Source organism: Limibacter armeniacum, from assembly GCF_036880985.1.
Lineage (GTDB): Bacteria > Bacteroidota > Bacteroidia > Cytophagales > Flammeovirgaceae > Limibacter > Limibacter armeniacum.
Map to the genome: position 1 here is coordinate 2,248,279 of NZ_JBAJNO010000008.1, position 57,671 is coordinate 2,305,949.

Genomic DNA, 57,671 nt, shown 5'->3' on the forward strand with positions numbered 1-57,671 from the left:
GGTATGCAGAAGCACCTTCGTGCACTGAAGCCCGATAAGTTTGGTGACCTTATTGCGATGAACGCCTTGTACCGTCCGGGTCCATTGGAATATATTCCAAACTTTATTGCCCGTAAGCACGGAGATGAGGAAATCCAGTATGACCTTCCGGAAATGGAAGAGTACCTAGCGGAAACCTACGGTATTACAGTCTACCAAGAGCAGGTAATGCTCCTGTCCCAAAGCTTGGCTGGTTTTACCAAGGGTGAAGCCGATATGCTGCGTAAGGCAATGGGTAAGAAGATCTTCGCCTTGCTGGAGCAATTGAAGCCGAAATTTATTGATCAGGCTCACGAGCGCAATGGTTTTCCAAAGGACAAGCTGGAGAAAATTTGGAAAGACTGGGAAGCATTTGCAGCCTATGCCTTTAACAAGTCCCACTCAACGTGTTATTCAGTAGTAGCCTTCCATACTGGTTACTTAAAAGCCAACTATCCGGCTGAATATATGGCATCCGTGTTGACCAACAACATGAATGACATCAAGAAGGTGACATTCTTTATGGAAGAGTGTTCTCGTCTTGGTGTGCCTGTATTGGGACCTGATGTCAACGAATCAGAGTATAAGTTTACTGTAAATGAAGAAGGTGCGATTCGTTTTGGTATGGGTGCCATCAAGGGTGTAGGGGAAGGGCCCATCAATGCCATTATAAAAGAGCGAGAAGAAAACGGTTTATATAAAGATATCTATGACTTTGTAGAGCGTGTCAACCTGAAATCGGTTAACAAGAAGGCGATGGAAGGATTGGCTTATGGTGGAGGATTTGACTGCTTTAATGAAATACACCGTGCACAGTTTTTCTTTAAGCCAGATGGAGAAGCCACTAACGGTATTGAGAAGTTACTTCGATATGGTAACGCCCATCAGGCAGAGAAGCTTTCAGCACAAACCAGTCTGTTTGGAGCAGGAAGTGGTATGGAAATGCCAAAACCTAGGATTCCTGACTGTGAGAAGTGGAGTAAACTGGTCGAACTTCGCCATGAGAAAGACGTGGTTGGTTTCTTTATTTCCGGTCACCCACTCGATATGTATCGTATGGAATTGGAGAACTTCTGTATTCCATTGAAGGATATCGAACAACACAAAAATCAGGAAATAAAGGTTGGTGGTATGATTTCTTCTGTTCGAATCTTGGAAAGTAAGAACGGAAACAAGTTTGGCATTCTCTCATTGGAAGATTATGACCGAAACGAAGAGATGGCCATGTTTGGCGAAGCTTTTAACAAGCACCGTCATTTCCTGAACGAGGGTGACTTTGTTTGTATTCAAGGTAAAGTAAGGGAGAGTTACCGTAATCCGGGACAATGGGAGTTTTCTCCATCAACAATCATGTTACTATCAGATGTGAAAGAAAAATTCTGTAAGGGGATAGACCTTTCCATTGATGTAAATGCCTTGAATGACAAGATGATTATGGAATTGGTTCATATTATAGAAAATAACCAAGGAAATTGCGAAATGAAGATGGAAGTAGTGGCTAGGGAAGAAAAGCTTGTAGTCAATCTGCTTTCAAGAAAATATAAGGTAGATCCTTCTTCAGAGATGGTAAAACAATTAGAGCTGATGGAAGGGTTGGAGTACAGGATCTATTAGTGTAAGCGTTGATTCTCTTACATATAAAAAGCCATTGAATAGCAATTATTCAATGGCTTTATTTTTATTCGAAGATATTACTTATTTCTCGAATGCCTTTTCGAATTTCCTTTTTTCTTAGGAGGTCTAGTCCCTTCAGGTTGTCTGGAGGTTCTGTCTATCGGCTTTCGTTTACCATGCGTTTTTTTCTTGGAATTGGTTGGGTTGCTGATTGTCGTTCCGCCAACCAGTTTTTCTTCCAAGTCTTTTCTCTTCAAGTGGCGCAATGTAGACCTGATCTCTTTCTGTCTTTCTGGCTTGTACCAGAAGAAGAACTGATGTTGAGCTTGCTTCTCATTAGCAGACTTGGCTGTAAAGACAGGTTTTAGTGTATATGGGTGGACTCCAGCATAATAGATAACCGTAGCTACTGTCATAGGAGTAGGAGTAAAGTCCTGCACCTGCTCAAGCTTAAAGCCCATGTCCTTGGTCTCTGCAGCTAGGTTAGCCATATCCACTTCTTCACAACCAGGGTGACTGGAAATAAAGTATGGAATCAGCTGCTGATTCATTCCATTTTTCTGATTGATCTTGTCAAACTTCTTCTTGAATGAGTGGAAGTGTTTGAAAGATGGCTTACGCATAATACGTAAGGTCGCATCAGAAGTATGTTCTGGAGCAACTTTCAATCTACCTGAAACGTGGCGAGTGATAATCTGTTCCATGTACTCGTCAATGCTTTCATCAGCCAGCTTGTTATATTCCTTCACCAGCATGTCATATCGGATACCACTACCAACAAACGCCTTCTTGATCTTAGGGTGTTCGTCCACTTTACGAAGCAGATCAATCATTGGTTTGTGGCTTGTGTCAAGGTTATGGCAGATTACTGGGTGAATACAAGAAGGACTGACACAACGGTCACAGATTTCCTGTACTTTTCCTTTCATCTTGTACATATTGGCAGACGGACCACCAAGGTCACTGATATACCCTTTGAAGTCAGGCATATCTACTACCTGCTCAACTTCCTTCATAATGGACTCTTCCGTACGGCTGGCAATAAACTTACCTTGGTGAGCCGAAATTGTACAGAAAGAGCAACCTCCAAAACACCCACGGTGCATATTGACAGAGAACTTAATCATTTCCCATGCAGGTATGACACCTCGCTTATTGTATTTAGGGTGAGGGAGTCTTGTATATGCCAAATCAAACGACTGGTCCATTTCTTCCTCCGTCATGGTTTGGTAAGGAGGGTTGATGATCAGGTGCTGATCTCGAATAGGTTGTACAAGTCGACGTGCTTGCAGTTTATTCGATTCCTGCTCTACGTGCTTAAAGTTAGCAGCATAAGCAAGTTTATCTCTTAGACACTTTTCATGTGAATTAAGTGTCAGGGTTTCCCATGCCTTGTGCTTAGGAAGTTCCTCTGAACGAGGACGCATAATGGATGTCTGAGGAATGGTATCCATTGAAGATACTGGAGCCCCTTTTTTCATCAGGTCAATAATCTGACGTAAAGGCTGCTCACCCATTCCGTAAACCAAAAGGTCTGCTCCACTGCTGAATAATACAGATGGTAGCAACTGGTCTTGCCAGTAATCATAATGTGTTACCCTTCTGAGGGAAGCTTCAATACCACCAATAACAACTGGGACATCAGGATATAACTCCTTCAGGATCTTTGTGTAAACGGTTGTGGCATAGTCAGGACGGAAGCCAGCTTCACCATTGGGTGTATAAGCATCATTGGAACGCTTTCTTTTATTGGCTGTATAATGGTTAACCATAGGGTCCATACAACCACCTGTTACTCCAAAAAACAGTTTGGGTTTACCAAACTTCTTAAAATCACGTAAGTCGTCCCTCCAGTTCGGCTGAGGGATAATACCAACTCTTAGACCTTCCGATTCAATGATTCTACCGATTACAGCAGGACCAAAGGCTGGGTGGTCAACATATGCATCGCCCGAAACCAAGATTACATCCAACTCATCCCATCCTCGGAGTTCCACTTCTTTCTTGGTGATTGGTAGCCAATCAGTAACTGGGCGTTCCCTTTTTATCATGTCTTCTTATGAGAATTTGTGTTTATATGCAGCTTCTGATAATTGTCATAGCGAGTGAATCCGAAATTGCATTTTAATAATCTACAAAGGTACATAAAGTTAGCTAAGGGTTGCAATGAGCTTTAATTCCTTTTACTAAAAATTTGAAAGATATTTTTCGGGGAGACGTGAAAAAATAAAAACCTGTCACTCAGTGAGTAACAGGTTTCTCAGTAACAAACAATTTACCACTATCATTTGTAAGATTTTTTGTTGAAAAGTTCCATTTGATTTTCAACATTTGGCCTTATTTCCCTGAAATCATTATGATGTTAACACATCATTTTCAGCAGAAAATTTGCCACTATTTCTTTTAAGCTGACGAATGCCTTTGCTGTTTATTGTACTTGCAAAATAAGTGCTAGATTTTTCTTATTTTCCTAATGAATGTGAATATTTAGATTTTACCTTCTATATATCAAAGAAATTCAAAGCAAAATGGAACTTTTAATTTTATTTCAACTGTTGTTATCGGTTTTGAACTTACTTCATTATTAAATGTTATATTAATGTATATGGTTGATAATCAATCTACACGGTAGGTTGACTTCTTTACTTCATCAAGGGAAGCTTGGTAACTTGAAATTGTTACTGAGAGGTGAAAAGTGTACTTGTTAATTAAGGAGCAGACTTCAAAGGTCTGCTCTTTTTTTGTCTATTATCAGTCGAGTTTTAACTTCTACTATTGAAAATAGAAACCAAACACATGTTATTCTTAAAGGTTTATCCTTTATAGGGAGGGTTGTTATGAAAGTGAGAAGCCTAAACTTGGATGATAATAATATGGAGTATTGAGATATAGTTAGAATAAATGATTATATTTTCGCCATAAACGAGGGGATTTTTCTATGACTAATGTTCTTTATATAAAGAATGACTTGTTTATGTAACTAACCATAACCGTTTACACACAACACATTACACGTATTAAATTTTCAGTAAAATGAGACAGGAATACGAAAAGTATACAGCAGAAGATATGGAGGTTTGGAACCTCTTGTTTGAAAGGCAACAGCAACAATTGCCGAAGCAGGCAGATGAAGCGTTCTTGGAAGGTGTTCGAATAATTGGATTCAAAAAGGACCATATTCCAAATTTTGAGGAAATGAATGTAGTGCTCGAAAAAGAAACAGGGTGGGGACTTGAGGTTGTAAAAGGCCTGATCCCTAACAAAGAGTTTTTTGAGCTACTGAAAGCCAAAAGGTTTCCTGCATCTACATGGTTCCGTAAGTTGAGTGAACTTGAGTATTTGGAAGAACCGGATATGTTCCATGATGTATATGGACATGTACCGTTGCTGACAAACAAGAACTTTGCAGGGTTTCTTCAGGGGCTAAGTGAGATAGCCCTGAAGCATATTGAGGATGAGTGGATCATTGAACTGATTTCAAGATTGTATTGGTACACTGTAGAGTTCGGCTTGATTAACAAGCCTGAAGGTTTGAGAATCTATGGTGCGGGAATCTTGTCATCAAGTGGAGAATCTACTTATTCATTGGAGAGCGATATTCCTATCCGAACACACTTTGATGTGCAGGAAATCATGTCTACTCCATATATTAAGGATAGATTTCAAGAAAAATATTGGGTTATTGATTCTTATAAAGAACTCTTTGACAGTTTGGAACAAGTTGAGGATGTTGTCAATCGGGTATTGACAAAAGATTTAATAATTGAATCATAATCACTATAATAGAAGCCCCATATTATTTAAATATGGGGCTTTTTATATGTCCTTTCTAATCAGTTAGAAAAGGTTTGAATTTTAGTTATCTAAATAAAGCCTTGCAGTCTTTAACAATTCTCCTTCGAAAGTAAACAGGTCTTCTAACCTTTCAATCGGATGTCTTGTTTCTACTTTATTTTCGTCAAACAATCCAATATATTTTTGACTTCGGTTGAAGTGCAATCTGCAAACAGGCTTTCTGTTATTATCATCCATCAGAACACCAAAATATGACTTGGTATCTCTATGTTGTACCCTGTCCAATGGAACTTCCTTGCGGAGCATTGCTTGGATAATCCTAAAACCATCCATTTCTTCAACTGTTGTGAATATGCCTTTATCTTCTTCTTCAGTGTTTTCTTCTGATGAGGTTTCCATTGAATTGTTGGCAGTATCGATAGATAAGTTAGTGTCTTCATCCATTGCAGACTTCAAACGTTCATTGATCATCTCTGAAATCAAGATTCTAGCTGACTTTTTTACAAGCCCTGTAAATTGTTCCTTTACTTTTTCAGTGAGGCGACCAGTGTAAACCTTAGTAGCAAAATGCTTTACAAAATCATCTGAAGGCTCTCGGAGTTCTCCCGCCAGTAATTCAATAATTTGCTTAGAGTACTTTAGGTCACTGGCAGAGTCAACAATTCTGTCTATATCGAAAGCTTCTTGAGTGAATTTCTTTAATTCATTTACCAGATTCTCATTGAAATTTTCAAAGTCAAACTCCAAAAATGGTTGATCATCCATTTTATTGGCTTGTTCCAAGTCAGAGTAGAAGCGATAAACAAAACCATTGGTAAGGATACCAAATTTGGCTGTTGTAACATGAAAATACCTGTGTAGTTGGGTTGAGTGGACGTCAAGCTTTTCTTTCCAGTGTTTGCATTCGATGATAATGGCTGGAGCTCCGTCTTTCAGGATACAGTAGTCTACTTTTTCGCCTTTCTTGGTACCAATGTCAGCTATAAATTCAGGAACTACTTCCATTGGGTTAAATACGTCATAGCCTAAAGCCGATAAGAAAGGCATAACGAAGGCATTTTTGGTTGCTTCTTCTGTAGCAACTTGGTCTTTCATCTTTGTGATGCGGTCAGCAATTGACCTTAGCTTGTCAACAAAGTCCATTGGGTTAAGGGTTATATTTAAAATAGATTAGTGGTATTCTCGTGTTAGTTGGGTAATTGATTTGTATCTCTGTTTAGCTTCGTCAGAAATTGAAGCTACTCTGCAATTCGTGTTATATTTCAATACCTGTCCACTAGATGTGATACCTGACTTTTCAATTCTTCTATATCGGTATCTATTTCTTTAATGATATCGGAGAGAGGGGAGAAGTTTTTAGCATATTCTATTGCTCCAATCCTGATTAATAGGTTTTCAATCTTTTCAAGACGTTTTTCGATTTGCTCCAGTCTTTCATTTGGGGTTTCTAGTGGTGTCATTGTTTTGAGCTAATTAGGTGAAAACGATAGTGATTGTATAAATCTTGGTTGTCATTGCCACTTGAAAGTGACGTTTTGTTAAAGAACCTTGAATGACAAACTCATTATATTCTTAACCTCATCATGAAGGTCTACTTGAATAGATATATTTCTAACATAATTAAATATGAATCCATTAACAATAGAGCGTGGCTGAAAAAAAGTCGTGGTAGTAGGTCAAAAGCTGATAGGGTAACGATTGATCTGAAGTGAAAATAAAATGTAGTGGATTGTGGTTAGGAGGGATTGAAACGCCTGTTTTCTTATGTGTTAGCCTATTATTATTCGACCTTTCATAAGGTTGGCATATGATTTGAAAAGTGTTTCCTTAACTGTGTAATTGCAAGCTGTTAATGTGAGCCTCCAAAGCGTCATACGTCTTGGAGGCTTTTATTTTTAGATTTTTTCCTTAGAATCCGCAATCATGCTTTTGATATGTCCTAGGGAGTCAAACATACTACTGTAAACTCCTACAACCTTATGCTCTTTATCTAGCAGGTAGGTCACTCTTTTGGGTATACCAATTAGTGGCACCAGTGCATCATAAGCTTTGCAAACCTTTCCATCTACATCCGCTAAAAGATCAAATGGAAGATTATGTGTTTCCTTGAATTTTTCATGTGAGGCTACATCATCCTTACTGATGCCAAAAATATCTATATCCAAACCTCTAAAATGTTCATAGGAGTCTCTAAAGCTACAAGCTTCCTTGGTACAGCCAGGAGTGAAGTCCTTTGGGTAGAAATAGATTACAACGGGTTTGTCTGCCAGTTCCTTACCCAAGGATATTGATTTGCCACCAGTGGAAGGTAAAGTGAAGTCAGGTGCTTGTGAATTAATTTTTAGCGCCATTTTTATTAGAAAATTAAAAAGGGTTATGAATAATGTTTAGCTTATTCATAACCCTTAAAATTGATTATTGTTCTTTCATGATATCATGTCCCATCTTATCCCGCTTTGTTTTCAAGTACTTCTCATTGAACTTGTTAGGAGGGAATTCGATTTGAACTGACTCAGTGATTTCTAGTCCGTAACCGATCAGACCAACTCTTTTCTTAGGGTTGTTCGAGACCAACTTCATTTTCTTAACGCCAACAGCACGAAGGATCTGTGCACCAACACCATAATCCCTTTCGTCCATATTGAACCCTAAAGCAAGGTTAGCTTCAACAGTATCCATGCCTTGTTCCTGAAGTTTGTAAGCCTTCAGTTTGTTAACCAAACCAATGCCACGGCCTTCCTGATTCATGTAAAGCACAACACCTTTTCCTGCTTTTTCTACCATTTGCATGGCGCCACGAAGCTGTTCGCCACAGTCGCAACGGCATGAGCCAAAGATATCGCCTGTCATACATGAAGAGTGTACTCTTACCAGTACAGGCTCATCAGCATCCCACTCACCTTTAACCAATGCAAGGTGAAGTTCGCCTGTATTGACTTGCTTGAAGCATTTCATCTTGAAGTGACCATCCTGAGTTGGCATGTCTACTTCTTCAACCTCTTCAATCAGTGATTCTTTCTGAACACGGTATTCGATCAGGTCTTTGATAGAAACCAGTTTAAGGTCAAATTTCTTGGCAACCTCCACAAGGTCTGGGAGACGAGCCATAGTACCGTCTTCGTTCATGATTTCAACCAAAGCACCTGCAGGTCTGAAACCGGCAAGTCTTGCAAGGTCAATGGCAGCCTCGGTGTGACCAGCTCTACGCAATACACCACCTCTTTTGGCTTTCAGAGGGAAGATGTGTCCAGGTTTACCTAATTCTTCAGGTTTTGTTTCAGGGTCTACCAAAGCCCTGATTGTTTTGGATCTGTCGCTGGCAGAAATACCAGTTGTACATCCATGTCCTACTAGGTCAACAGATACAGTAAATGGAGTCTCAAAAGTGGCAGTGTTTTTACCAACCATCAGTTCCAGTCCCAGTTCATCACATCTGTCTTCAATCACGGCACAGCAAATCAGGCCTCGACCTTCCTTGGCCATGAAGTTGATGATTTCAGGTGTTATGCACTCAGCAGCACAAATAAAATCACCTTCGTTTTCTCTGTCTTCGTCATCAACTACAATGATGATCTCACCATTTGCGATGGCCTCAATCGCTTCTTCGATTGTATTCAGTTTGATTTCTTCTGACATCGTCTGTGTGTATTGTAATATAGAAGTCTTTTGTCAATGAATAACTGCTTTTGTATAGCAATAGTTTTAGACTTCTTTTAAGAGATTGCTTTTTACCAATAGAAACACCTATACAAGTGCATATAGCTTTTTAAGAAGTAAAACTTCAAATAGTGCAATTGGTTCATTTGCGCAAAGCTAATACTAATTTTTTTCAATTGGAAACCCTTCCTGCTTGTGAATGAATAGGCTTTCTTCCTCGGAGAAATGGAATTTTTTGACACTATCTAAATGTTACTCAAATATAGGTGTGTAAAAAATACACATAATAAGGGTGTTAAGGTTGGTTTGCCTATCAATTCAGCCAGCCATTATCCATATTGAAGGTAAACCTAGAGGTTATCTGACCATCAAAAAAATCCGTAAAATTTTATTTTATATTAATTCTTCCCTGTATGAACCTCGATAAAAGAAATATCCTTGAAGTGTACTACCACCCTGAAGGCAGGGTGGACAAGCAGACTTTGGCCTATGCAAAGTCACTTAGTAATAAGGTGCAGGCGACCACCTATGGTACTGACAACTTTACAACTACCATTTGGAAGTATATCCTCAAGAAACTTAACAAAACACCTAAAGAGCTGCTCAATAAGGCAGACCCATTTTATCAACAGAATATTAGAGGGAAAGAATTTGACTCAGAAGGATGGTTACATGTACTAATGAAGTATCCATTCTTGATAAGAGGGCCAATTGTAGTTTGGAAAAACAAGGCTAGACTGGTTGAAACTCCTACAGATATTATGAAAATGTAATGAAGATTAAATTCCACAGGGATGTTCCTATCGTCCTTATTGTTTAATCCTTGGTCAGCTAGAGTGGCCAAGGATTTTTTAATTTTTTTCTCCTTTTTTTCTAATTTATAGCACATTAGCTTGACCAAAAACATAAACAACAACCAAAAGATGCATTACATAAAAACCCAAGTACCAGCTTCAAACCACCCTGATAACAAGGTGTTGCAAGATGGCGCTTTAGTAAGCCATAATTTTTTCAAAAGTGACGTGTTGCTACAGCATTTTCTGAATCGAGAGGTTTCGGATAAGGGCAAAGCATATATGAAAGAGAAATGGGATAGGATAGGTGTACTAGCTGCTGTCCAAATGGATAAATTATCTTTACAAGCTGATAAAAATCCTCCTGAACTGACCAAAAGGGATTGGTATGGAAATACGATTGATGAAATCAGTTTTCACCCGGCTTATTGGGAGTTGATGGGTTATGCAGTAGATGCTGAGATGTTTCGGGTTAAGTGGGAGCCTTCATTACGTGAAAAGTTTGCAGCCGAGACTCATAAAATGGGATTTGGTTCATACTTTCTTTATACCATGGGAGAAGGAGGTATTCCATGTCCACTTTGCATGACTGATGGTGTGGCAAGAATTATAGATAGGTATGCTGATGAAGCGACAAAGCAACGGTTGTTGCCTAGAATTTATACTGATAATCCTGATAATTTGGCTACTGGAGCCATGTTTTTAACAGAGAAAGCAGGAGGGTCTGATGTGGGAGCCAATTTGGTCAAAGCTACAAAAGTAGAAGGGGATCAATACATATTAAATGGAGAGAAATGGTTTTGCAGCAATGCCAATGCAGAAATTATCTTAGCATTGGCTAGAACGGATGAGCGTGTAAAAGGCACAGGAGGGCTGTCAATATTTTTGGTAGAGAGAACCTTAAAGGATGGAACCAAAAACCCGATTGAAGTAATCAGGTTAAAAGATAAACTAGGCGTACGCTCAATGGCTAGTGCAGAGTGTGTAATGACCAATACGGTAGGAACATTACTTGGTGAAGAAGGACAAGGCTTTAAAATTATGGCTGAAATGGTAAACCTTTCAAGGGTTTACAATGCCGTAGCTTCTACTTCCATGTTCCGTCGGGCACTGATTGAGGCTTATCAGTTTATGTCATATAGACAGACATTCGGGAAAAATGTAATGGAACATGCCTTGGTCAGAAAGAAACTTGAAGAAGTGACTGCCCATTATATCAGCGATTTTTACCTGACTTGGCATGCAATCAATATGCTTGATAAGGCTGATTCGGGAGATAAGAAGGCTGGAGAGTTGATTCGTTTCCTGACGCCAATGATCAAAAAACGGACAGCACAGTCATGTGTTTATTACATTCGGGAATGTATGGAAATGATGGGCGGTATGGGATATATTGAAGATGGTGTAATGCCAAAGATCATGCGTGATGCAATGGTACTGCCAATATGGGAAGGAGCGGGCAATATTATGGCATTGGATATGATGAGGGCTGCATTAAAATCGGAGGGACTTTCTGTGATGCTTCATCAAATATCAGAAGTGTTTGACAACAACCAATATCAGGAAGGGCTGAGAGCTTTGAACAAATTGGTGAGCCAATTGAAAGAGGTACAGTCCATATCATCTGAGGAACAGGAGTGTGCTTATTATGCATTATTTGAGCACCTGACTGACTTATACATTATTTCGTTGCTCTATAGCTATTCTGATGATGAAAGTTTTGAATGGGTTTCACCAACTCTAGACTTTTGGAAAAGAAAAACCTTACAAACAGATGTGATTTCTTACAGACCTAAATCTAAAGAATCACTGGAGAAAATGATCGGATGGGAAATTCAATAAGTAAAAAGATACAAAGCCCGCTTTAATGCGGTTTTTTTGTTAATGTGTATTAATAATCAAGTGCACAATGCATGCGATAAGAGATCAATATGTTACGTGTCTGTCTTTTAGGTGAAATGCTCTCTCTAATTGTTGAGATGGACAGTTAATTTTGATGGTATAAAGTGTATTTACATTACCATCAATGTGGAACGGTACAACGAGTACTACCAACGCCACTAATATCTTGACGATAAAAATTCAGCTATGAACGTAAACACTTCAACTAACCAAAGGATTTTTCAAGGGGATGAATTAGACTATATCAAAGAACTCTCAGGAGAAGATGATATGGTTTACCGACAGTTTATAAGTCTGCTGGGAGAATCTCTTCAGGAATGTAAAGAATGTTTTGCGACAGGTATCAGTAAAAGAGACTATCATATGATTGGAGTCCAAATTCACAAAATGAAGACCACATTCGATTTGCTAAATGAAACCGAAATTCAAAAAATCTTAAGAAGCGGAATGGAGTTGATCAAAAGGCAGGATACGCAATATGAGCAGCAGGTAATGAAATTACAGTCTCAGTTGAATGGGCGATGTGATTATTTGATAGAAGCTTTGAAAGTATTCTTATAAGTATTTGACAACTCGAATCACAAAAAAAGGTATCCACAAGAAGATACCTTTTTTTTGTTATCTGCTATAAAAGAAGAAGATTATTGTCCCCAAGTATCAGGGCTTTCTCTCCATTTCTTAAGAGAGTCGACAGTATCTTCTGCGATATATTTGTTCTCGTGAGCCAATTCAATCAGATGCTGGTAGTTAGACAATGTGTGAAGTGTAACACCTGCATCTTCAAAGTTTTGTGTTGCTACAGGGAAGCCATAAGTGAAAATGGCCATCATTCCCATTACTTCATAGCCAGCCTCTTTCAGGGCGTCAACCGCTTTCAGTGAGCTGCCACCTGTTGAAACCAAGTCTTCAATAACCACTACTTTTGATCCCTTAGGTGCTTCACCTTCGATCATGTTGGTCATACCGTGTCCTTTAGGTTTTGACCTTACATAAAGTAGAGGAATATTTAGGGCATCAGCTACTAAAGCACCCTGAGGGATACCAGCTGTTGCTACACCTGCAATGGCGTCTACTTCAGGATACAGTTCCTGAATTTTCATAGCCAAAGCCTGTTTGATATAAGTTCTTACTGTAGGGTGTGACAGTGAAATTCTGTTGTCACAATAGATAGGGGATTTCCAACCTGAAGCCCAAGTGAATGGCTGGTCAGGGCGAATTTTGATTGCCTTGATATCCAGCAGTAATGATGCTACTTTCTTTGCTACTACATTTTCCATGGCGGCAAAATTACATCAATTTGCCTAATAAAGGAATAAATATTCGCTCTTATATATAAGAAGTTATATAATAACTTTTAAATCTTAGAATCATCTGATTGGGTAACAATATGTTAAAGGTAGCAAGTGTCAAAAAGTAGGGTTCTATAGGTTAGAACGGGCATTGACAGAAGTTGATTAGTCTGTGGTTTACCTATCGGTTTTGCTTTTTTTAATTCTATTTTTGTGTTAAGCATTCAGCTTAGAATACACCTTTTTTTACAGTAGAAGATTTAGAAGTGCTATGAACAAGGCTGTCAATCTGCAACAGATTTTAAAACGCTTTTGGGGGTATGACCAATTCAGGCCATTACAGGAAGATATTATCAGGTCAGTGATTGACGGTCATGATACATTGGCCTTACTGCCAACAGGTGGAGGTAAATCAATATGTTTTCAGGTTCCAGCCTTAGCCATCAACGGTGTTTGTGTGGTGGTTACTCCACTGATTGCATTGATGAAAGATCAGGTAGAGCAGCTTCGCAGAAGAGGTATTCCGGCAGTTGCAATCTATACAGGCATGAGCAGGAGAGAGATTGATATCCTTTTGGATAACGTAGTCTATGGGAAAGTAAAGTTTCTGTACCTGTCACCTGAACGTCTGAAGACCCCCATTTTTCAGGAAAGGGTGCAAAAAATGAATGTTGGCCTTTTGGCAATTGATGAGGCACATTGTATTTCTCAGTGGGGTTATGACTTTCGCCCACAGTATCTGGAGATTGCAGAACTGAGAAAACAGTTACCTGAAATTCCTTGCATAGCACTTACTGCAACAGCCACAAAAAGTGTCCAGCAAGACATTGTCAAGCAATTATCTTTCAAGGAAGGGTATAATCATTTTCAGAAAAGCTTTTCACGAGCAAATTTGTCTTATTCAACATTTGAAGTCGAAGACAAAAATGAGCGCATGTTAGGTATCCTGAAAAATGTTGAAGGCTCAGCAATTGTTTATGTAAGAACCCGAAGAAAGGCAGAGGAAGTATCCTATTTTTTACGTACAAAACAGGTAAGTGCTGATTTTTACCATGCAGGAATTGAAAATGTAAAGAGGGCTGAAAAACAGGAAGCTTGGATTGCAGGTAAAATTAGGGTAATGGTAGCTACCAATGCATTTGGGATGGGAATTGACAAGCCCGATGTGAGAACAGTGATCCATTTTGATATGCCTGACACACTGGAAGCCTACTATCAGGAGGCTGGCAGAGCAGGCAGGGATGAGAAGAAGGCATATGGGGTATTGCTTTACCAGAAAAAGGACTTTAAGGATATGATTGCTAAGACGGAAGCATCGTACCCTTCTATTGATATTATAAAAAAGGTATATCAGGCTTTAGCCAATTACTATAAGCTTGCCGCAGGTAGCGGAGAGATGGCAACATACGATTTCAACTTGGAAGATTTTGTCAGAACTTATGAGCTGGATTATATGCAAGCTTTTTATGTGTTGAAAAGGTTGGAAGATCAAGAGTTTGTTCAATTCAATGATAGCCTGAAAGGTAGTTCAAGAATCTTGATTAAGGCTGATAAGCAGGATCTTTACAAATTTCAGGTGGCCAATGCTCATTTTGATGCTTTTTTGAAATTGGTATTGAGAGTGTATGGTGGTGAATTGTTTACCAACTTTGTGTCAGTGTCTGAAAATAAGATTGCGACATTGTTGAACATGCCATACAGGGATGTGGTTAGCGCTTTTCAGGAAATGGATGCACAGGATATTATCATCTATGAAAACCAAAAGGAACAACCTCAGCTAACTTTTCTGAAGCCAAGGTATACAGTACAGCAACTGCCATTCAATATCAAAAAAATGCAAGAGGAGAAGATGCAGGAAATGGCACGGATTAAGTCAGTGATCAATTATGCCCGAAATAAGGAACGCTGCCGTACATTGATGTTATTGGAGTATTTTGATGAGCAGTCAGATGCTTACTGTGGTGTTTGTGACAATTGTCTTAAAAAGAAAAAGAGAGGTCAGTTAGGTCAGATGGATTCAATAGCTGAACAAATCATGAAAGTGGTGCAGGAAGGTACAGCTTCAAATCTTAAAAATTTGGAGGAACAGGTAGGACCAGTCAACAGGCAAAAGTTTGTGGAAGTATTGAGAAAAATGATTGACTCAGGAGAGTTGGACTATCGCAAGGGTGGGGATGTGACTCATGGTTAAAAAGTGATTTTTGTCATGTTTCTATTTTCGCAACGGTTTGCAAAAGAAAGTTAACAAATTAAGTGTTGTCACCACTTTTAATACATTTCAATTCATACTACTTTTAAGAAGCAATTGTACGAATTCGGTCCAAATAGGGGAGACTTTTTAATGCTCTAAAATCCTATTTCCCGAATTTCAAAATGGTTTTGTAATATGTAATTCTGACTCGTCTACCAATATTGTATTATTCGGTAGAGAGCCTAAATATCAGCCAGATGATAATTCGTTTTAAAATCAATTACCACACACAGTGGGGTCAAAGGCTTTATGTGGCAGGTTCGATTGCCAAATTAGGTAAGTTCAACGAAGAAGATGCGCTTGCCATGCAAACCATTCCAAATGGTGACTGGGAGGTTGCAGTTGATTTGAAAGGTAGTCGTGCCAAAGAAATCCGTTACAAGTATTTCTTGAAGGATGAACATAACAACGCACTTTTCTGGGAACATGGAGAGGAAAGAGTAATCGGATTGGATAACAGCTTTGAGCAGGTTAGCCTTGAAGATACATGGAGGTCGAAGAAGGACGCTTTGAATGTATATGATTCTTCTGCTTTTACAAAAGCTATTTTCCACACTGAAGATGGTGTAGCTAAAAAAACGAAATCAGCAAACCAAAAGGCTAACTCATTATATGCATTCAGGGTGAAAGTACCTCGAATTGCGGAAGGTTATGAGGTGAGGCTAATGGGTAGTACAGCTGAATTAGGTAACTGGAAACCTGAAAAGGCAGCTGTTCTTTCGCATGTGTCTGGTACTTCTGATTGGGAGACAGAAGTGAGCTTTGGAAGTGGGGTAACCCATGTAAATTACAAGTTCGTAATTGTTGAAAAGAAGTCTGGAAAAGCTGCAGATATAGAGTCAGGCAATGACAGATACCTGTATGTTGAGCCAGAGACAAATGACAAAAAGCTTTATGCTATCTCTGGAGGATTTTTCAGGTACTCAAGCCATAATTGGAAAGGTGCAGGAGTAGCCATTCCTGTATTCTCACTTCGTTCAAAAGCAGGTTTAGGAGTAGGTGAGTTTACAGACATTAAACCGTTGGTGGATTGGTCTAAGAAGATCGGGTTGAAAATGGTACAGATTCTACCTGTAAATGATACCATGGCAACTCACACTTGGGTTGACTCTTACCCTTATGCGGCAGTTTCTGTATATGCATTGCACCCACTTTATCTAAATGTAGAACAGGCAGGAACACTGAAGTCCAAAAAAGAAATGACTGCTCTGGCAAAGAAAAAGGCAGAGTTGAACGAGTTGGATGAGATTGATTACGAAGCTGTGATGCTTGAGAAGCTCAAGTATATGAGGGCTTTGTGGGCAGAGCAAAAAGACGCTTTTTACAAGGATAAGAAGGTTCAGGCTTTTGTCAAGGAGCATGAAAACTGGCTGAAACCATATGCTGCTTTCTCATATCTGAGAGAAAAGAATGGTACGCCTGATTACAATCAGTGGAAAACACATAGCAAGTTTGTCAGAAAGAATATATACGCACTCTTTGAGCCAAAATCAGATGCCAGGGACGAAGTGTATTTCTATGTCTTTATGCAGTACCACTTACACCTGCAATTGTTGGAAGCAGCAGAATATGCAAGAGCCAACAAGGTGGTGTTGAAAGGAGATATTCCAATTGGTATTTACCGATACAGTGCTGATGCTTGGTCGGAACCCCGCCTTTACAATATGGATGGGCAGGCAGGTGCGCCACCAGATGACTTTGCAGTAAATGGTCAGAACTGGGGCTTCCCAACTTATAACTGGGAAGAAATGCAGAAAGATGGTTACCAATGGTGGGTAAGTAGGTTACACCATTTGTCTCAGTACTTTGAAGCATTCCGTATTGACCATATTTTAGGATTTTTCCGCATATGGGAAATTCCATTGCATTCAGTACAAGGACTTTTGGGGCAATTCCGTCCTGCATTGCCAATTCACATTCAGGAGTTTTCGGATAGAGGAATTCATTTCAATTACGAACGTTATTGTAAGCCATATATCCGTGAACACTTCCTTGGTGAAGTATTTGGTGAAAATGCAGTATATGCTAAGGAAACATTCCTTGAAGAATATGCTCCAGGAGAATATAAGTTTAAAGAGCAATTTGATTCTCAGTTAAAAATACAGCAATACTTTAATGATCAGACTGGTAAGTCTGTAGAGGACGCTGCCAAAGATGAGAAGTTGCGTGATGCATTATATAGCTTGCACAATGAAGTGCTGTTCATGGAAGCACTCGGATATGAGGATGGTGAGCATTTTGCTCCGAGAGTGACAATGGATAAGTCCCGTACTTACAGTGAGCTGAGTGATCATGAAAGAGGTGTTTTCTGGGATCTGTACATAGATTATTTCTTCCGTAGACAAGAAGGTTTGTGGAGAGATCAGGCAATGCAGAAGCTGCCTGCTATCAAGGAAGCTACAGAAATGTTGATTTGTGGTGAAGACCTTGGTATGGTACCTGATTGTGTGCCTGGTGTAATGCAAGAATTGGATATCCTAAGTCTGGAGATCCAGCGAATGCCAAAAGACATTAATCAGGAGTTTGGGCACCCTGCTTATTATCCATACATGTCTGTTGGTTCTACTTCAACTCATGATATGGCAACTATCAGAGGTTGGTGGGAAGAGGATCCGCAAACTGCGCAAGAGTTCTATAACCATATGTTGGGACATTGGGGTGCTTCTCCATTCTTCTGTGAGCCTTGGGTGGCAAAGGATATCATTAACCAACATATGTATTCACCAAGTATGTGGGCAGTATTCCCGATTCAGGACTTGTTGGCTATTGATGGTGAGTTGAGAAGAGAAGATGCAAGAATTGAGCAGATCAACGTACCTGCTATCAAGCATCATTATTGGAGATATAGATTCCATATTCCAATGGAAGATATGATCAAGAAGGCAGCATTTAATAAAGAGCTAGGAGAGATGCTGAAAAGGTCTGGTAGAAATACACCTTTCTAGTCTTTTGAATAGTATTGTCACGAATAGTCTCAATATTGGGATAACCATTTAGGACTATTCGTGAAACGAATAAATAAGTGATATGAAAAAAGGTCTCAAAGAATTCAATCTTTGAGACCTTTTTTTATTTGTCCATGTTAGCTACCTCAGATCATAAGGTATTTAATTCTTTCACCTTTTTGGGAAATGGCTTCTTTAGAGATTAGCTCTTCATATAGCATAGTGGTCATTTCCTCTCCATATTCATAGTCTTTATAGAAATTGGAAATGTAATTTTGGAATTTCTTGACTGTTTTTGGTCTTCTGACTGGAGTGATTGTCTTGAGATTCCTGATAATTGTAATGGCTTCATCACTAAAAGCCTTTTCATTTACAATTTCTACAGTTTCTTTTTCATCAAGGTTCAATGCCGAAGCTATATTTTTATAGCTTGGCTCCAACAAGCGCATACATACCCTTCCTTCTTTTTTGATAATTGAAATCAGGTTATCATATGCCTTTGAGTGGCTTATTATGACAAAAGAAGAATTTCGGTGAGCTTTCTGATGAAATTCACCCAGTTTTAGTTTCATTAAATCCTCTAAGTAGTCTTCAGATGCTTTGGAAGCTTGAAACAACTTGCACTGTGCTTGAAGCTGCCTTTTGAGTTGCTGAAGAGGTTTGTTGATCCTAAAGTCCTTTTCTAAAAAGAATACAAACTGCCAACGGTTGTCATCAAAACCTTCAGGGTTAATATCCTGTGCTGAAATATGATCTATAAATACGTAAGATTTCATTCTAATCGATTGCTATTGACCTCAGGTCAAAATTATTTTCCGCAAATATAGACCTTTGATTCGAGTTTTCGGGGAAATGAGATGTATTTGACTCTTTAAATTACCAATTTACTTGTCATTTGAATCAATCAACGATTGAATGGTATCGATGACCAATGAAGGGTCCAGCCTTTGATAAGGGCTTAGCGACAGAAAGTGCATTCTAATAATCCCTGACCTGTCAATCAGATATGTGGCAGGGATGGGGAGTTTGAGGGTGCCTTCTCCATTGAATTTTTCGAGATGGACATTCTGGTTGTGGTAAATATTGTTCAGGTAATTTGGTACTGTATAACCTATTCTAAAACGCTCAGCTACTTTACAATTTGGGTCACTGTAAAGCTCAACTTTTAGTTTCCTTTGGTTTACCAAAGATTGGTTGTATTCTATTTTTTGGGGAGAGATCGCAATTACTTTCGCATCCAAAGTACTGAACTTCTCATAATGCTTTTCATATTCAACTAATTCAATGTTGCAGAATGGGCACCAACTGCCCCTGAATATATTGATGACAAGCCACTTCCTGTTATGTATTTGACTAATTTTTTGATGTTTCCCTTCTACATCCTGTAATGCAAAAGATGGCATGACGTCACCAGTCTGTAATGCAAAGTTTGTAAGGTCAGATGCAGAAAGTGTATCGGCAATTGCTTTATACTTGGCAAGGTCATCCGGGTTAGAGGTTTTAGCTAACTTCTCGGCAGTTAACAAGAGTCTTTCTGAAAATGACACAGAGGTGAAACTAGTTTTCAAGATGGTAGACTTTTGGTTTAACGGGAAAGGTTTAGTTGTATCAATATAATTCTATTAAGTTGAAGAGGATAAGATTATATTGTAAAAAACACAGATGAACCACCCTTAAAAACCAATAAATATTACATATGGAAAATGCGACGATTCAACACAAAAAAAGAGTTGATGATTTTCAATCTCCAGATTTTTATCAGTTAGATGACTTGTTGACAGATGAGCAGTTAATGATTAGAAATGCTGCTCGCGAGTTTGTCAAAAAAGAAGTTTCACCCATTATAGAGGACAGTGCTCAAAGCGCTAAATTCCCTTCTTATCTTATCAAAAAATTTGGGGAACAAGGATTGTTCGGACCTAGTATTCCTGAGGCATATGGTGGCGGTGGAATGTGTGATATTTCCTATGGGCTAATTATGCAAGAGGTTGAGCGAGGCGATTCAGGCTTGCGTTCCATGGCTTCAGTGCAAAGTTCTTTGGTGATGCATCCGATCTTTGAATATGGAAATGAGTCGCAAAGAATGAAATGGTTACCCAAATTGGCAAGCGGGGAGATGTTAGGTTGTTTTGGACTGACAGAGCCTGATTTTGGTTCGAATCCATCAGGAATGAGAACACACTTTACAGATGAGGGGGATCATTACCTGCTAAACGGAAGTAAAATGTGGATTACCAATTCTCCGTTAGCAGATATTGCAGTGGTTTGGGCTAAAAATGAAGCAGGCAGGGTACATGGACTTGTAGTGGAAAAAGGTATGGAAGGCTTTTCAGCACCCGAAATACATAACAAGTGGTCGCTGAGGGCAAGTATCACGGGAGAGTTGGTATTTGACAATGTAAAAGTTCCAAAAGAAAACCTATTGGAAGGGAAAAGTGGATTAGGTGCTCCATTGAAATGTTTGGATAGTGCCCGTTATGGAATCTCATGGGGTGCTTTAGGAGCTGCCATGGATTGCTATGAAACGGCTAGGAAGTACACATTGGAAAGAGAACAGTTCGACAAACCAATTGCGGGTTTTCAGTTAACTCAAAAGAAGCTGGCTGAAATGCTGACTGAAATAACCAAAGCCCAGCTGCTTTGCCTAAGATTAGGGCAATTGAAGAATGCAGGGAAAGCAACTTCAGCACAGATTTCAATGGCTAAGAGAAATAATGTAGAAATAGCACTCAAAATAGCAAGAGAAGCTAGACAGATGTTAGGAGGGATGGGCATCACAGGAGAGTATCCTATCATGAGGCACATGATGAATTTGGAGTCTGTTGTAACATATGAAGGCACTCATGATATCCACCTTCTGATTCTTGGTCATGAAATTACAGGAATACCGGCATTCAAATAAGAGGTTGTCATAGAATAATTGTAATTTTGCAGTCCTTTTTGGAAATAAAGACTGAAACGCACAAATGGACTTTAAATACTACATTATCTATAAGCCTTACGGTATGTTGCCCCAGTTTAGTGATGCTGATGGTAGACCAACTTTGGGGCAACTTTATTCCTTTCCGAAGGATGTTTATCCGGTTGGAAGGCTCGATCTTGATAGCGAAGGGTTGTTGATTATCACGAATGATAAGCGACTGAACCATCGTTTGCTTGACCCGAAGTTTAAACATAAACGGGAATATCTTGTTCAGGTAGATGGTGACGTTACACCTGAAGCAATAGCAGAATTATCTAATGGCGTGACGATTTCTGTCAATAAGAAGAAACACAATACTTTGCCTGCTATTGCTAAAAAGATGGAGGATGTTCCTGAGCTGCCTGAGAGAAATCCACCCGTAAGATACCGGAAATCAATCCCAACTTCATTCGTTTCCTTGACGCTGACAGAGGGGAAAAACAGACAAGTCAGAAAAATGACTGCAGCTGTTGGTTTTCCTACACTGAGGCTTATCAGAGTGAAAATTGAAAAGTTACGATTGGGACAAATGAACCCAGGTGAGGTGATGGAACTTAAAAGAGATGTGATTTATAAAGCACTCTTTGGCAAGTCTAAAATTTAAACATCTTCCATTTCCATCAATCTTTGTAATTCTTAGGGAAGTCAAAAAATAATAGCTTCCCTTTTTTTGCCTCTTTCCAATGGTCGGTGTCAAAGGAAATACCGACTATGCCTGCTGTAGGAATATTGTCAATATATTCATCAGTGAGTACATTGGCTAAGTCTGTAAATGTAGGGTTATGACCAAATAACATCAGGGATGTAACTTTATCATCGCATGATTTGATTAGGGTCAATAAGGTATTGGTACTGGCTTCATATATTTTATCGGCATAGATAATATTATCAGGGTTAAGTCCAATTTCCTTCACAATTGTGATCGCAGTTTCCTTGGCTCTTTTTGCAGAAGATGAGATGACCTGCTGTGGAATAACCCCTTTTTCATGGAGTACTTTTCCCATTAATGGGGCTGCTTTTAAGCCTCTTTTATTTAATGGTCTGTCAAAGTCTGAGAGTTCAGGGTGGTCCCAGCTTGACTTGGCGTGACGAACCAGATAAAGTGTTTTCATGGAATTGATCCGAAAGTTTTGTTTAGATTAAATTTCTATCTAAAATACTATTTTGAAATATGCGTTGCTATTAAGTGAAGAATAATTCAAAAATTAGATTAAATGTTTCAATTTTTTAGGCTGCTTATCAAACTGTTTTCTGAAGCTTAACACAAAGCAAAGCTGAACAAGACCAACATTGTATGAGAATAATAATTGCCTTGGCAAGTCTACTTTGTCTTCTGGTTAATATGTCATCGGCTCAGGTTTCAACTCCCAAATATGCAAATGAATATTTAGCAATTGGAGTGGGAGCAAGAGGCTTGGCGATGTCCAATTCACAGGTTGATATTGTGGATGATGCTACTGCTGGGTATTGGAACCCTGCAGGATTATTAAATATAAAGGAGAAGTATTCCGCATCGCTGATGCATGCATCCTATTTTGCAGGTATAGCCAATTATGATTTTGCGGGTTTTTCGACAAACCTTGATAAGAAAAGTGCTATAGGTATTTCCGTTATTCGCTTCGCTGTCGATGATATTCCTGATACCAGATACCTTTTTGATGCGTCCGGAAACCTTGATTACTCACAGGTCAAGTCGTTTTCAGCCGCAGACTATGCCTTTATTTTTTCATATGCCCGCCGATTCCCTGCCTTGAAGGATATAAAGTTTGGTGCCAATGTAAAAGTGTTACATCGTAATGTTGGGATTTTTGCCAATGCTTGGGGGTTTGGCTTTGACTTAGGAGCACAAACAACATTAGGTAAATGGAATTTAGGTATAACAGCAAGGGATATTACGGGTACATTTACAGCGTGGCGTTTCAATTCAGCTACCTTCTATGATGTGTTCTCACAAACAGATAATACAATTCCAGATAATTCCTTAGAAGTGGCTGTCCCTCGTCTCTTAATAGGCGGAGGTAGAAATTTCCCTATCCTATCCTCTAAGTCAAAAGATGATGTCAATACCCCTTCTATTTTGAGTTTGCTGGTATCAGTTGGGGCTGATATCACATTTGATGGTAAAAGGAATACTGTAATCAAGACTGAGTTTGGAAGTATTGACCCACATGCAGGTCTAGAGTTTCAGATTTATGATGTGGCATTTGTACGTGGTGGAGTTGGAATGTTTCAATATGAAAAAGATTTTGATGGATCAGAGTCTCTTACTTTTCAACCAAACTTTGGATTAGGTATAAAGCTGAAAGGCATTACGATTGATTATGCCCTGACTGATATTTCAGATCAGAGTGCTGCTTTGTATTCTCACGTATTTTCAATCAAAGCTGGATTTGGTGTTTCTAAAAACATCACACCTAGGTATCAGAGAAACAGGGATTTACTTTATTACTGATTGAACTATTAATGATAATAGTATGAGATATATTCTAGTATTTATATTACTAACTTTTTCTTATCTGCATTCTTTCGCTCAATCAGCGTCTGAATTCAAAAACTCATGGATAAAGGACGATCAGAAATACTTCAAGCTTAAAGTAAGTGAAAATGGGGTATATCGTGTGACTTATGATGAGTTGAAAAGTGCAGGTTTCCCTGTTTTGACAGCAAAGTTTAATGAGCATCAGATGTATTGGAGAGGACTAGAGGTCGCTATACTTGTCCATGATGACGATGGAGATAATTTTTGGGATGCTGGTGATTACATTGAGTTTTATGGACAGAAGAACGAGGGTTTCCTAGATAAGGAGTTGTTTCAGTCAGGGGGAGGCAATAGTACAAACCCGTATGAAAGCCTTTATGGAGATGCGACTTATTACTTTCTGACAGTTGAACCAAACCTGACACAACCGAAAAGAATTCAGACTGCACAGGTTAGTGAGAGTGGGTTAGGTGTGGTCACTGAAGTCTATAGGCGAAAGCTATTTTCTTACAAAGACAACTTCTCTTACGGTGAACCTGCATACATCGACTTTGAAAGAGATAAGGAGCATATTTACAACAGCTCTTATAACAGTGTAAAAGGATATACTGCTACACCAACCGTTCATAATAATATTTCGGACTATGGTAAGTGGGATGGGATATTTCAGTTAGATGAGTTTGATGCGAGCAGTGGTGGGAATTTTGAAGTAGCGTATGGCTTGGTAAGCTTTGAAGCAAAAGAATTTGGGGATTATATAGCGGAAATAGAGGTTTCTGTAGGACCTTCAGCAGCAAGCAAGCAGTTGCTGGATACCGTATTGTCAATACAGGAGTATAAATCCCTGAATGTATTGCATGACCTTCCTTCATCAAACATCAGCAGTACGGGAGAATTGAACCTTTCATTTTTTGATAAGACTCATGCTACCTTAACTCCAAACAGGAAATATATCAACTATGCTCCTTCTTATTTCTTGTTTACATATCCTATAACGGATATTCTGAATGGAGATAATTCAAATGAAGTATTGCTCGAACCTTCTTCAAGTACTGTAGGAAGCTTGGTGAAACAATCGGGAGGAAGTAGGCTTTGGGTTTTTGCAGATACGGATGAAACTAAGTCTACCCCAATTATCCTTTCTGAAAATAGTGCAGGTCAATTTAAAATGCCTGCTGGTCTCAATACAACTTCAGGAGATAAGGTTGAAGGGGTTGTCTTTAAAGAAACTCAATCAGTTGAGGCAATCTCCAATGCTACATTTTTGTATTTGAATCCAACTTCAACTTATGACTTTTTGCTGGTTACGCATAAATCATTGGCTGAAAGAGCTGGAAGCTATCAGGTTAATGATGTCATAACAGAGTATGTGAAATACAGAGAAAGTGAAGCTGGTGGTGGACACAGTGTATTATTGGCTTACATTGATGACCTATACAATACTTTCAGTTATGGAGAGGTATCCCCTTTGGCATTGAGGGAGTTTTCAAGAATGATGTGGAATACGCATCAGTCTGAGTATCTCTATCTGATCGGAAAAGGGCTTAGTCTAAATATAGCAAGTGGTGAAGATGAGAAGAACCTGATTCCGGCATTTGGCCTTCCAGCAACTGATTTGGGTATTACTTTCGGATTGGAGGGGAGTGCTACTGAAAATCAGTTTGTACCGTATATGGCAGTTGGTAGACTCCCTGCCAGAACACCATTGCATGTTGCCAATTACCTTGATAAAGTAAAGGTATATGAGGGCGAAGGTTTTATGGACTTGTGGAAGAAGAAGTCATTGGCACTTGCTGGGGGTTTTTCAGGAAAAGACAATACTCGATTTATTTATTACCTGAACAGTTTAAACCAATATTATGAATCACAGTTTGTAGGGGGAACTACAAAGATGGTGAGTAAGTCTTCTACGGATAGGGTTGAACTGGTAGATGTAACAGAAGATGTAAACAATGGAGTTGGGTTAATGACTTTCTTTGGACATTCCTCATCTGTTGGACCTGATATTGAAGTGGGAAGGGTAGAGCAGGGATATGAAAACTTTGCTCGTTATCCTGTTGTGCTAATGAATGGATGCAGTGGTGGAAACATCTACCAAAACCAGGAAACATGGGCAGAAAACTGGACATTGGCAAAAGATCGGGGAGCCGTATTGTTTATGTCAAAATCAGGTTATGCATTGGATGTGAATAATATCCTTTTGGCTTCGAATAGTTATATCTATAATAATGCATTAGCTGTATACCAAAGAGCGTTTAGCGATAGTACCTTGGTTGGTAAACCTTTTGGTAAAGCAGTACAGGAAGCGTATAAGGAAATCATCATCGACTCAAAAAATAAAAGTGATTTCAATATTTACTTGTCCCATGTGGAGCAAATTGTTTATCAAGGAGACCCAGCAATACAGATCACTGCTGATAAACCGGAATTGGCAATTAAGAAGGGAGAAGTGAATTTCCTTCCATTAGGAGAAGATGAAGCGTTGAGGTCAACGTCTGATTCATTTGCAATTGAGTTTCCTATTTATAATTACGGTAAATATACAGCTGGTGAATCTGTAAATATTGAAATCAAAAGACTGATAGGGGAAAGCAAGCAAGTTTCAATAAAGCAATTTACAGTCCTGATGCCTAAAAGTGTTGATACAGTCAATATTGTATGGGACAATAGGTATGATAAGGATATTGCTTCTGGCGCCAATGAGTTTGAAATTAAATTGGATTACGAAGATGTACATGATGAGTATGATGATATCTTGAACAATGTCATTACAGAGGTATATAACTTTCCTTCAAACTTTAACAGAATCGTCTATCCAAAGAATTTCAGTGTAGTGGGGACAGAAGAAATCACTGTTTATACGCATGACTTAGGATACAGCGGAGAGGATAGAGATGTGTATTTGGAAGTTTTCTCACCTTCTACTGGTATTTCCAATGTCCGTTTATCTCCGATTGAGGTGGGGAATGGATTGGCTAAGTGGACATTGAATTTGAATGAATACAGTGTTGGTTCATTGGACAATAATGAAGTCTTTTTCATTAGAACAGGATATGCTGTCGCTGATGAGAATGATGTGGAGGTTTTGGATGAGATTTCATTTACCTACCGGAAAGGAGAGAAGGGTTGGATGCAAAGTGTTGTGCCTGAATTTGAGAAGGACTCTCTGAAGAACGTTCAGCTAAGTAGCAATGGACTTTGGTCAATTAAGAATAAGGAAATTGATCTTGAAATCTATACATCTCCTGACCAGTATTATGTCCTGTATAATGGAAAAGAAGTGATCAGTAATAGGTATTGTCATGAAGTTGTTCCTAACAGGCAGTACCACCTGAATTCTAAGCTGCTTATGTTAGCTATAGATCATAAGACAGGAGAGTTTGCAGCGTATTCTAAAAGAAGGTGGAATAACAGGGCTACTGGTAATGATTTGGATCGTATGATTTGTGGTATTTGGAATAACAGTCCATCTGTATGGATGTTGGACTCACATTTCAAGCCTAATCCAAGTACAAGGTGCGCAAGTAACTTAGTAGCATTTATGTATGGAGACGAGCAATGTAACCCAATCAATGATGACAATAGCATTATCATGCAAGGTACTTATGATCCTGAAGATTATGCCATTATCCTAACTACAAAGGGGATGGATTTATCAGGACTTAAATCATCTTGGACAGGGACTTGGCAATCTAACTACGATGAAACAGTACCATCAACTTGGAGTAACTACCAAGTTTTGTATGAGGCAGGTATAGATACTACAGATAATAGCAAGCTAAATACGCAGGAAGGAAGACCATACATAGCAGTGGTTCGTAGGAATGCTAGAAGTTTGGGACTGGAAGCAGATGTTGTCGAGCGCATTGCAACCGATGAGGGTGGAGATGTCAACATAAACTATCACATTGATATTGTACCTGAAAACGGCGTTGTGGAAACTGCATTTATTGGTCCAGCCAATAGTTGGGAATCTTTAAGACTAGGAATGGAGTCTAGTGTAAATGACAGTTGGGCGTTAACCTTAAGTGCTATTAATCCACAAGGTGTAAGTTTAGATACAACGATCACCAGTTATACTGGTGAAGTAGATTTATCATTTCTAAATACAAATGGAAAAGCTTATTACAGCCAGTTGAAGCTATCCATGGTGTTGATGGATACGGTAGACAATACCTTGCCTCAATTGAAATCTTGGAGGGTGAATTATACGCCAGCTCCTGAAGGGTTCCTTTACCTGACAGATAGCATGAAGCAAGTAAAGACTGAGTATTATCAGGGAGAAGATTATGCTGTAGCGTATTGGTTTGAAAACTTATCTGAAGAAACATATCTGGAGGAGCAATTGGAAGCAGAATTCTTTAACTCCAAGGCTTCAGCAGATACACAAAGAGGAATTGTACCAGTGATTTCTCCTAAGCCAGGTGAGAGGACAAAGGTTGAGTATACAGCAAATACTTTTGATCAAGGGCTAACGGGAAGTCAAAACCTTTCGGTAACAGTAGGTAGACCTGAGTATGAAGGATTCTTCTTCAACAATACCGAACAGTTTAACTTCAGTGTAGAAGCGGACAAAAAGAACCCATTCCTTGATATCCTATTTGATGGAAGAAGGATTATGGATGGTGATATAGTGGCACCTAACCCTCAGCTTACTGTGTCTCTCAAAGATGATAACCCTTACTTGCTAAGAGAAAACTCAGATAACCTCAATATTTACCTTAATGATGTCTTGCTTGATATCGAGTTGTCTGAAAAATCAGAAGACAATATTGGAGAGAATAATTATGTATTGAGTTTTCCTTTACCCCAAGCGATTACAAATGCTACTGCGTCAAATGGTAGGGTCGCTGCTTCAACATTGCTGAACGATAAAGGATACCTGAAAGACTCTACATATATACTGCATGTCGAGGCGCAGGATTTGGCTGGAAATTATGTAGGCAGTAATGTTAGTGAATCTGAAGATGACCCTGAGAAAGCACGTAAAGAATCTTATCGGGTTTCTTTCACAGTGGATAGTAAACCTTCGATTACACAATTTTATCCGTACCCTAACCCTTTTTCTGATAAGGTTCGATTTGTTTTTACCCTAAGGGGGATAGACGTTCCTGATGAAATCAAAATTCAGATCATGACCGTGACAGGTAGAATCGTTCGTGAAATCACGCAGGATGAGCTAGGGCCTGTGCATATAGGAAACAACATCACTGAATATGCTTGGGATGGCAGGGATGAGTTTGGAGACCAGTTGGCTAATGGGGTTTATCTATACAGGGTATTTGTAAGAATGAATGGGGCAGGGATGGAACACTATGAAACAGATGGCGACTATTTATTCAAGAAGAATATTGGTAAGCTTTACTTGATGAAGTAATCATCAAGTAAGTACAAATAAAAAGGTCAGCATTACTGCTGACCTTTTTTTATGCTTTGTTTCTAAATTGAAATTATTTAGAAGGGTATGGTCTAAGTGTATGACCAGTGTAAATTTGTCTTGGACGAGAGATAGCTTGCTTCTGCTCTCTAGACTCTTTCCACTGAGCGATCCAACCTGGAAGACGACCAATCGCAAACAGTACTGTAAACATATCAACTGGGAAGCCAATTGCTCTGTAGATAATACCTGAGTAGAAGTCTACGTTAGGGAACAGCTTTCTTTCGATGAAGTACTCATCTTGAAGCGCAACTTCCTCTAGGTGCTTAGCAATCTCCAACGTTTTGTCGTTGACACCAAGGCTGTTCAGTACATTGTCACAGTGCTTCTTGATGATTTTCGCTCTAGGGTCAAAGTTTTTGTAAACTCTGTGTCCGAAGCCCATCAGTCTGAATGGATCGTTAGGATCTTTCGCTTTGTCGATGTATTTCTTCACATCACCACCGTCAGCTTTGATCATTTCAAGCATCTCAATTACCTTTTGGTTAGCACCGCCGTGCAGGCCACCCCAAAGTGCGTTGATACCGCCAGAAATAGAAACATAAAGTGATGCTTGAGATGAACCAACAACTCTTACTGTAGCAGCCGAACAGTTTTGCTCGTGGTCTGCATGCAGGATAAGAAGTTTGTCCAGTGCCTCAATAACTGCAGGGTTAACTTCATACTCATCTGTTGGAAGACCGAACATCATGTTCATGAAGTTTTCGATATAACCCATTTTGTTGTTAGGGTAAACCAACGGATGACCTTGACCATTTTTGTAAGACCAAGCTGCCAATGTAGGAAGCTTTGCAAGTAGTCTGTGAATCGTCAAGTCTACTGCCTCACTGTTTCTGTTAGGATCAAGTGATTCAGGGTGGAATGCTGTCAACGATGTTACCAACGAAGAAAGAACGCCCATTGGGTGAGCTGTAGCTGGGAAGCCATCAAAAATCTTTCTTACGTCTTCATGCACCAATGTGTGCATTGATATGTCGTGCTGGAATTTCGCTAGCTCAGTTGCTGAAGGTAGTTCACCGTAGATCAAAAGGTGAGCTACTTCCAAAAATGTAGACTTCTCTGCCAAGTCTTCGATAGAGTAGCCTCTATGTCTTAGGATACCTTTTTCGCCATCTAGGAATGTAATGTCTGATGTGGTAGAACCAGTGTTTTTGAATCCAACATCCAGGGTGATCAGTCCTGACTCTCCTCTAAGCTTGCTGATGTCGATTGCTTTTTCGTTTTCTGTACCCTCAATAATTGGGAGTTCGTACACTTTGCCGTCGTAGTGTAACTGTGCTGTTTTCTCCATGTTTGCTCTGGTTATATATATTGATCTATTGATTTTAGTCGAATAATAAGGTCTAATTATAAACTATCTTCACGCTAAGATGTTTCCATAAAAACATTAAATAAATGCAAAAACATTCCTGAAAGAATAAATCTCACACCGCACCTTTTTTTTACTCGAAAATTAATATTGTAATGAAGACCCTTCTTGGAAATTCGCCCTAATATATTTCAAGATTTTCTCATTTCCAATCATTATATGCTTTCAAATATGATTTTTTAAAGACATATTATTGATAAATTCCTCATTTATAGAACCCAAAGGAGATGTAGGAACAATGTTAATAATACCTTTAAATGTATCCAATGAGTAATCTCAGTGAAAAAAACTGTAAATATTACTGCATATGTTAGATATGAAAATTGTTATATGTTCATCCATGGAATTTGTAAAATTTTCGGATGCGTTTTGTGGCTTTGGAACTTTTTTTTGAAGTTTGTTAATTGTTAATGCACTTCATTGTTGCTTAATTTAGATGTTGATTGCTTAGAAAGGCAGCGTTAATTCGATTAAACTAATATGAATATACGCTCAATGAAAAGACAGGAATTGCATTTTCGGTCCTTTCAAGATAGCGACTGAGATGAAACGGAAGGTGAGACAGTTTTCTGTTGAAAAACTCCTTTAATAACCTTCAAACCAAGGTGGTTTTAGAGAATGTAAAACCACGATGTGAATGACTGGCTTTGAAATACAGGTCGGCCAAGTAGTTAATTAATAGTCAGAATTGCTGATAAAAACGAAGGCAAATGTCAAAAAACCTAGTAATAGTAGAGTCCCCGGCCAAAGCCAAAACTATTGAAAAGTACTTAGGGCAAGATTATACCGTAAAGTCAAGTTACGGACACGTAAGGGACTTGCCCAAAGGCAACAACGCTGTAGATGTGGAGCACGGATTTCAACCTGTTTATGAAATATCTTCCGATAAGAAGCAGGTAGTGCAGGAGTTGAAAAAGTTGTCCAAAAGTGCAGAAACTGTATGGCTCGCGACGGACGACGACCGCGAAGGAGAAGCTATTTCATGGCACCTGATGGAGGCTTTGGGACTAAAGCAAGAAAATACAAAGCGCATTGTTTTTAGGGAAATTACCAAAAATGCTATTCTGAATGCCATTACGGCACCTAGAGGTATTGACTTGGACCTAGTCAATGCACAGCAGGCTAGACGTGTACTTGACCGACTTGTTGGATTTGAGCTTTCACCTATCCTCTGGAAGAAAATCAAAGCCGGACTCTCAGCAGGTAGGGTACAGTCAGTGGCGGTTAGACTGGTGGTTGAGCGTGAAAGAGAGATTGATTCTTTCAAACCGGAATCATCCTATAAAGTAAGTGCTGTTTTTGACCTTGGTGGAGGAAAGAAACTACAGGCAGAACTTCCAAAGAAGTTTGCTGCTGAAAAGGAAGCATTGGAGTTTTTGGAGTCTTGTAAAGGAGCAGCCTATACAATTGCTGACCTGAAGACGAAGCCTGGTAAAAGAAGTCCAGCTGCACCATTTACAACTTCTACCTTGCAGCAGGAAGCCAGCCGTAAGTTAGGTTTCCCTGTTTCACTGACAATGTCAGTAGCACAGAAACTTTATGAGGCAGGACACATTACTTATATGCGTACGGACTCCGTAAATCTGTCTGATGAGGCAACGGCTTCTGCTTCAGCAGAAATCAATGCATCTTTCGGAGAGGAGTTTATCCAGACAAGAAAGTTCAAGACGAAATCAAAGTCAGCACAGGAGGCTCACGAAGCGATTCGTCCAACCAACTTCGCACAACACGAACTGAGTGGAGATTCGCGTGAAGCAAAGTTATATGACCTGATTTGGAAGCGTACCATCGCTTCACAGATGGCAGATGCCAAACTTGAGAAGACTACTGCAACCATTAATATTTCGTCAAGCCCTGAGGCTTTTGTGGCTACTGGTGAGGTAATCAAGTTTGAAGGTTTCCTTAAGGTTTATATCGAGTCAACAGATGATGAGGATGAAGAGGAACAAAAGGGAATGTTGCCTCCTTTGGAAGTAGGTCAGGTGTTAAGTCTTGATTTTATCAATGCAGTACAGCGTTTCTCAAGACCTGCGCCAAGATTTACAGAGGCGAGCCTTGTAAAGAAACTGGAGGAAATGGGTATTGGTCGTCCATCAACTTATGCTCCTACAATCTCAACTATTCAAAAGAGGGATTATGTGGTGAAGGAAACCAGAGATGGAAAAGAGCGTGAATATATCGCGATGTCTTTGGAGAATGATCAGGTTTCTAAAGAAGTGAAGACTGAAATCTATGGGGCTGAAAAGAATAAAATGTTCCCTACCAATACAGGTATGATTGTAAATGATTTTCTGGTAAAATATTTCCAGGATATCGTTGACTACTCATTTACCGCACAAGTAGAAGAACAATTTGACCAGATTGCCAATGGTAAGATTCAGTGGGCTGATATGATCAAAGGCTTTTATGATTCTTTCCATGAGACGGTAGAGGCAACTTCTGAGGTTGACAGAGCGGATGTATCTTCAGCTAGGGAATTGGGAGTTGATCCTGCGACTGGCAAAAAAATATTTGTGAGGTTGGGACGATTTGGACCTATTGCTCAAATCGGGGAGACGGTAGAAGACAGTGATGAAAAGCCCGTATATGCATCTTTGAGAAAAGGACAGTATATCGAAAGCATTACGCTGGAAGAGGCGCTTGAGTTATTCAAGCTTCCTAGAACTGTCGGTACGTTTGAAGATAAGGACATTGTAGCGGCTATCGGTAGGTTTGGTCCATACTTGCGTCATGATGGCAAGTTTGTCTCTTTAGGTAAGGAGTATTCTCCTGAGACAGTGGATGAGGAGACTGCTATCGAGCTGATCAAGGCGAAGCGAATTGCTGATGCGAATAAGATCGTGAAGACATTTGATGAAGATGCAGACCTTCAGATCTTGAATGGTAGATGGGGACCTTACATTTCTTACAAAAAGAAAAACTTCAAGATTCCGAAAGGAACAGAAGCCAAGGAGCTCAGCTACGATGAATGCGTGAAGCTGATGGAAGCAACTCCAGAAAAGAAAAAAACTACCAAGAAAAAAACTACGACAAAAAAGGCGGCAACCAAAAAATAATTGATGGAAGCTGATTAATGATAAGTCTCTGGTGATGTGTTCTCACGCTCAGAGACTTATTTTTTTAATTTCTTCAATTCTTATTTGGATATAGAATTATAAATTGACTCAAGTCTAATTTAATAATTAAAAATTCGCATAAGCGATTGTGTTTTTGTAGAAGATTTATTTAAAATTGCCACAAACAAAGAAAAACTGTTGCTGTTGACCTTATTGTCTGTCAACATTGATTTGACAATAGGGCAATAAACACATTAACTAATTTTCTAAAGAAGCCAAAAGGCAACAATTAACTATGAACATACACGAATATCAGGCGAAAGAAATTCTGAGAAAGAATAACGTAGCGGTTCCTGCAGGTTATGTAGCAGAAACTCCTGAAGAAGCTGTAAACGCGGCGAAGAAACTGGCAGAAGAAAAAGGCGCAACTGCATGGGTTGTGAAAGCACAGATTCACGCTGGCGGCCGTGGAAAAGGCGGTGGTGTTAAAGTAGCAACAAGCCTAGAGGCAGTACAGGAGAAAGCTGAGCAAATTATCGGTATGCAACTGGTAACTCCTCAGACTGGCGCTGAAGGTAAAAAAGTATACAAGGTTCTGATCACTGAGGATGTTTACTACCCAGGTGAAAACGAGCCGAAAGAATATTACATGTCAGTATTGCTGAACAGAGCGACTGGTCGTAACATGATCATGTACTCTACTGAAGGTGGTATGGACATCGAGGAAGTTGCTGAAAAGACTCCTCACCTGATCTTCAAAGAAGAGATCGACCCGAAAGTTGGTATCCAAGGCTTCCAGGCTAGAAGAATCGCTTTCAATCTTGGTCTGTCAGGTAAGGCATTCAAGGAAATGGTGAAATTCGCTGTTGCACTTTACAATGCTTACGAAGAGTCTGACTCTGACATGTTCGAGATCAACCCTGTATTCAAGACTTCTGATGACAGAATCTTGGCAGTTGACGCAAAAGTAAGCTTGGACGACAACGCACTTTACCGTCACAAAGATTTGGCTGAGTACAGAGACATCACTGAAGAGGATCCTACTGAAGTAGAAGCTTCTGAAGCTGGTCTGAACTACGTGAAACTGGACGGTAACGTTGGCTGTATGGTTAACGGTGCTGGTCTTGCAATGGCAACAATGGATATGATTAAGCTTTCAGGTGGTGATCCTGCTAACTTCCTTGACGTAGGAGGTAAAGCAAACGCACAGACTGTAGAAGCTGGTTTCAGAATCATCCTGAAAGATCCTAACGTAAAAGCAATCCTTATCAACGTATTCGGTGGTATCGTAAGATGTGACCGTGTAGCGAATGGTGTAGTAGAGGCTTACAAGAATATCGGTGACATCAATGTTCCGATTATCGTAAGACTTCAAGGTACTAACGCTGTTGAAGCTGCTAAGATCATCGACGAGTCTGGATTGAAAGTAACTTCAGCTATCACGCTGAAAGAGGCAGCTGACAAAGTAAGAGCTGCACTAGCATAAGTAATGACTCAGTCCTTGGACTGAAGGTGGTTTCCATTACGGAAACTCAATAAAGACCGTATACTGGTGATAGCCTGTCTGTTTTCATTAACAGGCAGGCTATTTTATTTTTCGTTATAGGATCTAATGCCGATATTTCCGCAGCAACTGTCATAATTGAAATTGTCTTGGACAGTTGGATGAATGTTTTAAGTAAAAGATGAACTTTTTGAAAGGATTACTGATGCCTTTTGCGGCAATATATGATGGGGTAACAGCCTTCCGAAACACGTCCTTTGACAAGGGATGGAAGAAGTCTGTTCATTTTGATGTTCCAGTTATTAGTGTTGGCAACCTGACCGTTGGTGGTACAGGTAAGACGCCACATATTGAATATCTGATAAGGCTGCTCAAGGATCAATACAGGACAGGAGTGCTAAGCAGGGGGTACGGAAGAAAGACGACAGGTTATATCTTGGCAGACGAACAAGCGACTGCCCGCTCGATAGGTGATGAGCCAATGCAGTTTTATGCAAAATTTGGTACAGATGTCATGGTGGCGGTTGGAGAAGAAAGAGCTTTAGCAATTCCACAGATGCTCCATGAGGACGAAAGTATCAAGGCAATATTGCTTGACGATGCCTACCAACATAGAAAAGTAAAAAGGGATCTGGATATTCTTCTGACAGATTATGGGCGTTTATTCTATCAGGATTTTGTGCTACCTGCGGGTAGGTTAAGGGAAAGTAGGAAAGGAGCACTACGTGCAGATATTGTCATAGTCTCAAAATGTCCGGATAACTTAGCAGCTAAAGAAAGAGCAGTAATCTCTCAAAACATCAAAAGATACACAAGGGCTGATGTGCCAGTCTTATTTACAGGAATCCGCTACGGGAAACTGCAAAAATTGAATGAGAGTGCGCCAGAAGTCAATAGCAAAAATATTGTACTTGTAACAGGAATTGCCCATTCCATGCGATTGAAAGAAGATTTGAGGGGGAGAGGTTACAATATCATTGAGCACTTGGAGTTTGGAGACCACTACAGCTACAACCGCTATTCAATCAAGCGAATACAGGATGCTTATACCCAGTTTTCCAACAGAAATGCATTTATCCTGACCACTGAGAAAGATGCTGTGAAACTGATGCAGGATGTACACAAAGAAAGTTTGAAAGACATTCCAGTTTATTATCAGCCAATTGAAGTCTATTTTCTTGAAGGTGAAGAAATTCTGAGTAAGAAAGTGATGGAAACAGTGGCAGCAGCTGAAGTGGAAAAGTAAAGAAACACTTTATTCTTGAGCTGAAGCTTTTTCCTCTACTTTAATGGAAATATTTTCAAGGTCAAGATACCAGTCAGGGTGAGGTGACCAAGCCTGGCAAGCAGGACATTGTGTATCCTTATGGACTTTACCACATTCGGGACATTTACCATATGTTGAAAACGTGTTCCAGTTGCAACCACAATAACATGTCCAGTATGCACCACCATCTGGTTCCCATTTGCATTTTGGGCATTCTATTCTTTCATCGTTCATAACTGTAACATTTTAATTATTTGAAAATCATTCAGATAAAGTTATAACGGATTAATGGGAGTGTAAACCATTTGGCTGTTAAATCTCAAACATTGGGGTAAAAAGAAAGGCTGTCAGAAGAATATCTGACAGCCTTTCTTATATAGTTCAGAAAATTCTGTGTCTTAAACAGAAACATTATTTTCTCTCAAAGCATCATTCAGTGATGTCTTTTTGTCTGTGCTTTCTTTTCTCTTACCGATAATCAGTGCACATCCTACTTGATATTCGCCAGCAGCGAATTTTTTAGTGATGCTACCAGGGATTACTACTGATCTTGGAGGAACATAACCTTTGTATTCAACAGGCTCGTCACCAGTCACGTCAATAATCTTAGAGCTGGCAGTAATGGTTACGTTAGCACCCAATACAGCTTCTTTACCTACTCTAACACCTTCTACCAAGATACATCTTGATCCGATAAATGCGCCATCCTCGATGATAACAGGAGCAGCCTGAACAGGCTCCAATACACCACCGATACCAACACCACCACTCAGGTGTACGTCTTTACCGATTTGTGCACAGCTACCTACGGTCGCCCAAGTATCCACCATTGTACCAGAGTCAACGTATGCACCAATGTTTACATACGAAGGCATCATGATCACACCTTTGTTTACGAATGAACCGTATCTAGCAATTGCGTGAGGTACAACTCTTACACCTTTCTCTGCATAGTTTTCCTTCAAAGGAATTTTGTCGTGGAATTCGAATGGTCCCACTTTGATCGTTTCCATTTCCGCAAGCGGGAAGAACATGATCACGGCTTTCTTCACCCATTCGTTTACTTTCCAGTCGTCTCCTGCGGGTTCTGCTACTCTCAAAGTACCTTTGTCCAATGCATCTACAGTGTCTTTGATTGCTTTGATAGTAGCCTCATCTTTCAGTAGCGAGCGGTCATCCCACGCTTTTTCAATCAGTTCTTGATTTGTCATGTTAAAGTCGTCTTCAATTTTCGGAATTGAGAAATTTCAGGACAAGACTTAGTTGTCAGTCCACTTTCAGGAAACGCTTTCGGAGGGGTAATCGAAATTACCAGGGTGCAAAGATAGTAAAAGATTGACAGAACCAAGAGTAATATTGGCTTGGTATTGTACAATAGGCCAATGAAATTCTCTTGAAGGGGTTAGCAAGTTACTGCCAATCGATTTTATCTAGATTAAAATTCAATGTCACCAACTGTGATTCCAGCCAAAATAGGCTTGATATCTTGCTCAAGTACAGCAACGTGGGCTGGGTGTACAGCATATTTGCCCAACGCGTCCTTGTCCTTGAATAGTGTATAAAGCATCAGGTCATGACCTTGTGAGCGGTCAGAAAAATTCTCGCCAATATGGATGGCTTCGATTTCAGTAATTTCATTTTTAAGGGCAAGCAGGTTGTCTATCATCTGCTTTACTTGTGCTTCACTTGCCTCTGGCTTGATTTTGAAAAGTACGGTATGGTTGATCATTATTCTAGTATTAAAGATTTATTGTCTCAAATCTACTTGCAGATATTCTCTGAAAAAATGTCTTCTGTCATTGTACCTTGATTTCTTTTGAGATCAGGGTCTGACCGGCAATTTCACCTTCTGTTAGATGATAAAATGTAGCGTTTATATATACATCCAGCAGTTGAGTTCCTTTTTGCTTGGCAGTTGCATTCAAGTCCCATTGCTTGATAGGTGTAAAACCTGAAGACAATGCTGGTTTAGAAACTTGAATTTGACCTGATTTGTTTTTGACATCTATGCTGACATCTTTTCTCAGGCTAATACCATGCTTTTTGAAAAGGGCAAGGATTTCATTTTTCTGTTTGCTGAATTTGTCCAGCCTATTTTGAAAACGCTGTTTGTTTTCTTGAATGGTTATAAGTTCACTTTCTATCTGCCCCAAAAAATTTGCAATGGCATCAATGTTTTCTTCAAAAGACGCCTTCTTGTATTTCAATACCTTATCAGCCTGTTGGATTAGAATTTTGTCATAAATGATATCCTGAAGGTTTACATAGAAATGGTTGAGTTCTTTTCCATTCCAAGTGAATTCATCCTCCCTGTATTTATTGTATTTATTCTCAAATGAATACATACAATTCTTTAAGCCTTGAGCTGATTCAAATAGTGTATTGGTTGCATCCTGTAGTTGGCTTAACAGTAGTTGTCCTCTAGGTGCATCTATGGTTTGGGCTTCACTCTCCTCCAAGAAATACAACATTTCTTCGATTGCCCCAGCAACATTTTCATAACTCGCTTTGTGCGTTTGCTGAAAGTGTTTCAGTTTTGAAAGTCCCATCCTGATCTGATAATGTTCGGTGCTTTTATCAGCCTGAACGTTTTCTACAGGTACATAAGAAGCCAAGTTATATTGGTTGTCAATGGACTGGATGTCTTCAAGCATTTGACGCAGTGCGTATACAATATCATCTCGTTCTACAGAGGTGTTGTCCCAGATTTCTGTAGTTCGCATTTCAACATCAGAAATTTCACTCTCCAACTCAGCAATTGTTTTGTCAATGTTTTTGATGTCGAGTGAGGGAGCTGTTATGCTAAACTGAAAAGCACCTGTCGAAACTTCCTGACCCACCTGCAAAACGAGGTTTTTCTTTACATAATCAAGAATGGGTTGCACCTTTTGTTTGCGCTTTTGCGCTTCAAAGTTCTTGTAGTAATTCCAAGTGAAGAATCCTCCTACAAGCAGCACAATAACTCCAATGGCAATTCCAATATATTTTTGATGTTGCTTCTGAATTTGCATAAAAATGGTTTTTAGTCTTTCTGATGCCCATCACAATACACCCTTTCAGACAGGCTGGATGCAATTTGCAAAACTAAGTCAGACAACAGAATAATACCAAATCAGTTGTGATAAAATGGTTTTACCTGTTATAACAGATAATGCCATAAAATAATAATTGTTTTTCGGTTTCTGTGTTAGTTTTGTATTTAATCAAGAACCAGCTTAGATATACTCAATAATGATGCAGCAATTAATCATAAAAGGTAAAAGCATATCCTTTAACGATATCCAAAAAGGAAACTTTGATACAAGTCATTATGATAAATACAGCCAAGATGCCATTCATTTTTGCCATGAATGGTTAAATGGAATAGAAACATTTACCATCACAACGTCAGGCTCAACAGGTAAACCAAAACTTATTCAACTAACCCGAAAACAAATGCAGGCAAGTGCCTCAAGTACTGGAAAAGCATTAGGGTTACAAGAAGGAGATCATGCATTCTGCTGCCTCAATACAAATTATATTGCTGGGATGATGATGCTGGTCCGTGCCATGGAAATAGGGATGGATATTACAGTAGAAGAGCCTAGCGGAAACCCGCTTGAACAGTTTTCTGTACAGGATAGGTTTGATTTTCTCTCAATGGTTCCGATGCAGGTACAAGCAACTTTGCAAAGTGACAAGCTTACCAGCATTATGGATAATTCAAAGGCGCTAATTATAGGAGGTGCACCAGCTTCCTTGGAACTGGAAGAGTTGATCAAGCATAAACTCCAACATATAGCTGTATATGCAACCTATGGTATGACTGAGACTGTTTCTCATATTGCATTGAGGCAGATCAATGGTTCAACACCTTCAGCTGCTTACAAAACACTAGACGGGGTTGAGTTAGGACAAGACGATCGTGGTTGTCTGACGATTAAAGCCCCCATGAGCAATGATGAGTTACTCTTTACGAATGACTTGGTTGAGTTGATCTCTGCTGATCAGTTTATTTGGCTAGGCAGGTATGATAATGTGATTAATTCAGGAGGGGTAAAGGTTCAGGCAGAAAAAGTAGAAAAAGCCATTGAAAGCTATTTAATTGAAGTAGGAGATTCCACTCCATTTTTTGTGGCAGGTATTCCAGATACTAGATTAGGTGAAAAGGTTGTCATATTTGCAGAACAGCAATTTCCAGCCCTTGACAAAAAAATGCTCACACATCTTTCTGAAATACTTAAAACATATGAACTTCCTAAGGAGGTGATTCTGGTAGATGAATTTGAAAAAACAGAAACACAGAAGGTTAGCAGGCGAAAAACAATAGAACTTTATATTCAACAGAACAGCCTTTAAGTTAAGTTTAGATTTGATAACAATCTCTCTTTACTTTTTGACAGAGAAAATAGCTTTTATCCAATGCTGAAAGAAGTATCTTTGCACTATGAAATTTGACAGGTACAGATTAGACGAACGTATCCTGAAGTCCTTGACAGAGGAAAGGATGATCAGGGCAACAGATATACAGCATAAAGCAATCCCCCATATTTTGGGTGGTGATGACTTGCTTGGTATTGCACAAACCGGTACAGGTAAAACAGCGGCCTTTGCCATTCCTGTGCTGCACAAGCTGATAAACGGGAAAAGAAAAAAGGGTCTTAGGGTGTTGGTGATGGTGCCAACCCGTGAGCTTGCTAAGCAGAATGCCGATGCTTTCAGAATGATAGGAAAGCATACAAGAGTAAAGACAACTGCCATTTTTGGTGGTGTAGAACAAGAATCGCAGATCAACACGCTGAAAAATGGTACAGACGTACTGGTAGCAACTCCAGGACGTATGTTTGACCTGATTAGTCAGGGATATATCACATTTGATGCGGTAGAAACATTGGTAGTCGATGAGGCTGACCAGATGTTGGCACATGGCTTCTTGGAAGATATCAAGCAGCTGATGCGTCACCTGCCGAAGGTACGTCAGACATTGTTCTTCTCTGCGACCATTGATAAAGAGATCAAGAAACTGGCCTACAAGCTGATTTCTCAGAATGCCATCCGAATTGAAATTGCCCCAGAAAGCCCAATTTCTAAGAATGTTGAGCACTGTTTGGCTGAGGTAACGATGGATGAAAAACGTTTTTACCTTGAACAGCTGATCAATGAGCATCCTGACAGTAAAATGATGGTTTTCGTTCGAACAAAAGTGAGGGCGGAACGTGTCAAGAAAGCGATGGAGCGTGTCGGAATTGAATCTGAAACGATTCATGGTGACAAGGAGCAAACAGAAAGATTAGCTTCATTGAAAGCATTCAGGGAAGGAAAATCAAGAGTCCTGATTTCTACAGATGTCGCCGCAAGGGGTATTGATATCAAGGGTGTTGAGATCGTAGTCAATTATGACATGCCTGACGTTATGGAAAACTATGTTCACCGTGTAGGACGTACGGGACGTGGTGAAGCCAGAGGTCTAGCTGTATCACTTTGCAGTGACGAAGAAAAGGACTTGGTGAAGGAAATTGAGGAGTTCTTAGGTCACGTAATTCCAAAACTGAAGAAAGAGGATGTTCACTATGATACAATCCTTGAAAAAGGTAGGGAAAAAGAAAATGATTGGCGTTCGGTTATAAAGGAAATTGAGCTTTTTGAAGAGGAGCAAAAAGAACGCAAAAAGAAAAAGAAAAATAGAAAGAAACTGAAAAAGTAATTCAGTTTGGATTAAAGGCAAATAAAAAACCCCGTGTGATCGAAATGGTCATACGGGGTTTTTAGTTCTAATTTTCAGAAGACTTTCCCTTTGGTTTATGAGATGAAGGCTTCTTGTGTGTAGGCTTTTTGGTGTATTTCCTCTTATTTTCTCCGTGTTTTGAACTACCTCCGTTATTCCTGTTTTTGGACGGGAAACTTCTACGTGCAGGTCTTTTATCGGGAGCGTATTCTGGTCCTTCGCCAATTTCTTTTGGGTTAGGAACCTTTCTGATTTCATTACCAATCAGCTCTTCAATCTTAGAAAACTTCTGTTGATCCACGGTATTGATCAGCGTAATGGCTTCTCCTTCACGGTTTGCTCTGGCTGTTCTACCCACTCTGTGAACATAATCTTCAGGGTCATTCGGTACATCGTAATTGATTACCAACTCGATTGTGTCGATATCAATACCCCTTGAGATAACATCAGTAGCAACCAGGATTCTTACTTTTCCAGCTCGGAATAATCTCAGTACTTCTTCTCGTTCTGATTGGTCAAGGTCTGAACTGATTCCTTCCACCTTAAGTCCTGCTTTCGCAAGCGCATCTCTTACTTCTTTTACCGCCTTTTTGGTAGAGGTAAAAATCACTGTACTCTCAATGTCATCATCCTGAAGTAGGAATTGGATAATGCCAACCTTTTGCTTGTCATGTACCAAAAATGCACCTTGGGTTACACCGGCTGCAGGCTTGGAGATGGCAATATTGATTTCTTCAGGGTTATTGAGTGTTTGAGATGCCAGTTTCCTGATCTTAGGAGGCATAGTAGCAGAAAAAAGCAACGTTTGCCTTTCTTTTGGCATATAACTCGTGATTTCAAGAATGTCATCCAGAAATCCCATGTCCAACATCCTGTCCGCCTCATCCAGAATAAGTTGCTTCATGTGTGAAAAATCAATTCCTCCTGATCTCAATTGTGAAATCAATTTACCAGGAGTGGCAACCACAACGTCAGCCCCTTTTTTCAATGCATTTCTTTGGGTCGAGAATGCACCACTGTCACCACCTCCATAAACTGCAATAGAAGACACAGAAGTGAAGTATGAAAATCCTTGCAACTGTTGGTCAATCTGTAAGGCAAGCTCACGGGTAGGTACGATGATGACTGTGTGAATGCGTGACTGATCCAGATTGGCTTCCTGAATCTTGTGCAGGGTAGGTAGTAAGTAAGCAGCTGTTTTGCCTGTACCTGTTTGTGCACAGGCTATCAGATCCTTGTTCTCGAGTATCACTGGTATCGCCAGTTCCTGTATCGGGGTAGCTTCATTGAAGCCCATGCTGAAAACCCCATCCATCAGGCTTTCATTCAGCTCAAATTCGTCAAATCTCAAAATAGTGTATTTATGTTGTTGCCTTGGGCAAAGGTAGCAGTTAATACTATGAAAAAAAGTTTCAGGTATTGTTTATTAGCCTTCATTTGTCTCAAAAAGGACAAACTAGCAACCAATCAGCCTAAAACCAAAGCTAATTTAGTAGTTAGGTTATAATAAAAAAAGAACCCGCAAAACGGATGCGGGTTCCAGCCAAAAGAGAGTTGAGTTCGAAAGTCGGTTAAATTACCGTCATTTCTATTTACTGAACTAAGTTCAACAAATGACCTGAACGACGCAGATGTTCAGGCTTAATCATCAATCAGGTTAAAACCCAATTGGAGAGTTGTTGTTAATTGAAAGTTTAGAGAGTCTTTCTTGAAGTTTGATTGAAATCATCAGCTCGTCACTGTCGTAGCCGATGTTGTTTAATGCTGCTGATGATAAAGCATTCTCAATCTTGTTTTTACAGACTGAAATACCTTTCACTACCATCTGATTATTTACAGGAGCAGTGCCTTTATATGGTACAAAGACTACTTGTTTCCTGATATTGAAGAATGTGTAAGCGTTAGTAACGGTACGTACGACACCAAATACACGATGGATGTTTTTGTATGTTAATAAATGACTGATATGGTCTTGAAAAGATTCCAGTTCCATAAAGCCCTCGTTGCTGATAACGGCTGTATGTAATCTGCCATTCATCCAGAAATCCTCTGTCTTGTCAATGGCATTTTGGAAATGTATCGGATGAAAGGCTTTTCGGTGTTGAGTAAGTAACTGTGGCAGTTGCTCTCCCCTTAAAATTTCAATCGAAGGATTGAGCCCATAGACAGAGTCCAACAACAGCTGAAGTTTCAAATTGTCTTCAAACTGATTTTCTGTGAGCAATAGGGTAGTGGCATGGTTCACTTTTTCTATTGCATCTTCATCACCTTTATTCAATGCATCAAAAAGATTGTCTGCAGAGGTCAGTAGTATAATTTGTCTTATATCGTAGTAGTCTAAAATTTCTACATCAGTTGAAAGCTCATATAGTACTGAAGAAGTCTCGCGTGAAACCTCAACATCAACCATGACATGCTTAGACGTTTGCTGTCCATCAATTAAATCATAGAAACCTTGCGTAAAGCTTGTGTCTTTAGTTGAAAGAATCCATGAATTGGGCAGTAAGTCCGTTTCAATGTCAAAGCTGAAGGTCTCCAATAATGAAGCTTGGTTGGAGAGTACTGTTACCTGTTGTGCAGACAATACAGAATGCCATTTCCTGAAAAAATTAATCTTATCTGAGTTGTTAATACTCGTCAGAACTGAAATAGGTGACTTCTTATTCATTCTAGTTTTAATTAATTGAGTGTCTTTTGACCAAAGGCTAAGTCACGGTGATAAAAGTAAGTTTGTTTGTTAGTTTAGTCTGATTTCCGCGACACTGTCCAAATGTCTTTTACAAAAGCCTTGGACATCCTTATTACCCACAGTCATTTATTTGCTGTTAGGCATTCACGATATCAAAACACCAACTCAGGTAAGAATAATTCATTTTGGTATAAAAAAAATGTAAATCAATCACCCTAAAGTACAGAGAATAACTCACAGTCGTTAACTAAATGTGCCTTGCAACGTTGTCACAGATGATTGCAGTGGCTATTGCAACGTTCAAAGACTCTGCTTGTCCAATTCTAGGAATCGTAATTTTTTTATTGATTTTATCGGAAGTGACCTCTGATATTCCATTCGATTCATTCCCCATGACTACGATTGCTGGTGCACTTATCTTTGTCTGGTATATATTTTCACCTTCCATGAAAGCGCCATATATAGGGAGACTCTGGTGCTTATCAAGGTAGGCTGGCAAGTCTACATAGCTTACTTGAATTCTGGTAAACGATCCCATGGTTGCCGAGATCACTTTTGGGTTGTAAACATCGGCAGATTCATGTGAGCAGATGATTTTTTTGATGCCATACCAGTCTGCTATGCGAATAATGGTTCCGAGGTTTCCTGGATCTCTGACATCATCCAAAGCCAAAACAATTTCATTTTCAGGTGTCGTGTCTGCTTCCTGCGGGATATGCGCTACAGCAATAGCAGCATCATTTACCTTAAGAGATCCTGCTTGCGTAAGTGCCGTTTCTGTTGACACTTCCTTTACAGGAACTTTATGGAAGTTGTGGTGCGATTCAAATTCTTCAGCATACTTTTGGGTATAAAAGAGCGCTTCTAACTGTATATCAGAGTTCATCAACTCCAAAACACTCTTTCTACCTTCCACGATAAACAGTCCCGACTTTTTACGGTTTTTTTTGAGCTGAAGTCCTCTTGTCTCTTTGATCCAACGTTTATTCACTTTTTTAGCTTTATAGTTATGAGCTTTTTTTTGCAGGTTGCAAAGTTAATAGAAAAGGCATAAAAAAAGCGGAGTGTAAGTACTCCGCTTTTGATGATTTATGTCTAAGGTAATGATTAGAACCAGTACCCAACTGATACAACCACTTGAGATGTTCTTGAGTCAAACTTATCTTCGTTCGCAAATTGACCAGCTACATCTTTCGCAAATCCACTGAAGCTACCTTCGTAACGAACATCAGCGCTCAATTTCCAAAGGTCAACACCAGCACCTACCTGATAGCCCCAAGTAGCTCCTTTTGACTCTGCTTCAAATGTTTCTGAAGTTTCTTGAGTCATTCTTTGAGCAAAATCTTTAAGTCCATCTTTCAGCATAATGCTTGCAACAGGGCCTAAGTATGGTCTGAAGCCGATTGGTCCAGCACCAAATCTCCAACCAATCATGATCGGTACATCCAGACGTTGGATTGAAAGCTCCTCGTTAAATGCCTGAAATGAGGAAGTGGAACCTAGTTCTTCTACACTGATTTTACCACCCATTTTAGTATAAAGCAATTCAGGTTGAACGTAGATACCAATAATAGGGATCTTAACCTGTGCTTGCAGACCCAAGTGATAACCTGTTACTGATTCACCTTCTGTAATTTTACCAGCACCGTCGCTAAACGTAATGTCGTCAAACTTGATATTAGAGGAGTTAAGACCACCTTTGATACCGAATTTTAATTGTGCTTGAGCTGCTGTAGTCATTAACAGCATAGCTAGTACGGCAAAAATAATTCTCTTCATGGTTTTTAAATTGTTTGGTTTTGGCGCCTGTCACCAGCCGATGGGACGCCCGTTAAAAAGTCTTCTCACTAATTGACATTTGAGAATTGTATCATGGCAAATTGCAAGCCAAATCTAAGTAAGTTAAAATCTTCGGAATGTAACTCTACGGTTTTCTTCTCTACCTTCTTCAGTAGAATTATCTGCTACAGGATTGCTTTCTCCTGCTGTTTCAACCTCAATTCGGTCGCTGTCAACCCCCAGTTCGATAAGTCTGTCATAGATGGCTTGCGCTCTTTCTTTTCCTAGCTTGTCATTTTTATATTCAAATCCGATCTCACATGTATGCCCAATGACCTTAAGATACAAAGAGTTGTCACGGTTGAGCTCTTCAATGATCTGGTCATAAACAGGGGAAGTCTCAGGTGCTCTTGTGGCAGAGATCGTGTAAGGAATTACCCAACTTGAGATGGTTTCTTCAGCGGTTTTGTAAGGTTTGGGCTTAGGTTTAGGTTTTACTTCTGCTTTGAGTGGTGTTTGCTTTTTGGGCTTGTCCTCAGTACAACTTGTTGTGATCACCAAAGCAAGGCATAGCAATACAGATAGTTTTAAGATTATTCTCATTTCACTAATATTTTTGGTTATTAAATCAGCACAAGAATGATTGTATTGTCTGGCTAAAGTTCTCTCTGAATGGTATGTGCTGCTAAATCTAAAATAAAAAAGGAATGAAGAAGAGAAAAAATGTACCTAATTCTAATTGTGAATTCTTTTTTCTCTTCCTTTGAAAGTTATGTAACATCGTGTTAACCGTCAATATCTAAGCCAAGCTTGGAACGAAGGTCATTCAAAACAGGATATTTCTCAGCAAGGAAACTGAATTTTTCCTGTTGTGTATAGAGTCTTTTCGAGCTTATTTCCTGATTGGCTTCTTCTACTATTTCTGGTTTGATGTCAATCAAGTCATTTCTCAGGTCATCACGGATGAATTTCAGTAGGCGTGGTTTGATTTCATTCAGGTGTTGTCCCTGAACAGAATTACTCAAATTCACGATCACATTGTTCCCTTCCATTCTGGCAGGACCATCTTCCAACAAAATAGAAATCAGCGGACTGGTACCCTTTTTCTTCATGCTTAATGCAAAGGCTGACCAAGCTTCTTTTACCTGTCCAAAAGTGAAAGGAGTCGTTCTGTCTGCAACCAGATTAGCTTTCTGTTTAATTGCCTTTGCAGCAGCTGCCTGAGCCTGATTGGCTATTTTTGCTTTGACATCATGCAGACTAGTTGAAATAGGGGCTGTCTGCTTGAAAGATTCTTTGTTTCTGGCAACACGAAAATCCTGCACAAGGCTTTGCTTGGCAGGAGCTGCTGTATTTGTCTCTTTCTCTTTTTGGGGAGAATTTGTTTTTTTCTTTTTGGGCTGCGTTTTTACACTACTTTTTTTTTTCCCTGCTCCAAATGAGCAAGGCTGATGGCTTTTCGAAGATGTACCATCTTCATTAAGGCAAGTTCAACGTGTAGACGCTGGTTCTTGCTGCTCTTGTAGTGTAGATCACATTGGTTGCCAATATTCAATGCTGACATCAACAGGGAAACAGGTATATCTTTTGCCTGTTGTGTGTAGCGCTCACGCACCTCTTGTGCAACTTCCAATAGTTGTACAGTAGAAGTGTCTTTACATACCAGCAGGTTTCGGAAGTGCTCACAAAGTCCAACTATAAAGTTGTGCCCGTCAAAACCGTTTCTGAGAATCTCATCAAAGATTACCAGCGTTTCAGCCATATTCTCAGCAGAGATTGCATCCGTTACTCTGAAGTAATAATCATAGTCCAGGATATGGAGGTTCTGAATGGCTGTTTGATAGGTTACGTGCCTGTCAGGTGAGAACGTAACAATCATATCAAAAAGTGACAAGGCATCACGCATACCACCATCCGCTTTTTGTGAAATCAAGTGAAGGGCAGCTTCTTCAGCTTGTACACTTTCATTCTGAGCAATTCGCTGCAACTGTCTGACCATATCAGCAATCTGAATACGGTTGAAGTCAAAAATTTGACAACGAGACAGAATGGTTGGGATAATCTTGTGTTTCTCTGTTGTAGCCAGAATAAAGATGGCATATGAAGGTGGTTCTTCCAATGTCTTCAGGAAAGCATTGAAAGCCGCAGTAGAAAGCATGTGCACCTCATCAATGATATACACTTTCTTTTTGCCTGCGGGAGGAGCGTAGCGTACCTGCTCAATCAGCGCACGAATGTCGTCCACTGAGTTGTTGGAGGCAGCATCAAGCTCTATAATATTATATGAGGCATTCTTGTTGAAGCTAGAACACGATGGACACTCATTACAAGGCTCACAAGCCTCATTGAGGTTTTCGCAGTTGATTGTTTTTGCCAGAATTCGGGCAGTGGTAGTTTTGCCCACACCACGAGGACCACAGAAAAGAAAGGCCTGTGCAAGCTTGCTGCTTTTCACGGCATTTTTCAATGTGCCTGTAATATGCTCTTGTCCTACGACAGAGTCAAAAGTGTTAGGTCTGTATTTGCGGGCAGATACAACGAAATTATCCATATTGTTCTTAAAATTTGAAGACTTTTCTATGAAAAGTACAACTTCATCTTCACGCAAAGATATAAAAAAGGCTATACATTTTAGTATAGCCTTTTAAAATCCTGTCGTATGTTCCACGCATTTGCAACAGAATGCGTGAGTTACCCTTTCAAATGAAGTTGGATTACTTGTTCCAAAACAGCATGAAGGTCCAAGGAATGTATATTATTCACTTGCTGACAAATCTCTGTAAGCAGCTTGTCCTGTGCTCGACCTTTTCTCATAGCCACCGAATAGGGCAAGTCTTCTCTAAATGTGACCATCGAGTATTTTGAGTCAAAGTTTTCAAAGTTTTGCTCCAAAATAAGGTCAAGATCTTTCTTTTTCTGGTAAACAGGGTTGGCGACATGATCCCTCATTTCGTAGTAGTTTTCTTCAGCAAGTTCTCCAATGGCATCGGTATCTGCCTTTCGCATCATCTGGTATGTGTTCAAAACCAGGTTCCAGTCAGGTCCCAATTCTTCGATCAACTTGTCCAGAATCAAGCAATCCTCAAACGCACAATTCATTCCTTGTCCATAAAAGGGAACAACCGCATGGGCTGCATCTCCAATCAATAGAGCCTTGCCATTTACCTGCCAAGGATAACATTTGATGGTCGCCAAAGCGCTGGCAGGATGGTTTTGGAAATTTTCTACAAGGTCAGGAATGTGTGGTATTACATCAGGAAATTCTTTTTCGAAAAATGAGGTAATAGCTTCAGGATTGTCCAGCTTTTCAAAACTGTCCTCACCATCAAAAGCCATAAATAAGGTAGCGGTAAAACTTCCATCTGTATTGGGCAGTGCAATCAGCATATAACTTTTTCTGGGCCAAATATGCAAGGCATTTTGATCCATTCTGAAACCTCCGTTTTTATTGGGGGGGATATAAAGCTCTTTGTATCCATGTTTAAGGTAATTTTGGGAAAAGGTAAACCTTAGTTTTGGAGCGTGATGATACATCTCATTCCTGATGGCAGAGTTTGCGCCATCTGCTGCAAGGGTAACATCAGCTGTTTCTGAAAAGTGTTGATGGGTTAGCTCATCAACAAACCTGACAGTTCCTGTTTCTAAGTCCATGCCTTCACACCGTACATTGAACCTTAATTGTAAGTTGGGGTAAGACTCTGCTGCATTGAGCAGTATTTTATTGAGTTCTCCTCTAGAAATAGAATTGATATAATCATTGCTTCTTCCACTGTAAGGCTGAAGGTCCAATTCACCTGAAATAGGGTGAATTAACCTGCCAAACATGGGAATGGCTTTACTTAAGATCACTTCATCTAACCCAACTTTTTGGAGAGCAGCAATTCCCCTGTCTGAAAGCGCAAGGTTGATAGATCGCCCTGCCGAAATATCTACTTTACGCATATCAGGTCGCCTTTCATATACTGCTACTTCAAAGCCTCTTTTTGCCATCATGATTGCCAACAGGCTACCTGCCAGTCCTGCACCTGTAATGATAATTTTTTCCATAAGTCAAATTGATCAGTATTGGGTTAAAAATTTATGCCTTGAGGCTTCGGTCTTTTTTCGAAGGGATGAAAAAGTCCTTTTCGATTCCTAACCACTCAAGTGCACTTCCATGTAGTAGACTTTCCTTTGTGATCAGGTCGAGATCAGCTATTTCCCTGATTAGTTTTCCCGGTTCCAATTCACCTAAAGGGAATGGATAATCTGACCCTAAAGCGATCCTGTTGGGTCCTATCAGGTTAATCAGGTATTTAAGGACCTCAGGGTCGTGAACAAGAGAGTCAATAAAGAATTTACCCAAATAGTCTTTGGGGCTTGTTCCATTGTCAATGGCACAAAGGTCTGGACGTACGTTAAAACCGTGTTCTATTCTTCCTATTGTAGCAGGGAATGAGCCTCCGCCATGTGCAAAGGCAACTTTTAGGTTGGGGAGTTTTTCAAATACACCTCCGAAAATCATGGAGCAAATGGCTAAGGATGTCTCAGCAGGCATACCAACTAACCAAGGAAGCCAATACTTCGGCATTCGTTGTTGTCCCATCATGTCCCAAGGGTGGACAAATATTGAAGCGCCTAACTCTTCGGCAGCTTCAAAAAATGGCAGTAAGTTGTCATCACAGAGGTTCCAGTCATTTATATGGGAACCAATTTCAACTCCAGCCAGTCCCAGTTCCTTGACACATCTTTCCATCTCTTTGATCGCCAAATCGGGTGCTTGTAATGGGACCGTGCCAAGCCCGATGAAACGATCAGGGTAATTGGCTACCACACTTGCAATATGATCATTCAGAAAGCGGGAGACATCCAGTGCATGTTGTGGTTGGGCCCAGTAGCTGAACATTACTGGTATGGTGGACAGTACTTGAACATCTACCTGATGGTGGTGACATTCTTTCATTCGGGCTTCAGGTGACCAACAATTATCTTGAATTTCTCTAAAGAAAAGGTCATCCTTCATCATTCTGGCGCAACAGGGCTTGTGGTGTTCTAGCCTTATAAATCCTCCATAACCGAATTTTTTCGCAAAATCAGGTAGCTTCTCAGGGATAATATGTGTGTGAATGTCTATGGTGAAAATCTTGTCCATGTGGAAAGTAGTATGTCGTGAATTGATATTTCCTATACGATGAAAGTATGAGTGACAAAATCGTCACTCCGTAATTTTGAGTGTAGTAATGGCTGTACCAGAGTCCAGGTTCCGTTAGAAAGCTGGATACTTAGGTTGACTTATGATTTAGCTTCGGCAGGTTTTTTCGGTGGTTCCATTACATGACTACAGGATGTGCAGGTCCTTTTGGCCTTGTCCTGATAAAACTGTTCAAAAATAATGGGTAGTTGCGTGACAATATCGCTAACAGCTATCGGTTCACGATAGAGCTGATGACCACAGCTTTCACAATACCACTCAAATGCGTCTTTTACACCTTCAGGGCGCTTAGATTCTATCACCAGTCCAATTGACCCAGCAGGACGTTGAGGGGAATGAGGGATTTTGGGTTGTAATAGAAAGACTTCACCTTCCTTGATTGGAATATCCTTAAACTCACCATTGTCGATTATCTTAAGGGTAATATTTCCTTCGACTTGGTAAAAGAACTCAGGAGTTTCATTGTAGTGGTAGTCTTTTCTTGAGTTAGGACCTCCAACAATCATGATGATAAAAGCACCATCTTCATAGACTACTTTATTACCTACTGGTGGTTTAAGCAGTTCCCTGTGTTGATCTATCCATTGTTTTAGGTTTACGGGAGAGAAAGGGTTTGTTATTTTATCCATCATTGTTTGGGTTAGTATGAGAAATAGATTGAAACCCTAAGCCATTAGGAATAATGGCTAGGGTTTCGGGATATTCTTAATCGATTGTTGCAATTACTTTCAGCTCAACGGCAATAGGTGTAGGGAGGGCATTGACTTCAACAGTTGTACGGCAAGGTTGATTGTCCTTGAAATACTCCGCATAGATCTCATTGAATTTTGCGAAGTCGTTTTTCATATTGGTTAGAAAAACGGTTACATCTACGATACGGTCCCAGCTTGAACCTGCATCTTCCAATATCATTTTGACATTTTTGAAAACGGAATGACATTGCAGTTCTATATCGTAGGAGAAAATTTCACCAAAAGTATTGAATTCAACGCCAGGTATATTGGGTGTGCCTTTCTCTCTTGGTCCTACACCAGAGAGGAACAGCAGGTTGCCTACTTTTTTTGCATGAGGATAGGCTCCTACTGGTTCGGGAGCATTTTCTGATTCAAAGTTCATTGGTTATATTTTTAATTTTTAAAAAGAAAATTACCTGTAACTGATACAGACATTTTTTGGCTCTGTAAAAAAGCGTAAAGCTTCCCATCCGCCTTCACGACCCACTCCAGAGTGCTTGATTCCGCCAAAGGGAGTTCTAAGGTCTCTAACCATCCACCCGTTTATCCAAACTATTCCAGCTTGAATTTGAGCTGCCATATGGTGAGCCCTTGACAAGTTTTCAGTCCAAATGGTACTAGAAAGCCCATAGCCTGTACTATTGGCATAAGAAAGAGCTTCATCTTCACCGTCAAAAGGCATAATGGTTACAACAGGGCCGAAGATCTCTTCCTGATTGGTGCGACAGTCTGCTGGTAAGCCCTCTATGACTGTTGGGGCGACAAACCAACCTCCCTGACATCTACCTTCCATTTGTATAACATTTCCGCCAGTGAGAACCTCACCACCTTCTTCTTTGGCGAGTTCGATGTAGCGCATCACTTTTTCCATATGGGCTTTTGATACAAGTGCACCAAATTGTGTTTCGGGATTATTGGGGTCTCCAACTGCAAGCTGTTGGACTTTCTCCAGAAAGTCTCTCTTGAACTTTTCATATATCGATTTCTCAACCAAAATACGGGAGCCACATAGGCATATCTGTCCCTGATTCGCAAAAGATGATCGGATGGTAGTTTGCAGCATCTGGTCATACCTGCAATCAGCGAATATGATATTGGGGTTTTTTCCACCCAGCTCAAGGGAAAGCTTCTTAAACATGGGCGCAGCTTGTGCAGCAATTCTTGCTCCTGTTGCTGTGCCACCAGTAAATGAAATGGCTTTTATTTCCGGATGGCTTACAATAGCTTCTCCAGATGATTGTCCATATCCATGAATGATGTTCAATACACCTTTTGGTAACCCTGCCTCGATACAAATTTTTGATAGTAAAAAGGCTGTCATGGGAGTCAATTCGGATGGTTTGGCAATGACACAGTTACCAGCAGCAAGGGCAGGGGCAATCTTCCAAGTGAACAGGTAGAGTGGGAGGTTCCATGGAGAAATGCAGCCAACAACCCCAATAGGTTGCCTGAGTGTATAATTGATGGCATTGGCATGTGGCATTTCATGGGACTCAGAGGCAAACTGAGTGAGTGCATTTGCAAAGAACTTAAAGTTGGATGCAGCTCTAGGAATATCTACAGTAGAAGCCAATGAGATAGGTTTGCCTGTATCTTTGGATTCTGCGGAAGCCAATGCTGATAGGTTTTCTTCAATCAATTCAGACATTCGTCTTAATAAGTCATGTCTGTAGTCAGTGGAGGTCCTGCTCCAAAACCTGAAAGCTTCTTTCGCTGCTATAACTGCTTGTTGGACGTCGTCCTTATCAGAATTGGGTATAAGGGCATAAGATTCTCCAGTCGCAGGCTCAAAACACTCGAAATAATTTCCATTTATGGGTTCACAAAGTTGTCCATCAATATAGTTTCTGATGAGTTCCATGATTATTGGGTTAGTGAGATCATAGTGACTTGGTTCTGCCGCCATCCACAGGTACATTTATACCGTTGACGTAGGCTGCTGACGGAGAGGCAAGGAAGGCAACCACTGAGGCGATTTCTTCTACTTCTCCAAACCTGCCAGCAGGAATTTCCATCTCCATCCGTTTTTGTACTTCCTCTTCAGAAATATTGTTCTTTTGACTTTGGCTCTGGACAATGGCTTTTAACCTTCCTGTCTTGATGGTACCGGGTAGGACATTATTGACCGTAATGCCAAACCCTCCTAATTCTGACGCTAATGTTTTTGACCAGTTGGCAACAGCTCCCCTTATCGTATTGGATACTCCAAGTCCAGGAATAGGTTGTTTTACAGAAGTTGAAATGATATTGATAATCCTGCCGTAGTGAGCCACTTTCATTCCTTGGATTACAGCTTGTACAAGTACTTGGTTACACTTGAGGTGCATTGTAAAAGCCTTTTCAAAATCGTCAAGTGTTGCTGTATGTGCAGGTCCGGGAGCAGGTCCACCAGTGTTGTTGACAAGAATATGAATGGTTTGAACCGAATCAAGGTAGGAATTGAGTTTGTCTTGCAAAAAGTGCGGGTTTTGAAAATCCACACAAAGGTACTTGTGTTGCTGTCCTGAGGGAGTGGGTAGTTCGTTTACAGTTTGCTGTAGACTATCCTCGTTTCTTGCTAATAGGGTTACAGTAGCCCCAAGCGTTGCAAGTTCTATGGCAGAGGCTTTCCCAATTCCCTGTGTACTGCCACATACAAGGGCATGTTTGTTTTCCAGGTTTAGGTTCATGTGTAAATGGTGTAGTTTATCAGTCCGTACTATAGTAAATAGTACTATAAACCGTTATGATTTTATTTTTCAAATAATATAATAATTGTAAGTGCTTTTAAAAAGGGAGGCAATAAAAAACCCGTACAGGAATCTGTACGGGGTATTTGTGAAGACAGCTGATAGCACTTTTCTAATTAGCCAAGCCATTTTAGAATTTGCTTCAACTGAGGAAGTCGTAATTTATAAGGAGCATAACGCACCTTGACATCGATGTTCAGTCCACGTTTCATTACACTTTTTGCATGTGAGAATGTCTTGAAACTGGCTTCGCCGTGGTAATTGCCCAGTCCGCTATCACCAACTCCTCCAAACGGAAGTGTGCTTGTTGCAATATGGACGATCACATCGTTGAGGCAAACACCACCTGAAGAAGTTCTCTGGAGTACTTCATTCTGTATTTTTTTACTCCTGCTGAAAAGGTAAAGTGCTAAAGGTTTAGGACCGGCATTGACAAAACTGATAGCCTCATCAATATTTCTGTATGTCAGTATCGGTAATACAGGGCCAAAAATCTCTTCTTGCATGGCTGGATGCTCCATATCCACATTGTCGATTACAGTCGTGGAAATATATTTGTCAGCAGCATCATAAGCACCGCCAATCACGATATCTCCTGTAATCATTTTGACAATGCGATGGAAGTGTCGGTCGTTCACAATTCTACCGTAGTCATGGCTAGCTTGTTGGTCACCGCCAAATTGCTGTCTTAGCTGTTGGCGCATCTCATCAATAAAAGCAGACTTAATATCTTCATGAACTAAAAGGTAGTCTGGTGCAACACAGGTTTGTCCTGCATTATAGGTTTTTCCCCAAATCACCCTGCGGGCTGCATTGGCTAGGTTAATGTTACTGTCGATGATTACAGGACTTTTTCCGCCAAGCTCCAAGGTGACAGGTGTTAGGTGCTTTGAGGCTGCTTCCATGATTACCTTTCCAATTGCAGTGCTGCCAGTAAAGAAAATGTAGTCGGATTTTTCTTTCAGAAGTGCAGTTGTAGTTTCAACCTCTCCCAAAACGACCGCCATAAAATCTTCTTCAAAAATGCTTTTGACAATTTTACAGATGACAGAAGCTGTAGCAGGAGCTAATTCTGATGGTTTTAATATAACTGTATTCCCTGCTGCCATGGCACCTACGGCAGGCTTCAGAAGCAAGTTTACGGGATAGTTCCAAGGAGCGATTATAGTGACTACCCCATATGGCTCATGGTAGATACGTCCTTTTGATGGAAAATGTACCAAAGGAGTTGAGACCCTTTTAGGTTTTGACCACTTGTTTAGGTTTTTGAGTGCATGGTCAATTTCATGGAGTGTCGTATAAAGCTCACTACTGTATGCTTCAATAGCAGGTTTTCCAAGGTCTTTGTGTAGCGCAGCCAATATCTCAGCTTCATGATCGGTTAAGGCTTTTTTCAGTTTCTTAAGCTGTGTTTTTCGATACTGAACTGATCGGGTTGCTCCAGTATTGAAAAACATCCTTTGACGTTTGAATATTTCCTGAATGTGGTCAAGAGAAGTTTCTATGTTAGTCTCAAATTGTATCATGGTTATAGTGCTATGATGAAGTTTTAATTTTAGTTAGCTTTTACACTGTCCCAACAGGAGTTGATTGCCTGGTTCATAAGCTCAGGGCTGATCTGATAATCTTCTACAAGTTGCAGTTTTGCAGTGGATATGATGTTGCCATAAAGTAGGGAAGTCATCAGTTTGGAATCCATTTCCCTTAGAATACCTAACTTGATTCCTTCTTCCAAAAATTGAATGACAGGCAGGTAGTGCTTTACGTTATCCTCTTTTATAGACTTTGAAATGAGTGGAGAGTTGGCATATTGTTCCAAAAAGACAAACTCTTTTGGGTTCTGAGTGAAATACAAAAACAGGTTTTGCCAGAATGCATAAAAGCGTTCTTTGTAATCAAGGCTTGTATCATCATCTCTTAAGAGCGCATTGCCCATTTCTTCCTTGAGAGTGGTGTACAAAGTATCAATCATTTCTTCTTTACTCTCAAAGTAATGGTATATGGTACCCGCCGCAACATTGGCTTGTTTGGCTACTTTAGACATTGGTGTGCCATGAAAGCCATTTTCAACAATCAGTTCCAATGCGGCATTCAAAACAGCCGCTTTTTTATCTACTACCTTCATTAATTGAATGTTCATTCGGTTTGTGCAAATGAAATGCATTTCGAAAATATAATCAAGACTTTATTTAAATCATGGTGATGATTTGAGTGAAAAGAAAGGCTTAATTTCCTAGTTTTCCCAAATTAGTGTACTATTGCCCCTGTGGTAAGTGTAATTATTTTTCACCCTGAAAAATCCGTATACTCTTCTGTTTTTCAGTGAATATACATTCATTTCTAAGGTTGAGTTGTGAAAAATTAGAACTTTTTATCATAAAAAATAAATTGAAAAATTTGCATTTTAGTATGCATGCATACTATTTTTAAGCCATAATCAGTCAATAAACCAAATATTTTGTCCGTACATAAAAATGACAGCCAATTAATCTATCAAGCTGAATGT

General features: G+C 39.8%; 45 protein-coding genes (1 of these 45 running past the window's edge). 16 read left to right on the forward strand and 29 right to left on the reverse strand.

Going from position 1 to position 57,671, the window contains the following annotated elements:
• On the forward strand, positions 1–1,632 hold the final stretch of the coding sequence (dnaE, locus tag V6R21_RS15185; RefSeq protein WP_334244478.1) for a DNA polymerase III subunit alpha. The gene continues 2,637 nt to the left of window position 1, outside the view; only the last 1,632 of its 4,269 coding nucleotides appear in the window; its start codon lies beyond the left edge, outside the window; it ends in the stop codon at positions 1,630–1,632.
• Between the two features lie 77 nt (positions 1,633–1,709).
• Here the strand turns inward: dnaE and V6R21_RS15190 are convergent, their stop codons facing one another.
• A complete protein-coding gene (locus V6R21_RS15190) occupies positions 1,710–3,683 on the reverse strand; it encodes a YgiQ family radical SAM protein (protein WP_334244479.1) in 1,974 nt (657 codons plus the stop codon).
• A 982-nt stretch (positions 3,684–4,665) separates the two neighbouring features.
• Between V6R21_RS15190 and V6R21_RS15195 the strand changes: the two genes are divergently transcribed.
• Positions 4,666–5,406: a phenylalanine 4-monooxygenase gene (locus tag V6R21_RS15195; protein WP_334244480.1), complete on the forward strand. Its 741-nt coding sequence runs from the start codon at positions 4,666–4,668 to the stop codon at positions 5,404–5,406.
• 81 nt (positions 5,407–5,487) lie between these two features.
• Here V6R21_RS15195 and V6R21_RS15200 read toward each other — a convergent pair whose 3' ends face one another.
• The 4 genes from V6R21_RS15200 to V6R21_RS15215 form a co-directional block, all read right to left on the reverse strand.
• Positions 5,488–6,570 carry a type I restriction endonuclease gene (locus tag V6R21_RS15200; protein WP_334244481.1) on the reverse strand — a complete coding sequence of 361 codons (1,083 nt, stop codon included), beginning with the start codon at positions 6,568–6,570 and terminating at the stop codon, positions 5,488–5,490.
• Positions 6,571–6,689: 119 nt separating this feature from the next.
• The gene (locus tag V6R21_RS15205) at positions 6,690–6,887 is read right to left on the reverse strand and encodes a hypothetical protein (RefSeq protein ID WP_334244482.1); all 198 of its coding nucleotides are present in this window, start codon (positions 6,885–6,887) and stop codon (positions 6,690–6,692) included.
• Between the two features lie 435 nt (positions 6,888–7,322).
• Positions 7,323–7,778, reverse strand: coding sequence for a peroxiredoxin (locus V6R21_RS15210; RefSeq protein WP_334244483.1), 456 nt, complete (start codon positions 7,776–7,778; stop codon positions 7,323–7,325).
• Between the two features lie 64 nt (positions 7,779–7,842).
• Positions 7,843–9,063, reverse strand: a complete 1,221-nt coding sequence (locus V6R21_RS15215) for a bifunctional 3,4-dihydroxy-2-butanone-4-phosphate synthase/GTP cyclohydrolase II (RefSeq protein ID WP_334244484.1) — start codon at positions 9,061–9,063, stop codon at positions 7,843–7,845.
• A gap of 434 nt (positions 9,064–9,497) precedes the next feature.
• Here V6R21_RS15215 and V6R21_RS15220 point away from each other — a divergent pair, with 434 nt between their 5' ends.
• The 3 genes from V6R21_RS15220 to V6R21_RS15230 all read left to right on the forward strand — a co-directional run bounded on the left by V6R21_RS15220 (position 9,498) and on the right by V6R21_RS15230 (position 12,341).
• A complete protein-coding gene (locus V6R21_RS15220; protein ID WP_334244485.1) occupies positions 9,498–9,857 on the forward strand; it encodes an arsenate reductase family protein in 360 nt (119 codons plus the stop codon).
• Between the two features lie 150 nt (positions 9,858–10,007).
• The gene (locus V6R21_RS15225; protein WP_334244486.1) at positions 10,008–11,720 is read left to right on the forward strand and encodes an acyl-CoA dehydrogenase family protein; all 1,713 of its coding nucleotides are present in this window, start codon (positions 10,008–10,010) and stop codon (positions 11,718–11,720) included.
• Positions 11,721–11,966: 246 nt separating this feature from the next.
• A complete protein-coding gene (locus V6R21_RS15230) occupies positions 11,967–12,341 on the forward strand; it encodes a hypothetical protein (protein WP_334244487.1) in 375 nt (124 codons plus the stop codon).
• An 80-nt stretch (positions 12,342–12,421) separates the two neighbouring features.
• Here the strand turns inward: V6R21_RS15230 and pyrE are convergent, their stop codons facing one another.
• Positions 12,422–13,057 carry an orotate phosphoribosyltransferase gene (pyrE, locus tag V6R21_RS15235; RefSeq protein WP_334244488.1) on the reverse strand — a complete coding sequence of 212 codons (636 nt, stop codon included), beginning with the start codon at positions 13,055–13,057 and terminating at the stop codon, positions 12,422–12,424.
• A 283-nt stretch (positions 13,058–13,340) separates the two neighbouring features.
• Between pyrE and V6R21_RS15240 the strand changes: the two genes are divergently transcribed.
• Both V6R21_RS15240 and V6R21_RS15245 read left to right on the forward strand, forming a co-directional pair.
• Positions 13,341–15,260: a RecQ family ATP-dependent DNA helicase gene (locus tag V6R21_RS15240; RefSeq protein ID WP_334244489.1), complete on the forward strand. Its 1,920-nt coding sequence runs from the start codon at positions 13,341–13,343 to the stop codon at positions 15,258–15,260.
• A 257-nt stretch (positions 15,261–15,517) separates the two neighbouring features.
• Positions 15,518–18,265 (forward strand): 4-alpha-glucanotransferase, encoded by a 2,748-nt coding sequence (locus V6R21_RS15245; RefSeq protein ID WP_334244490.1) that lies wholly within the window; start codon positions 15,518–15,520, stop codon positions 18,263–18,265.
• A 146-nt stretch (positions 18,266–18,411) separates the two neighbouring features.
• On the opposite strand, the gene V6R21_RS15250 is transcribed toward V6R21_RS15245, so the two are convergent.
• Together V6R21_RS15250 and V6R21_RS15255 are read right to left on the reverse strand one after the other, a co-directional pair.
• Positions 18,412–19,041 carry a PIN domain-containing protein gene (locus V6R21_RS15250; protein WP_334244491.1) on the reverse strand — a complete coding sequence of 210 codons (630 nt, stop codon included), beginning with the start codon at positions 19,039–19,041 and terminating at the stop codon, positions 18,412–18,414.
• Positions 19,042–19,149: 108 nt separating this feature from the next.
• Positions 19,150–19,833 carry a peroxiredoxin-like family protein gene (locus V6R21_RS15255; protein ID WP_334244492.1) on the reverse strand — a complete coding sequence of 228 codons (684 nt, stop codon included), beginning with the start codon at positions 19,831–19,833 and terminating at the stop codon, positions 19,150–19,152.
• A 128-nt stretch (positions 19,834–19,961) separates the two neighbouring features.
• Between V6R21_RS15255 and V6R21_RS15260 the strand changes: the two genes are divergently transcribed.
• Complete coding sequence (locus V6R21_RS15260; protein ID WP_334244493.1) at positions 19,962–21,167, forward strand: acyl-CoA dehydrogenase family protein; 1,206 nt, start codon at positions 19,962–19,964, stop codon at positions 21,165–21,167.
• 64 nt (positions 21,168–21,231) lie between these two features.
• A complete protein-coding gene (locus V6R21_RS15265) occupies positions 21,232–21,831 on the forward strand; it encodes a pseudouridine synthase (RefSeq protein ID WP_334244494.1) in 600 nt (199 codons plus the stop codon).
• Between the two features lie 16 nt (positions 21,832–21,847).
• Here V6R21_RS15265 and V6R21_RS15270 read toward each other — a convergent pair whose 3' ends face one another.
• On the reverse strand, positions 21,848–22,339 hold the full coding sequence (locus V6R21_RS15270) for a SixA phosphatase family protein (RefSeq protein WP_334244495.1): 492 nt from the start codon (positions 22,337–22,339) through the stop codon (positions 21,848–21,850).
• A gap of 182 nt (positions 22,340–22,521) precedes the next feature.
• Between V6R21_RS15270 and V6R21_RS15275 the strand changes: the two genes are divergently transcribed.
• Both V6R21_RS15275 and porU2 read left to right on the forward strand, forming a co-directional pair.
• The gene (locus tag V6R21_RS15275) at positions 22,522–23,679 is read left to right on the forward strand and encodes a putative type IX sorting system protein PorV2 (RefSeq protein ID WP_334244496.1); all 1,158 of its coding nucleotides are present in this window, start codon (positions 22,522–22,524) and stop codon (positions 23,677–23,679) included.
• 22 nt (positions 23,680–23,701) lie between these two features.
• The gene (porU2, locus tag V6R21_RS15280) at positions 23,702–29,083 is read left to right on the forward strand and encodes a putative type IX secretion system sortase PorU2 (protein ID WP_334244497.1); all 5,382 of its coding nucleotides are present in this window, start codon (positions 23,702–23,704) and stop codon (positions 29,081–29,083) included.
• Between the two features lie 73 nt (positions 29,084–29,156).
• On the opposite strand, the gene V6R21_RS15285 is transcribed toward porU2, so the two are convergent.
• On the reverse strand, positions 29,157–30,434 hold the full coding sequence (locus V6R21_RS15285) for a citrate synthase (RefSeq protein WP_334244498.1): 1,278 nt from the start codon (positions 30,432–30,434) through the stop codon (positions 29,157–29,159).
• Between the two features lie 788 nt (positions 30,435–31,222).
• Between V6R21_RS15285 and topA the strand changes: the two genes are divergently transcribed.
• The 3 genes from topA (at position 31,223) to lpxK (ending at position 36,318) form a co-directional block, all read left to right on the forward strand.
• A complete protein-coding gene (gene topA, locus V6R21_RS15290; protein WP_334244499.1) occupies positions 31,223–33,568 on the forward strand; it encodes a type I DNA topoisomerase in 2,346 nt (781 codons plus the stop codon).
• Between the two features lie 295 nt (positions 33,569–33,863).
• Positions 33,864–35,054, forward strand: coding sequence for an ADP-forming succinate--CoA ligase subunit beta (sucC, locus tag V6R21_RS15295; RefSeq protein ID WP_334244500.1), 1,191 nt, complete (start codon positions 33,864–33,866; stop codon positions 35,052–35,054).
• Between the two features lie 199 nt (positions 35,055–35,253).
• The gene (gene lpxK / locus V6R21_RS15300) at positions 35,254–36,318 is read left to right on the forward strand and encodes a tetraacyldisaccharide 4'-kinase (RefSeq protein WP_334244501.1); all 1,065 of its coding nucleotides are present in this window, start codon (positions 35,254–35,256) and stop codon (positions 36,316–36,318) included.
• A gap of 9 nt (positions 36,319–36,327) precedes the next feature.
• On the opposite strand, the gene V6R21_RS15305 is transcribed toward lpxK, so the two are convergent.
• From V6R21_RS15305 to V6R21_RS15320, 4 genes are all read right to left on the reverse strand, one after another.
• Entirely contained in the window at positions 36,328–36,573 is a 246-nt protein-coding gene (locus V6R21_RS15305) for a hypothetical protein (protein ID WP_334244502.1), read from the reverse strand.
• Positions 36,574–36,737: 164 nt separating this feature from the next.
• Positions 36,738–37,550 (reverse strand): 2,3,4,5-tetrahydropyridine-2,6-dicarboxylate N-succinyltransferase, encoded by an 813-nt coding sequence (locus V6R21_RS15310; RefSeq protein WP_334244503.1) that lies wholly within the window; start codon positions 37,548–37,550, stop codon positions 36,738–36,740.
• A gap of 224 nt (positions 37,551–37,774) precedes the next feature.
• On the reverse strand, positions 37,775–38,068 hold the full coding sequence (locus tag V6R21_RS15315; RefSeq protein WP_334244504.1) for a Dabb family protein: 294 nt from the start codon (positions 38,066–38,068) through the stop codon (positions 37,775–37,777).
• 67 nt (positions 38,069–38,135) lie between these two features.
• The gene (locus V6R21_RS15320; RefSeq protein ID WP_334244505.1) at positions 38,136–39,350 is read right to left on the reverse strand and encodes a hypothetical protein; all 1,215 of its coding nucleotides are present in this window, start codon (positions 39,348–39,350) and stop codon (positions 38,136–38,138) included.
• Positions 39,351–39,570: 220 nt separating this feature from the next.
• On the opposite strand from V6R21_RS15320, the gene V6R21_RS15325 reads away from it, so the two are divergent.
• Complete coding sequence (locus V6R21_RS15325; protein ID WP_334244506.1) at positions 39,571–40,677, forward strand: AMP-binding protein; 1,107 nt, start codon at positions 39,571–39,573, stop codon at positions 40,675–40,677.
• A gap of 88 nt (positions 40,678–40,765) precedes the next feature.
• Complete coding sequence (locus tag V6R21_RS15330; protein ID WP_334244507.1) at positions 40,766–42,022, forward strand: DEAD/DEAH box helicase; 1,257 nt, start codon at positions 40,766–40,768, stop codon at positions 42,020–42,022.
• 67 nt (positions 42,023–42,089) lie between these two features.
• On the opposite strand, the gene V6R21_RS15335 is transcribed toward V6R21_RS15330, so the two are convergent.
• The 15 genes from V6R21_RS15335 to V6R21_RS15405 form a co-directional block, all read right to left on the reverse strand.
• Positions 42,090–43,394: a DEAD/DEAH box helicase gene (locus tag V6R21_RS15335; protein WP_334244508.1), complete on the reverse strand. Its 1,305-nt coding sequence runs from the start codon at positions 43,392–43,394 to the stop codon at positions 42,090–42,092.
• Between the two features lie 306 nt (positions 43,395–43,700).
• On the reverse strand, positions 43,701–44,711 hold the full coding sequence (locus V6R21_RS15340) for a hypothetical protein (RefSeq protein WP_334244509.1): 1,011 nt from the start codon (positions 44,709–44,711) through the stop codon (positions 43,701–43,703).
• Between the two features lie 268 nt (positions 44,712–44,979).
• Positions 44,980–45,723, reverse strand: coding sequence for a TrmH family RNA methyltransferase (locus tag V6R21_RS15345; RefSeq protein ID WP_334244510.1), 744 nt, complete (start codon positions 45,721–45,723; stop codon positions 44,980–44,982).
• 116 nt (positions 45,724–45,839) lie between these two features.
• Positions 45,840–46,511 (reverse strand): outer membrane beta-barrel protein, encoded by a 672-nt coding sequence (locus V6R21_RS15350; RefSeq protein ID WP_334244511.1) that lies wholly within the window; start codon positions 46,509–46,511, stop codon positions 45,840–45,842.
• Positions 46,512–46,634: 123 nt separating this feature from the next.
• Positions 46,635–47,114, reverse strand: coding sequence for an OmpA family protein (locus V6R21_RS15355; RefSeq protein WP_334244512.1), 480 nt, complete (start codon positions 47,112–47,114; stop codon positions 46,635–46,637).
• A 182-nt stretch (positions 47,115–47,296) separates the two neighbouring features.
• Positions 47,297–47,836, reverse strand: a complete 540-nt coding sequence (locus tag V6R21_RS15360) for a hypothetical protein (protein WP_334244513.1) — start codon at positions 47,834–47,836, stop codon at positions 47,297–47,299.
• Positions 47,837–47,919: 83 nt separating this feature from the next.
• Complete coding sequence (locus V6R21_RS15365; protein ID WP_334244514.1) at positions 47,920–49,062, reverse strand: DNA polymerase III subunit gamma/tau; 1,143 nt, start codon at positions 49,060–49,062, stop codon at positions 47,920–47,922.
• A gap of 140 nt (positions 49,063–49,202) precedes the next feature.
• The gene (locus tag V6R21_RS15370) at positions 49,203–50,558 is read right to left on the reverse strand and encodes an FAD-dependent oxidoreductase (RefSeq protein ID WP_334244515.1); all 1,356 of its coding nucleotides are present in this window, start codon (positions 50,556–50,558) and stop codon (positions 49,203–49,205) included.
• Between the two features lie 31 nt (positions 50,559–50,589).
• Entirely contained in the window at positions 50,590–51,642 is a 1,053-nt protein-coding gene (locus tag V6R21_RS15375) for an amidohydrolase family protein (protein ID WP_334244516.1), read from the reverse strand.
• Between the two features lie 140 nt (positions 51,643–51,782).
• Positions 51,783–52,331, reverse strand: a complete 549-nt coding sequence (locus V6R21_RS15380; RefSeq protein WP_334244517.1) for a 3-hydroxyanthranilate 3,4-dioxygenase — start codon at positions 52,329–52,331, stop codon at positions 51,783–51,785.
• A 76-nt stretch (positions 52,332–52,407) separates the two neighbouring features.
• Positions 52,408–52,818: a RidA family protein gene (locus V6R21_RS15385; RefSeq protein WP_334244518.1), complete on the reverse strand. Its 411-nt coding sequence runs from the start codon at positions 52,816–52,818 to the stop codon at positions 52,408–52,410.
• 30 nt (positions 52,819–52,848) lie between these two features.
• Positions 52,849–54,297, reverse strand: coding sequence for an aldehyde dehydrogenase (locus tag V6R21_RS15390; protein WP_334244519.1), 1,449 nt, complete (start codon positions 54,295–54,297; stop codon positions 52,849–52,851).
• 19 nt (positions 54,298–54,316) lie between these two features.
• Positions 54,317–55,105: an SDR family oxidoreductase gene (locus V6R21_RS15395; protein WP_334244520.1), complete on the reverse strand. Its 789-nt coding sequence runs from the start codon at positions 55,103–55,105 to the stop codon at positions 54,317–54,319.
• A 176-nt stretch (positions 55,106–55,281) separates the two neighbouring features.
• A complete protein-coding gene (locus V6R21_RS15400) occupies positions 55,282–56,691 on the reverse strand; it encodes an aldehyde dehydrogenase (RefSeq protein ID WP_334244521.1) in 1,410 nt (469 codons plus the stop codon).
• A 29-nt stretch (positions 56,692–56,720) separates the two neighbouring features.
• A complete protein-coding gene (locus tag V6R21_RS15405; RefSeq protein ID WP_334244522.1) occupies positions 56,721–57,305 on the reverse strand; it encodes a TetR/AcrR family transcriptional regulator in 585 nt (194 codons plus the stop codon).
• Positions 57,306–57,671: the final 366 nt, after the last annotated feature.

Coding starts and splice junctions, on each gene's coding strand:
- V6R21_RS15190 (WP_334244479.1), bottom strand. CDS start 3,683: ATGATAAAAAGGGAACGCCCAGTTACTGATTGGCTACCAATCACCAAG.
- V6R21_RS15195 (WP_334244480.1), top strand. CDS start 4,666: ATGAGACAGGAATACGAAAAGTATACAGCAGAAGATATGGAGGTTTGG.
- V6R21_RS15200 (WP_334244481.1), bottom strand. CDS start 6,570: ATGGACTTTGTTGACAAGCTAAGGTCAATTGCTGACCGCATCACAAAG.
- V6R21_RS15205 (WP_334244482.1), bottom strand. CDS start 6,887: ATGACACCACTAGAAACCCCAAATGAAAGACTGGAGCAAATCGAAAAA.
- V6R21_RS15210 (WP_334244483.1), bottom strand. CDS start 7,778: ATGGCGCTAAAAATTAATTCACAAGCACCTGACTTCACTTTACCTTCC.
- V6R21_RS15215 (WP_334244484.1), bottom strand. CDS start 9,063: ATGTCAGAAGAAATCAAACTGAATACAATCGAAGAAGCGATTGAGGCC.
- V6R21_RS15220 (WP_334244485.1), top strand. CDS start 9,498: ATGAACCTCGATAAAAGAAATATCCTTGAAGTGTACTACCACCCTGAA.
- V6R21_RS15225 (WP_334244486.1), top strand. CDS start 10,008: ATGCATTACATAAAAACCCAAGTACCAGCTTCAAACCACCCTGATAAC.
- V6R21_RS15230 (WP_334244487.1), top strand. CDS start 11,967: ATGAACGTAAACACTTCAACTAACCAAAGGATTTTTCAAGGGGATGAA.
- pyrE (WP_334244488.1), bottom strand. CDS start 13,057: ATGGAAAATGTAGTAGCAAAGAAAGTAGCATCATTACTGCTGGATATC.
- V6R21_RS15240 (WP_334244489.1), top strand. CDS start 13,341: ATGAACAAGGCTGTCAATCTGCAACAGATTTTAAAACGCTTTTGGGGG.
- V6R21_RS15245 (WP_334244490.1), top strand. CDS start 15,518: ATGATAATTCGTTTTAAAATCAATTACCACACACAGTGGGGTCAAAGG.
- V6R21_RS15250 (WP_334244491.1), bottom strand. CDS start 19,041: ATGAAATCTTACGTATTTATAGATCATATTTCAGCACAGGATATTAAC.
- V6R21_RS15260 (WP_334244493.1), top strand. CDS start 19,962: ATGGAAAATGCGACGATTCAACACAAAAAAAGAGTTGATGATTTTCAA.
- V6R21_RS15265 (WP_334244494.1), top strand. CDS start 21,232: ATGGACTTTAAATACTACATTATCTATAAGCCTTACGGTATGTTGCCC.
- V6R21_RS15270 (WP_334244495.1), bottom strand. CDS start 22,339: ATGAAAACACTTTATCTGGTTCGTCACGCCAAGTCAAGCTGGGACCAC.
- V6R21_RS15275 (WP_334244496.1), top strand. CDS start 22,522: ATGAGAATAATAATTGCCTTGGCAAGTCTACTTTGTCTTCTGGTTAAT.
- porU2 (WP_334244497.1), top strand. CDS start 23,702: ATGAGATATATTCTAGTATTTATATTACTAACTTTTTCTTATCTGCAT.
- V6R21_RS15285 (WP_334244498.1), bottom strand. CDS start 30,434: ATGGAGAAAACAGCACAGTTACACTACGACGGCAAAGTGTACGAACTC.
- topA (WP_334244499.1), top strand. CDS start 31,223: ATGTCAAAAAACCTAGTAATAGTAGAGTCCCCGGCCAAAGCCAAAACT.
- sucC (WP_334244500.1), top strand. CDS start 33,864: ATGAACATACACGAATATCAGGCGAAAGAAATTCTGAGAAAGAATAAC.
- lpxK (WP_334244501.1), top strand. CDS start 35,254: ATGAACTTTTTGAAAGGATTACTGATGCCTTTTGCGGCAATATATGAT.
- V6R21_RS15305 (WP_334244502.1), bottom strand. CDS start 36,573: ATGAACGATGAAAGAATAGAATGCCCAAAATGCAAATGGGAACCAGAT.
- V6R21_RS15310 (WP_334244503.1), bottom strand. CDS start 37,550: ATGACAAATCAAGAACTGATTGAAAAAGCGTGGGATGACCGCTCGCTA.
- V6R21_RS15315 (WP_334244504.1), bottom strand. CDS start 38,068: ATGATCAACCATACCGTACTTTTCAAAATCAAGCCAGAGGCAAGTGAA.
- V6R21_RS15320 (WP_334244505.1), bottom strand. CDS start 39,350: ATGCAAATTCAGAAGCAACATCAAAAATATATTGGAATTGCCATTGGA.
- V6R21_RS15325 (WP_334244506.1), top strand. CDS start 39,571: ATGATGCAGCAATTAATCATAAAAGGTAAAAGCATATCCTTTAACGAT.
- V6R21_RS15330 (WP_334244507.1), top strand. CDS start 40,766: ATGAAATTTGACAGGTACAGATTAGACGAACGTATCCTGAAGTCCTTG.
- V6R21_RS15340 (WP_334244509.1), bottom strand. CDS start 44,711: ATGAATAAGAAGTCACCTATTTCAGTTCTGACGAGTATTAACAACTCA.
- V6R21_RS15350 (WP_334244511.1), bottom strand. CDS start 46,511: ATGAAGAGAATTATTTTTGCCGTACTAGCTATGCTGTTAATGACTACA.
- V6R21_RS15355 (WP_334244512.1), bottom strand. CDS start 47,114: ATGAGAATAATCTTAAAACTATCTGTATTGCTATGCCTTGCTTTGGTG.
- V6R21_RS15365 (WP_334244514.1), bottom strand. CDS start 49,062: ATGGATAATTTCGTTGTATCTGCCCGCAAATACAGACCTAACACTTTT.
- V6R21_RS15370 (WP_334244515.1), bottom strand. CDS start 50,558: ATGGAAAAAATTATCATTACAGGTGCAGGACTGGCAGGTAGCCTGTTG.
- V6R21_RS15375 (WP_334244516.1), bottom strand. CDS start 51,642: ATGGACAAGATTTTCACCATAGACATTCACACACATATTATCCCTGAG.
- V6R21_RS15380 (WP_334244517.1), bottom strand. CDS start 52,331: ATGGATAAAATAACAAACCCTTTCTCTCCCGTAAACCTAAAACAATGG.
- V6R21_RS15385 (WP_334244518.1), bottom strand. CDS start 52,818: ATGAACTTTGAATCAGAAAATGCTCCCGAACCAGTAGGAGCCTATCCT.
- V6R21_RS15390 (WP_334244519.1), bottom strand. CDS start 54,297: ATGGAACTCATCAGAAACTATATTGATGGACAACTTTGTGAACCCATA.
- V6R21_RS15395 (WP_334244520.1), bottom strand. CDS start 55,105: ATGAACCTAAACCTGGAAAACAAACATGCCCTTGTATGTGGCAGTACA.
- V6R21_RS15400 (WP_334244521.1), bottom strand. CDS start 56,691: ATGATACAATTTGAGACTAACATAGAAACTTCTCTTGACCACATTCAG.
- V6R21_RS15405 (WP_334244522.1), bottom strand. CDS start 57,305: ATGAACATTCAATTAATGAAGGTAGTAGATAAAAAAGCGGCTGTTTTG.